Source organism: Agrobacterium sp. H141 (assembly GCF_057158725.1).
In genome coordinates this window covers 170343-227542 of record NZ_CM169893.1, presented here as the reverse complement: position 1 = coordinate 227542, position 57200 = coordinate 170343, and the positions used below count along the sequence as shown (strand labels likewise).

Below are 57200 nucleotides of genomic sequence, written 5' to 3'. Positions count from 1 at the left end.
GATCGAAACATCGCGGCTTATTCTGCGCCCTCATCGCATGAGCGATGCAGACGCCATCGCCCAGTCCCTGTCTGATTTTGCTATCAGCAGAATGCTGACACGCGTTCCCCTGCCATATCATCGGCAGGATGCAATCGACTGGCTCAGCCAGTCGACATCAGCTCTGTCAAAGGACTGGTCACTGGCCATCACCACCGGCGACGATACCCATATCGGTGTCGTCTCCATCGAGCTGAGACACGGTCTTTGGAAAATGGGCTATTGGCTGAACCGCTATTATTGGGGCAAAGGCCATATGAGCGAGGCCGCTTATGCCGTTACCGAGCGCTTCTTCATGCGCATGCCTGAGGTAACACTTCACAGTGGCGCCTTTGCCGATAATGCGGCCTCGCTGCGCATTCAGGAAAAGCTCGGTTTCGCAATCACGCGAACGGATACGCTTTATTCCATTGCTCGGGGCATCGCCTCACCGCATATCGAGACAAAGTTGGCGCAGGCTGGTTTCCGCCGGCCCTGACAATCACCAGGTCCGGCGCAGGCGCAACATCTGCGCCGGATCAACCCAATTCGACCCAGATCGGCAAATGATCGGAACCCTCCGCCTCAATGTCGATAAAGGCATCCTTGAGCCGTGGCACAAGACCCGGACTGAGAAAGCAGTAATCCAGATGTTTGCGCTCGGCATGGTTATCACAATCGATCCAGGTGACGCTGTCGGCGGTCACCGCGCCGCAACGCGCCAGAGCATCGACCGGAAAGCCGGCTCTCAGCACCCGACCGTAGAATGCGTCGCCATGGCCTGTCATCGCACAGTATTCAGGCGATTCGGGCTCCATGTTGAAGTCGCCCAGGATCAGGAAGTCCTCGGGAAGCGGCGGATCGACAACGCCAAATTCCGTCGCGCCGGTAATGGCGCCACCTTCGTTGACGAAGTTCAGGACCCGCTCCTTGAGAAAATCGATCTGATCGATCCGTTCATCGGGCGAAACGTGATCGAGATGGACCGAATAGACCCGCAACGGTCCATCCGGTGTAGCGATCACGGCTTCGGTTGCACCACGCTGCAGGTTGAGCTTGTCGAAGGTGCGATGGCGCGGAAGAAGAAGCATGCGATGCGCCAGAATCGGCCAGCGCGACAAAACCATATTGCCGAACTGATAGCGCTTGTCGACCAGACGACCATCGACACGTTCGGACGAAAGGTGAAGATCGCAGGCGGGACCATAAATGAAGTGATGATCGGGAAAGAGATCCGCCATCACAGAAACGAGATCGACACCACCATTGTGAGGCATGCCGCGGGTAACCTCCTGCAACGCGATGACATCAGCGCCCTCAAGACTTCTGGCAATGCGCTCGGGGTCAAATTGACGGTCCAGACCCAACCCAAACTGGATGTTGTAACTTGCGAACTTCACGATACTCTTTGACCTCCTGCCCATCCGGCGATATCGATGGCGCCGATTGCAGGAAATACCCTGACATGGAAGTGATAGCTGTACTATGAAATTTCTCGACGAAGCCAAGGTCTATATTCGCTCCGGTGACGGTGGCGCGGGCAGCGTGTCTTTCCGCCGTGAAAAATTCATTGAATTCGGCGGCCCGGATGGTGGCGACGGCGGACGCGGCGGCGATGTGTGGGTGGAAGCCGTCAATGGCCTCAATACGCTGATCGACTTCCGCTATCAGCAGCATTTCAAGGCCACGATCGGCACCCATGGCATGGGCCGCAACCGCACGGGCGGCAATGGCGATGACGTGACGCTGAGAGTGCCGGTTGGCACCCAGATTTTTGAAGAAGACAAGGAAACGCTGATTATCGACCTGACGGTTGAGGGTCAGAGGTTCCGTCTGGCCAAGGGCGGCAATGGCGGCTTCGGCAACGCCCACTTCAGATCGTCCACCAATCAGGCCCCCAACTGGGCCAATCCCGGTCTGGAAGGTGAAGAAAAGAATATCTGGCTTCGGCTGAAACTGATTGCGGATGCCGGACTTGTGGGTCTGCCCAATGCCGGCAAGTCGACATTCCTGGCGACCGTGACGCGGGCACGCCCGAAGATCGCCAATTATCCATTCACCACGCTGCATCCCAATTTGGGTGTCGCCACCGTGGATGGACGCGAGTTCATTCTGGCCGATATTCCAGGCCTGATCGAGGGCGCCCATGAAGGTGTCGGCATCGGAGACCGGTTCCTGGGTCACGTGGAGCGTACACGCGTTGTCCTGCATCTTGTTTCCGCACAGGAAGAAGATGTGGGCAAGGCCTACAAGACCGTTTGGCACGAACTGGACGCTTACGGTCACGGCATTACAGACAAGCCGGAGGTTGTTGCCCTGTCCCAGGTCGATGTTCTGGACGAGGCCGAACTGAAGAAAAAGGCGAAGGAACTGGAAAAGGCCTGCGGCCGCAAACCGCTTCTGTTGTCCGCCGTAACCGGCAAGGGCATGACGGATGCCCTGCGGGCTTTGCGCGACGTGATTGTTGCGGAAGGAACGCAGCCAGTCGACGAAGTTCCAGAACGTGTGCAGAAGATCCGCCATCGCGATCTGCCCAAGGACGATGATCAATGACGTCGAGCCCCAAAGCTCTTGACCGGTATCGGCGCATCGTCATCAAGATAGGCTCTGCTTTGCTTGTCGACCGGAGCAGCGGGCTCAAGAAGGCCTGGCTCGATGCCATCTGCGACGATATCGCTGCGCTGCGCGCAAAGGGTGTCGATGTTCTCGTTGTGTCCTCCGGTGCCATCGCGCTTGGTCGCTCGGTGCTGGACATGCATGCCGGCGCTCTGAAACTGGAAGAAAGTCAGGCTTCTGCGGCCGTCGGCCAGATCTCGCTTGCGCGCAATTGGTCGGAGAGTCTTTCGCGTACGTCCATTGTCGCGGGCCAGATCCTGTTGACCCTTGCAGACACTGAAGAGCGCAGGCGCTATCTCAATGCCCGCGCAACGATCCATCAGTTGCTGAAAATCGGCGCAGTCCCTATCATCAATGAAAATGATACGGTGGCGACCACCGAAATCCGCTATGGCGACAACGACCGGCTTGCCGCCCGCGTCGCCACCATGACTGGCGCAGATCTCCTCATTTTGCTCTCGGATATCGATGGTCTGTATACGGCGCCTCCGCATCTTGATCCCGATGCGCGGTTTCTGGAAGAGATTTCAGACATTACCCCGGAAATCGAGGCCATGGCAGGCGGGGCAGCATCCGAGTTTTCGCGCGGTGGAATGCGCACGAAAATCGATGCCGGAAAGATTGCGACGGGTGCTGGTTGCGCCATGATCATTGCCTCGGGAAAAAGTGCGAATCCGCTGAAGTCGATCAGCGAAGGCGCGCGCTGTTCCTGGTTCGCACCATCCGGAACGCCTGTCACCGCACGTAAGACATGGATCGCCGGCCAGCTTCAGCCGGCTGGCGAATTGCATGTCGACGCCGGAGCGGAAACCGCATTGGGCGCGGGCAAGAGCCTGCTGCCTGCGGGTGTACGTGAGGTTAAGGGAAATTTTAGCCGTGGAGATACGATCGCGGTGCTCGGTCCGCAAGGTCGGGAAATCGCCCGAGGACTGGCAGGCTACGATGCAGAGGATGCACGCAGGATCACGGGTCGAAAATCATCGGAGATCGAGGATATTCTCGGCTATGCCGGACGTGCTGCCATGATCCACAGGGACGACCTTGTCCTGACAGAAACGAGCCGCAAGCCCCCTTCGGTAAGCACGAAGAAGGACACAGCCCATGCTTGAACCCATCGCAACGGACACGAATTCGATTGAATCCCTGATGGGTGAGATCGGTCGAAATGCGAAGGCCGCCTCACGCCCGCTGGCGATCGCCTCGACAGAGGCCAAGAACAAGGCGCTCGAAGCGATGGCAGAGGCGATCGAGAATGCTGAATCTGAGATCCTGGATGCCAATAATGTCGACGTCGAGAAAGCCAAGGCTGCCGGCATTTCCGGATCCTTCATCGATCGGCTGATCCTCACCCCTGACCGCATTCGCGCCATGGCCGACGGCATTCGTGCCATCGCAGATCTCAAGGATCCGGTCGGTGACGTGATTGCCGCCTGGGACCGGCCAAATGGCCTTCATATCGAACGCGTGCGCACGCCGCTGGGCGTCATCGGCGTGATCTACGAGAGCCGTCCCAATGTGACAGCCGACGCAGGCGCGCTTTGCCTGAAATCAGGCAATGCCGTGATCCTGCGCGGCGGCTCGGATTCGGCTCGTTCATCTCGTGCAATTCACGCATGCCTGGTCAAGGGACTTGAGAGTGCCGGCCTGCCCGTTCATGCCATCCAACTTGTTCCGGTCACGGACAGGGCAGCCGTCGGCTTCATGTTGACCGGTCTTGAGGGTGCTGTTGACGTCATCGTTCCCCGCGGCGGAAAGAGCCTTGTGGCCAGGGTCCAGTCCGAGGCGCGCGTTCCCGTGTTTGCCCATCTCGAAGGCCTTTGCCACGTCTATGTCGACAAGTCAGCGGACCTCGACATGGCAACGAAGCTCATCGTCAATTCCAAGATGCGTCGCACGGGCATTTGTGGTGCTGCAGAAACAATGCTGATCGACAAGGCTGCGGCGTCAACCCATCTGGCACCAATGCTGGAAGCCCTTAAAGACGCGGGATGTGAAATCCACGCATCAGCAGAAGTTCTGGCACGGTCGCCTGGCCACCTGGCTGCAACGGAAGAAGATTGGCGCACCGAATATCTCGATGCCATCATCGCGGTGACACTGGTGGACGGTATTTCCGGCGCAATTGCCCATATCGCCACCTATTCATCCAACCACACCGAGGCAGTCATTGCTGATGATGCTGCGGTGGTCGAGAGGTTCTTCAACGAGGTTGATTCCGCCATTCTTCTGCACAATGCCTCGACACAGTTTGCAGATGGTGGCGAATTCGGCATGGGTGCCGAGATCGGCATCGCCACCGGCAAGATGCACGCCCGTGGGCCAGTTGGTGTTGAGCAGTTGACCTCATTCAACTACCGCGTCCACGGCAGCGGTCAGGTCCGGCCCTGACGTGACGGATACGCTGATCGCTTCCCGTTTCCTGCGTATGCCTCATACAGAGCGAGGAATGGTTGTCGGATTGTTCGGCGGCTCGTTCAACCCACCGCATCAGGGACATGCACTTGTAGCAGAAATTGCGCTTCGGCGCCTGGGTCTCGATCAGCTCTGGTGGATGGTAACCCCCGGCAATCCACTGAAAAGCAGAAGCGTTCTGGCCCCTCTGGCAGAAAGACTTGCGCTGAGCGAAAAGATAGCCGGCGATCCTCGCATCAAGGTAACGGCATTCGAGAAATCGCTCGGAACGAGCTACACGGCAAAGACCCTGGAATATGTCCGGTCGCGCAATACCCACACGCATTTCGTCTGGGTCATGGGCGCCGACAATCTGAGAAACTTCCACCACTGGCAGCACTGGCGCCGCATCGCCACAACATTTCCGATTGCGGTGATTGACCGTCCTGGCGCCACACTCTCCTATTTGTCATCGAAGATGGCGCAGGCCTTCGATTTCGCCCGGATCGACGAAGATGATGCCGGCGCTTTGTGGCGGCACAAACCGCCAGCCTGGACGTTTATCCATGGCCCTCGTTCGACGCTCAGTTCGACGGCTCTTCGCGAGCAACGAGATTCCGCCGATAGCTAGAGATATATGACCAGGCAATTCACCCGTCTTGAAACCTTAATAAATCAGTGCCACTTTATATCTGTGGTGCGACCAGCTAGGTCGAATCACCGACGTGCTGTTCTGTTAATCCCAGGAAAGGACGAACTCTGACAACAGTGCACACCAAGGGAAGGGCAGCCACTGCCATCCCGCAAAGCCCGGAACGTGGCGCCGATGCCGCAGCCCGCGAGCTTGAGCTGGTCCTCGCAAGTGTCGAGGACTCAAAAGCAGAAGACACAGTCACTATCGATATTGCCGGGAAATCCGCGCTGGGCGACTACATGGTAGTTGTATCCGGGCGCTCGAGCCGGCATGTCATGGCGATCTGCGAACACCTGATTACCGATCTCAAGGAAGAGGGTTTCGGCGCCGCGCGCGTCGAGGGTCTCGAGACGGGTGATTGGGTGCTGATCGACACCGGTGACATTATCGTGCATGTGTTCCGGCCTGAAATCCGCGAGTTCTACAACATCGAAAAGATGTGGGCGGCTCCGGATATCGAGGAAAGCCGGCTGCACTAACCGGCCCAAAGGCGCCGGCGACACTGTATCGACTTGAGATACCGGCGGTGGTTTTGACGAACTCGCGCCGGCCAGACATCTTGAGATCGAAAACAGGGAGCCGGACATGCGGATAGGGATTTTCGCGGTAGGCAAATTGAAGGCCGGGCCGGAAAAGGAACTTGCTGCGCGCTATCTTGACCGGTTTGCCAAGGCTGGACCGGCCATAGGCCTCGAATTCCTCAAGGTCGCCGAGCTTTCGGAAAGCCGTGCATCAAACACAGCGACGCGTAAGTCCGAAGAAGCAGCCATGCTGGAAAAAGCCCTTCCGGACGGCGCGTTTTATATCGCGCTCGACGAACGCGGCAAAGCGCTCGATAGCCAGGTCTTTGCCGAGACACTCGGCAACTGGCGCGATCAGGGCCAGCGCGATCTTGCGTTCGTAATCGGCGGCGCCGATGGTCTGGATCCCGCGTTCCGGGATCGAGCCGCCCTGGTTCTCAATCTTGGAAAGCTGACCTGGCCGCATCAACTGGTCCGCATAATGCTTGCGGAACAGCTTTACCGCGCTGTGACCATTTTATCCGGTCACCCCTACCATCGGGTTTGAACACGTCGCCGACATCGTCGATCGATTCGGATGAGATGTTACTTTGATCGAGAACCAAATCAGCTTAGGTTCACTGACCAAGACTGTGGTGATACGGCGACGCATGACACCTGAATTGAAACTTGGACAGGCAAGACGGGCACTCGCAAAGCGACTGCTCCTCGCACTCCTGTGCATGTCCATGTCTTTTTCAGTATCGACTGCGCAGGAGAACGCCACACCATCAGAGGAAGCCTCCTCAACAGACATAAGCGCCACAGAACAGCAAGCTGACAGTTCTGAGGAGACCACAGAGGTCGAAGATCCCGTCCAGGAACTGCAACGCAAGCGGGATGAGGTCGCACGCCAGCTTCAGGATGTTTCGCACACAATCAAGCTTTCCGAAGAACGGAAAGCCGAGTTGCAGCAGACCGTCGCAAAACTGCAGAAAACGGAAGTCGATCTGAGAGAGGCGCTGATAGAATCCAGTGCCCGGCGCAAGGAACTCGAGCAACAGATCAACGACAGCGAAGGCAAGCTCGCCAGGTTTGGAGTTCGGGAAGATCAGATCCGCGCGTCCTTTCACAAGAGAAGGGCTATTCTGGCAGAAGTGCTGGCAGCGCTTCAACGAATGGGACGCAACCCACCCCCCGCACTGTTGGTCACCCCGGAAGACGCTCTGGCTTCGGTACGAACCGCAATCCTGCTTGGCGCTGTCGTGCCGGGCGTACGTAAGGAAACCGCGAAGCTGGCAGCTGATCTTCAGGAACTTGTAAAACTGCGGGCAGATACGCTCGCAGAAAAGGCGGGCCTTCTGACCGTCATGCGTGACCGCGAGGAAGAAGAGCGCCGCATGGAAATGCTGCTTGTCGAAAACGACAAGATCGCCCGCAAGAATGCGCTTGAACTGGAAGCCGAACAAAAGCGATCCGATGAGCTGGCCTCCCACGCCACAAGCATGGAAAGTCTGATTGCGTCACTGGAAAGTGATATCGGTTCCGTCCGCGAAGCCATGGAGCGCGCGCGCGCCGAGGAAGAGCGACAAAAACAGCTGACCGAGGATCAAAGGCGGAAGGCAATTGAGGCCGCCAAGAACGGTATGCCCGACAAAAACCGCATTGCGCCAGCATATCCGTTTTCGGAGTTGACCGGCAAACTCGAGCTTCCGGCAGCAGGACAAGTCATTCGCACATTTGGTGACCCTGACGGCACGGGACACACCATGAAAGGCTGGATGATCGCCTCTGCACCTGACGCCATTGTCACGGCTCCAGCGGACGGACTGGTGGTATTTGCAGGCGAATTCAGAAGTTATGGTCAGATGGTGATCCTGAACCCGGGCGATGGCTATCACATCGTCATGTCCGGCATGGACCATATAAATACCCGTCAGGGCAAGTTTGTGCTGTCCGGGGAGCCTCTCGGCACGATGGGTGCAAAAAGAGTGGCAAGTGCGGCAGCATTGGCGCTGGAAACGGATCGTCCAACGCTTTACATTGAATTTCGAAAAGACGGGTTGCCGGTTGATTCCGCAACTTGGTGGACAGCAAAAGATGCTGGAAGGGCAAAGAATGGTACGTAAGGTTTCCTTTATCCTCGTGGGCGCTCTGATGGGCGCTACCGCTATGAGCCTCGTTTATTCGGCCGGCATACCTGCGCAAGCCGCTGGCGGCTCAACCTATAAGGAACTGTCGATTTTCGGCGACGTGTTCGAGCGCGTTCGCGCGCAATACGTAACCCCGCCGGATGAAGACAAGCTGGTGGAAAGCGCCATCAACGGAATGTTGACTTCGCTTGACCCGCATTCAAGCTATCTCAACCCGGAAGCAGCCGCCGACATGCAGACCCAGACACGGGGCGAGTTCGGTGGCATCGGCATTGAAGTGACCATGGAGAATGAACTCGTAAAGGTCATTGCGCCCATCGATGATACGCCCGGCCAGCGTGCCGGCATTCTGGCCGGTGACTTTATTTCCGAGATCAATGGCGAAGCAGTTCGCGGTTTGAGCCTGGAAGATGCCGTCGACAAGATGCGCGGTGCCGTCAACACGCCGATCAAGCTCACGATCATTCGTGAGGGTGCAGACAAGCCGATCGAATTGACGGTTACCCGTGAGATCATTGCCATCCGGGCAGTGAAGTCGCGCGTCGAAGGCGATGTGGGTTACGTCCGAGTCATCTCCTTCACCGAGAAAACCTATGACGACCTCGAAAAGGCGATCACCAAGATCAAAGAAGAAGTACCTGAGGACAAGCTGAAGGGTTATGTTCTCGATCTGCGCCTCAATCCGGGCGGTCTTCTCGATCAGGCGATCTATGTGGCGGATGCCTTCCTCGAGCGTGGCGAAGTGGTGTCGACCCGTAGCCGCGATCCCGATGATACCCGCCGCTTCAACGCAACGCCTGGCGATCTGACGGATGGGAAACCGGTTATCGTGCTGGTGAATGGCGGCTCTGCTTCGGCCTCTGAAATCGTCGCCGGCGCCCTTCAGGATCTGCGCCGTGCCACAGTTCTCGGCACGCGCTCATTCGGCAAGGGCTCTGTTCAGACGATTATTCCGATGGGCAACCGCGGTTCGTTGCGCCTGACGACAGCGCTCTACTACACCCCGTCTGGACGATCCATTCAGGGAACGGGCATCACCCCGGACATCAAGGTGGAGCAGCCACTTCCGGAAGAGTTGAAGGGGAAAATGCGTTCTGAAGGCGAATCGTCTCTTCCCGGCCACATCAAGGGTAACGCTGAAACGGATGAAGGTTCGGGTTCCGTCGCCTATGTGCCGGAGAACAAGGATGACGACGTTCAGCTGAACTATGCACTGGACTTGTTGCGGGGCAAAAAGACCGATCCGTCTTTCCCGCCGAACACGGAAAAGCCAGTCGCAACCAAGTGATCGGGACTAGGGCGAGAACAGCAATCGGGACGGACGAAATTTGAGCCCTGACTTGCATACGCCTTTGGGTCAGACCCGGGGTAAATCCAAACGCCGGCCGCTTCGCGGTCGGCTTTTGCCGTTATTCGGTTACCTGACCGCAGTTGTGATTGTCGGCTTCTCAACGTATAGCGCAATCACACCACTTGCTCTGACAGGCAGCATTGACGGTGAAGAGAAGCCGCTTCTTCACACTGATGCCGCATCAGGCTCCAGCATATTGACGCAAAAATCTCAGGCGTCCGGAAACCTTCAGTCCAACAGGCCGACATCGGGCGCAAACGTGGAGCGGCAGACCCTTCCCGACGGCAGCACTGTCACCAAGTTCAGCCCGCTTTCAAGGCCAACCGATGGACCCGTATTGATCGACACACCCCGAGTCGGTCAGGATCCGCGCATAGCGACGATGCCCAATGAAGACCTGTTGGAAGACAGCGTTTACGGTGGAATACCAACCGTTGGTGCCGATGGTACGCGCCCGGTTGATCAATATGCCCGACCATGGTCGGGCGCGCGCGGAGCTCGCATTGCCATTGTCATTGGCGGCATGGGACTGAGCCAGACCGGCAGTCAGAATGCAATCCGCGTGTTGCCGCCAGAGATCACACTGGCCTTCGCCTCGGCCGGAAACAGCCTTCAGCGCTGGATGCAGGCAGCCCGGCAAGGTGGACACGAAATACTTCTGCAAGTGCCCTTCGAACCCTTCGATTATCCGGCCAATGATCCAGGTCGTGGGACACTTTTGACGACAGCCTCTGCGAACGACAACCTCGACAATCTCCATCAGGCAATGGCGTCGATCACGAATTATACCGGCGTCATGAACTACATGGGCGGCAAGTTTCTGTCCGATGCGGATGCACTTGAACCCATCATGCGCGATATTGCCGGTCGAGGCCTGCTTTTCCTCGATGACGGTTCCTCGGCCAGTTCCCTCACCGGTGAATATGCCAAGGCACTGAACGAACCCCACGCCTTTGCCGACCTGCAGATCGACCAGCAACTCGACAGAACGGCGATTTTAAAGCGGCTGGATGAACTTGAAAACATAGCGCGACGCGAAGGCACAGCCATCGGGGTAGGCTCTGCCTTCGACGAAACTGTCGATGCAGTGCGCGAGTGGAGTGAGGAAGCAGAGCGACGCGGGATTGAAATTGTCGGGGTGTCGGCGGTGGCGACCGAAGGGCGGCCCTAATCAAGGAGACAACAATGAAGACTAAATTGCGCGCCGAAGATCTGCCCTACAGGCCCTGCGTGGGCATCATGGTGCTGAACAGACAAGGGCTTGTCTGGGCCGGACGGCGGATCCCCGAAGGCAACTCGGAATATGATGGCTCGCCAAAGCTTTGGCAAATGCCCCAGGGTGGCATCGACAAGGGCGAAGAGCCGCTGCCGGCAGCCTTGCGTGAGCTTTATGAAGAGACAGGCATGAAATCCGTCACACTGCTGGCTGAGGCAGATCGATGGATCAACTACGATCTTCCAAGCGACATGATCGGCATCGGCCTCAAGGGAAAATATCGCGGGCAAACCCAGCGCTGGTTTGCCTTTCGCTTTGAAGGTGACGACAGCGAGATCGCCATTAATCCGCCACCAGGCGGGCATGAAGCCGAATTCGACCTGTGGGAATGGAAGCCAATGCAGGAACTGCCGGACCTGATCGTTCCATTCAAACGTGCCGTCTATGATGAGGTCGTGTCTGAATTTGCCCACCTGTCCAGCATTGCTTAAGTCGATATTAATATTCACGAAATTCTGAACAGCGCATAAGGGACATGGATCAATCTGGCTGATAGAGACGCATGTTCTTTATCAAATGAAGGAATTATCCATGTATTCTGCATCGGCCCTCAAGCCTTGGGCTCCCCGCGTTCTCAGCATCGTGCGTATCGTTGCCGGCCTCATTTTCCTGGCCCATGGTTCGGCCAAGCTCCTGGGCTTTCCCGCAAGCGACATGCATCCGCCAGCCATGTCCCTTCCATGGATTGCAGGTGTCATTGAGCTGATCGGCGGCGCATTGATTGCGCTTGGACTATTCACCCGCCCAGCGGCTTTCCTGGCCTCGGGTACCATGGCCTTCGCCTATTTCATGGCCCACGCACCGAGCAGCTTTTACCCGGTCTTGAATGGCGGCGATGCAGCCATCCTGTACTGCTTCTTTTTTCTCTATCTCGTCTTCGCAGGCCCCGGCCCCTGGAGCATCGACGCTGCTCGCGGCAAGTCCTGATCCATCGTTTCATAAATAGAAAGGCCACGCGCAGGATCCTGCGCGTGGCCTTCTTTGAAATCAGCGACGACGTTTATTCGACTACGTCTGCAGAATCCGAGTTGAGCTGGCCATATGCGCCCTCGCCAAGTTTCTCCAGAAGTTCGAGTTGCGTTTCGAGGAAGTCGATATGGCCTTCCTCGTCGCCCAGCAGTTCTTCGAAAAGCTTCATGCTGATGTAATCGCCCTGCTCGGAACAGATTTCGCGGGATTTCTTGTAGGAAGTGCGGGCATCGTATTCCCCGGCCAGATCCGCCTCGAGCACTTCCTTGACGTTCTGTCCGATACGGAGCGGCGAGATCGTCTGCAGGTTTGGATGGCCTTCCAGGAAGATGATGCGCGCGACCAGCTTGTCGGCATGCTGCATTTCTTCGATGGATTCGGCCTTTTCCTTCTTTGCGAGCTTGGTATAGCCCCAGTCTTCCAGAAGACGGTAATGCAGCCAGTACTGGTTGACCGCACCAAGCTCTAGAAACAGTGCTTCGTTGAGCCGTTCAATAACTTTTTTATCGCCCTTCATCGGGGTATCCCTTCTCTCAAGTCTTTTATCGCCGTCCTTACATTGAAGGACTAATTAGTATCGCCTAATGCAAATTAGGTCTCGGTGAATTTCTTGTATACTGGAATGCGTAAGGGGGGAATGCAATCACACATTATCCACCATTCGCTCGCCTCATATGGAAAGCCGCAACGGTGGGCGATCTGCATCCCATTGCGCTAAACCATGGCGGAAATAATGATGAAATTCGTCGAATGACGCGCTGGCGTCAGGCCACCTGTGAGACCCGATTACGCCGCTCGGCAAGTTCCCGGTGCTGCTCTTCATGGAACCGGCGAAGCCGCTCGATAAAGTCGACCACCACATCGCCATCGGTCTCCCGCGCGTCATGATAGGCTTTTGTGGTGCTGATAATCAGATCGACCACATTGGGGAAGCAGCCGCAACAGCGCCCGCGCTTGCTCATGCGGTGATAAACCTTGGCAGGAACGATGAGCTGCCAACAGTCCTCATTCAGGAGGTCATTGATAACCTCCCGGATTTCATTTTCAGTGATGAAATTACAGCTGCATACGAGCATTGGTGTCACGCTTGCCAAATATGACTTTCAATGTCTCCTTTTTGCTAAAGAGGATGATTACTGTCAAGTAAAAATCCGCACGAGGCCACCCCGTTCAGGGCGATCGCAGCCTTCAATGAAAATTGCGTCCCTTGGGGAGCGCACCGGACATATCCTGCAAAACCTGGTTTCGCGCCGCCTTTTTCTCCCTTTGATCAACCGTTGGCCTCAACGCCTCATCAGCCCGAACATTCACAGCAAAGCGATTTTCCTCCCGTTTGAGCAGACCCAAAGCCGGTGTCATATCCTCGAAATGGGATGCCACCACATGGATGACGCCATCCTGATGTTGCAGTTTGCCATGAACCTTTACCAATCGGGCGCCCATCACAACGGAGCGATAGGCACCGAATACGTTTTGCCAGACGATGATATTGGAAACCCCGGTCTCATCCTCAAGCGTCATGAAGATGACCCCTTTGGCCGAGCCTGGCCTCTGGCGAACCAGCACCAGACCAGCCACGGTCACCTTTGCGCCATTGCGACGGGTCTCAAGATCCCGGTTCGGGGTGACCTTGAGACGCTGAAGCACCTCCCGTAGGAAGGAAACAGGGTGCCCCTTGAGCGAAAGGGTAAGCGCCCTATAATCGTTGATCACATGCTCGCTTGCCGGCATCTCCGGCAGCGACACCTTGGCCTCCTGCCCGATCTCCCCTTCCGGCACCATTCGCTCGAACAGAGGCAAGGTTTGTGCAGCCCGCCCCACGTCAAGCGCCTTGACCTCCCAAAGTGCAGCACGGCGATCAAGACCCGCCGAACGGAAGGCATCGGCATCGGCAAGCTTTTCCATGGCAGAGCGATCCAGATCGGCCCGCCGCCATAGGTCGCGCACCGTTTGATAGTCCGTCTTTCTCGCACAAACGAGACGGTCGGCCTCCGTCTTCGACAATCCTTTGACCAGCGAAAGCCCGAGGCGCACCGCATAACGCGTTTTCATCACACCGATCATCTGCTTGTGTTTGGGCTCTATCCGATCAAGCCTGATACCATCGCCGGCACGAGGCCCAACCGGTTCCAGAACACTATCCCACTTGGAATGATTGACATCCACCGGCAACACCTCGACGCCATGTTCCCGGGCATCGCGCACCAACTGGCTTGGCGGATAGAAGCCCATGGGTTGAGAGTTCAGGATCGCGGCACAGAAGACGTCCGGATAAAGGGCCTTGAACCAGCAGGACACATAAACGAGCAGGGCGAAGGAGGCAGCATGGCTTTCGGGAAACCCGTATTCACCAAACCCCTCCACCTGACTGAAACATCGCTCGGCAAATTCGCGCTCATACCCCCGCGCCACCATGCCCTCGACCATGCGCTTCTGGAAATGACTGACCTGCCCGGTACGCCGGAAAGTCGCCATGGCTCTGCGTAACCGATCCGCTTCGGCGGGTGAAAATCCCGCAGCCGTAATGGCAATCTGCATTGCCTGTTCCTGAAACAGCGGAACACCGAGCGTCCGCTGCAGGACCGGGATGAGTTCATCCTTTGGATAAGTCGGCACCCGCCCGTGATCCCGCCATTCCTGACGGCGCTTCAGGTAAGGATGGACCATATTACCCTGGATCGGTCCTGGACGGACGATCGCGACCTCGATCACCAGATCGTAGAAGACGCGCGGTCGCAGCCGAGGCAGCATGCTCATTTGCGCCCGGCTTTCGATCTGAAATACCCCAACCGTATCGGCCCGGCAGATCATGTCGTAGACCTCATCCCGCTGATCTTCCATGATACCGGCGAGCGTGGTCTTCATGCCGTAATGCTGCTCAAGCAATGTGATTGCCCGTGCCAGACATGTCAGCATGCCCAGCGCCAGAATATCGATCTTCAGGATCTTGAGGGTATCCAGGTCGTCCTTGTCCCATTCGATCATATAGCGGCCATCCGCCGTATTCATGATCGGCACCACCTCGTCCAACCGGTCGCGGGTGATCACGAAGCCGCCGACATGCTGCGACAGATGCCGGGGAAATCCCTGAAGCGTGCCGGCATATTTCATCACGCGTTGGGTGGTTGGATCGGTGGGCGCCAACCCGGCAGCCTTGACCTGCTCCTCGCCATAGGTCTTCGTCCACCAGCCCCAGATCGTGCTCGACAGGGCGGACTGCACATCTTCGGAGAGACCGAAGGCCTTGGCCACCTCGCGACCGGCAGAACGCGCCCGGTAGCAGATGACTGCAGCGGTCAAGGCCGCATGTTCACGACCATAAGCCTCGTAGATGAACTGGATAACCTCCTGCCGCTTTTCATGCTCGAAATCGACATCGATATCCGGCGGCTCATCACGTTCCGTCGAAATGAAACGATCAAAGAGAAGCGTGGTCTTTTCCGGATTAACCTCCGTAATGCCGAGACAATAGCAAACGGCAGAATTGGCAGCAGACCCGCGCCCCTGACACAGGATCCCCTTGCTGCGCGCATAAGTAACGATCCGGTAGACCGTCAGGAAATAAGGCTCGTAACGCTTGGCCGAGATGAGTTCGAGTTCGTATTCCAGAAGCCCTGCAACCTTGTCCGGCAAACCGCTAGGAAACCGCCGCCGCACACCTTCGTCGACAAGCCGGCGCAATGCCTTGTAGGGCGTCTCACCATTCACGCTCTCGTCCGGATATTGATGACTGAGTTCGTCCAGCGAAAACGACAACCGCTTGAAGAAGGTCTTTGTCGCGGCAACGGCATCAGGGTAATTCCGCATGAGATGAGCCATATCCCGTGGCGACTTCAGATGGCGTTCGGCGTTGGCCGCCAGTCGAAACCCGGCCTCCGCAATCGGCACATGCTCGCGAATGGACGTCACCACATCGGCAAGAGGCTGCCGCTCAGGCTGATGATATACCGGTAGATTGGTGGCAATTAGCGGGATGCTCGTTCGCCGGCTAACCATCTCGGTCCATGCCAGTTTGGCACTATCAATCCCATCGAAGCACGACACCAGCGCAAGATGGAGTCGACCTTTGAAGGAGATAGCCAGATCTTTGAGACGGGCAGTGAAGTCATCCGCGGTTTCTGCGTCGATCGACACCGGAGGAAGAATGACCAGCAGAAGCTCATGCCCCCATTCAAGAAGATCGCCTTCCCGAAGGGTGCAAATCCCTTTTTCAGACCTCAGATTGCCGGCGCTCAAAAGACGGCAAAGGTTGCCCCAGCCGCGACGGTTCATGGGATAGGCGAGGATCTCCGGCGTCCCATCGGAAAAAACCAGCCTTGCACCCGGACAGAAAGGAAAGTCTCTGGCCTTTGCCACGGCATGCATGCGCACCACCCCTGCCACGGTATTACGGTCCGCAAGACCAAGACCGGCGATACCTGCCTTCTGCGCAGCATTGATCATCTCTTCGGGATGCGAGGCGCCATGCAGGAAGGAAAAATTGCTCTGCGCACCGATCTCGTAGAATACCGGATCACTCATGCGAAGATCCCATGCATGAACCAGCCGGGATGTCCGCTCCCGCGCTCATAGAGCCCCTGCCGAAAAAGCCAGAAGCGGCGTCCCTGGCTGTCTTCGACGCGATAATAGTCGCGTGTTTGCGCCTCCTCCCCATCGATCCACCATTCCGGCGTCAGCCGTTCCGGTCCTTCAGCCCGGGCCACACGATGACCGAGCCTGCGCCATTGAAAGCTGAGTGGCGGCCCATGCGGCACTTCGGCTGTGACCTCGACGGGTTCCGGTCGGGTAAAAAGCCGCAATGGCCGCTCCCCTCTTGCCGGCGGACACGCAGCGGCCAGATCAGATGGAATACCGTCTGAAAGCGGCGCCATCATCGCAGCCCGCTCAGGCCAGTGCCGGCCAATGGAAAGCGGCAGACGCAGGCAATCATTGCCCAGCCGCGCCGTGACGCGGTCGAGGAATTCCGGTAGCGGATCCGCCATATTGCCCTGATCCGCTGACAATTGCGCAGATACCTCCTGCCACGGTTCGCTGGCCATCAGGTTCAGGCGCACAAGCTCGAAACCGTAGCCGGCGTCGAGATCATCATTCAGCACATTGAGCCGTTCGGTATAAAGCGAGGCGATGCGCTTGGCATCGCGCATGGGCGCCGAAGTCCCGACTTCGATCCGGAAAACACGGCCATCGACACGAAAGAGCAAAAGCTCGAACAGTCGTGCGCCCTCACCCCGTTCCTCCAGCCTGCCTTTCACATTCATGGCCAACTGCGCCACGAGGTCGAGCACCATGTCCTGATCCCGGATCGGCTCGGACAGCTGCCGCTCGACCGACAACATGGCCAGAGGCCGACGCGGAGAAATCGGTTCATTGACGCGCCCGAGCGCCTGATCGAGCCGCAGCAGGACAAGAGCGCCGAAACGCCGGGCCAGCGGCGCCCTTGGCAAAGCCATGAGATCTCCGACCTGTTTCAGCCCAAGCCGAATGAGCAGAGCAACCGTCGACTCTTCGAGGCGCAAAGATGAAACCGGCAGCGGCGAAAGCACGGGCGCCGCTTCGCTCTCCCTTACGATCTGTCCGTCATCGAAGCGGGCCAAGGCCCAGGAAAGTCCCGGCGAGGACGAAATGGCGCCCCTGACGTCGAAGCCAAGCCGGTAAAGCCGATCCAGCACATCCCGAAGCATGGCGCTTTCCCCGCCGAAAAGATGCGCGCAACCGGTGATATCCAGAAAGAGCCCCTGCATGCCGTCCATCGCAACCAGCGGGGTATAACGGTCGCACCAGTCCGCCAAGGCCTCCAGCAAATTTTGGTCTTGAATGTGATCCTTCTCGATCACATCCAGTTCAGGACAAATGGCCCTCGCCTCGGCCAATCCCTGTCCGATCCGCAATCCCATGGCACGGCCCTCGTCATCGACGGAAGTCAGCTGCACCGTATTGCCGCTGCGATCGGCACAAACGATCGGCGGATGCTCAGGACGCCCGGTCGAACGCCAGGAGCGCCCCCATTTCTTGCGGGCGATCCTGTCCGTTGGAAGGCGCGGAAAACTGAGTGACAGGATACGGCGATCGTTGATCGGAAGGGCAAGCGAGGGTGAGAAGGCGACGGTCATGGCGGTTCCATTCCAGCAGAAAATCGGAAGATGTCGCGGTTCGGCTCTTTTCCACCGACACACGAAAAACGGGATTGCCGATGCTGTTGGCGGCGGGGATCGGCATGCCGGCGAAAATGCGCGCTGCAGAAGGTGCCGGTGCCACTTTCACCCGCGTCGCAGCACTGGAAGCCTCTTCTTCCCCGCCCTGCCGCAACAGGATGAGACAGCTGCCAAAATCCCGCGTCTTGAGGCTGAAGCGCCGGCTCTCGGTCAGGCCCAGCTTTTTGGGATTACCGTCGACTTCAAGAATGACGGCAGAAAAGGCCTTGCAGGAAAGCGCGGTATCCGCGAGCCAAAGCGCGTCCTCGATCCGCCGCGGCATGGCATGGACGACTTCGCCGAACCCAGCACCGAAATCGAAAAGCCCGGGCGCATAGGCCATACCAGCCTCTCGCACCACATAGGGACCGGCAATCATAAGAAGGCGACGCCTCGACTGCGCGTCATGACCATTGCGGCTGAGTGCCAGAGCAAGCGCAAACCCGCTTGCCGTACCCGCATCCGCCAGCCGGCCGCTTCGGACCTCCAGAAAGCTGGAGCCGGTCATTGTCATGTCGCCAACGAGATCAGAAAATTCCGCACCATTTTCATCAAGCCCGCCGACCTCGTCAGCACGGCTTGCATGTTCAGCGTTGAAGGCAGCTTCCCGGGCAGCATGAACCGACTTGCCCTCAATCCGGGCAATGGTTTCACGAAGCGTAAAAAGCCTTTCTCGCGGCATGGCATTGCCGGCCATGGCGATTACTCCTGTCTATATGTTCACTATATGTTCCTATGGATTCCAGAGCTCGCTAAAAGAGTCAACCAAGATTCTTGAGAAAATATTCCTCGCTCCGTTTCTCTCTCGAAAACCTGGGGTAAAATGCCTATATGGAGGACCCAAAGGAGATTTGATGGCCCGCATCGACCACACCGCAGATTGGCATGAACGTCATGCTCCCACGATCAGCATTTTTGAATCGCTGGCGCTGGAGGCCTATAGCCATCTGCCGGAAGAATTCCGTGCGCTAACCAAGGATCTGACCATCGAGATTGCGGATTTTCCAACCGACGACGTGTTCGAGGACATGGCGCTGGAAACGCCGTTTGATCTGCTCGGCCTTTTCGAAGGGCGCGGCGTGTCCGAGCGCTTCACCCTGGATACGGGTGATCTGCCAAATAAGATCTGGATCTATCGCCGTCCGATTCTCGATTACTGGGCGGAAAACGAGGAAACCTTAGGTGATATTATCACCCATGTGCTGATCCACGAGATCGGCCACCATTTCGGCCTCTCCGATGACGACATGGAACGTATCGAAGAAAGTGCCGAGGAAGCCGCCACAGACAGCTGAGCGGCTTTTCGACCTGCTTTATGAGCAGCAGATATCAGCTTTAAAGCTGTAACAGGAGATGGTCTATGCCGGCTTGGGCGCATTCCATATCCTGCGCGGGTGTTCCAGAACTCAAGCCGATGCCTCCCACAACGTCACCGTCAACGACAACAGGCAAACCGCCGCCGACGACCATCAGCCGTCCGCCGATGGCCGAGTGAATGCCGAAGGTCGGATTGCCTGGCTGGCTTGCCGCGCCGTATTCGTGAGTGGCCTTCTTGGCAGCTGCAGCGGTGAAGGCCTTGTCGATAGCAATCGTCGTGCTCGTCACCTTGCCGCCATCCATGCGCTCGAATGCAATCAACTGCCCGGCTTCGTCCGTCACGGCAATGCACATGGGCACGCCGATCTCCTTTGCCTTCTGCCGCGCACCGGCAATGAGCATCTGGGCTTCGGCCTGATCGAGCCGCTTGATTGTCAACATGGGAAATCTCCTGAATAACGCGCGGAAACGAAGCCTCCGGCGAGCAATCACTCGCCGGGACAACTTTTCTCAGTTCAAGCCTTGGCACAATGGACTTTTGTGGAACAACACCTGTGCCGCAAGCCGGTTCAGGTCTTATTGCTCGCCAAGCTTCATGCTCGGATCGTAGTCCTTGCCATCCACCGTCTTTGTCACGGCCTGACCGCAATAGAGCCGGTTCTCGGCTGCATTGAAGGTATGCTGCGGCGAACCATGCAGCTCCCAGCCTTTGTTCAAGGCGTCCGTCACCCGGTGGCAAAAGGATGCATCATCCGGACCAGTGAGAAATCGGTAAAGTTTCATGCCTGTTTCTTTCGTTGTTCGGCGAGTGCAGCTTTCGCCAGCAGTTTTTCAGCCTGCACCAGATGGAGCCGCTCCACCATGCGCCCGTCCATATTGATCACATTGAGCCCGTCGGCACCTTCCTCCTGAAAAGCAGAGACAATGGCTTTCGCCTCAGCCACTGCCTCGTCGGAAAAACCGAAATGCCGGTTGGCAGCGTCGATCTGCGCCGGATGGATCAGCATCTTTCCGTCAAACCCCATCGCCCTGCCTTGCGCACATTCTGCGCCAAAGCTGTCGAGATCGCGAAAATCATTGGAAACGCTGTCGATCACATCAATCCCGTAAGCACGGGCTGCCAAAACGACCTGCATCAGCCATGGCACAAGAAATATACGCCCAGGCTCCGGCAGAACGCCTGTATCCTTGCGCAAATCGTTGAGACCGACCACGAACGCTTCAAGCCTGCCACCGGACGAGCGTCCATATTTCGCAATCGCCGCCGCGTTCAAAATTCCGCGCGGCGTTTCCATCATCGCCCAGATCTTGCACCCCCCCGGCAAATCCGCATCCGAAAACACATCAGCCACCCGCTGCAGGTCTTCGGGCTCATCAACCTTTGGCAACAACACCGCATCTGGTCGACAGGCCACAACCACCGCCATGTCCTCGGCGAAAAAACCGCCATCATTGGAATTCACCCGAATGATGCATTCGCGTCCTTCCAGGCGACCTTGCGCGAAGAACTGCCGCAGATTGTCGCGGGCCTCAGCCTTCTTGTCATGAGCCACGGAATCTTCGAGGTCGAAAATGACCGAATCACAATCAAGCATACGGCTCTTTTCAAGCGCGCGAAGGTTGATGGCGGGGACACTCAGCACCGATCGGCGCAGTGTCACGGAAAATTGAGCTGCAGAACTGGTCATGATGAAGGTTCTGCCAAGCTTTAACCCGGCTTGCAAGGCAATGCGGCATTCAAGCCCCTTGCATTAAAGCAGGAGAAGGCCCACCTTGGACTGTGCAGAAAGGAATCCGAACATGCAAAGCCTTCGTTCCATCGCATTCGCTATCGGCGGCATCGCCATTCTCGCTGCAGCTGCAGTCTTCACGATGTCACTGACACTGCTCGTGGGCGCCGTCCTCACGGCATCTCTGATTGCCCGCATGGTTGCCACACGCGTCAAACCGGAACCTGTGCGTGTTCGAGCGAACAGACGCAATCATGACAATATGCGTGTTTGGGATGACGGTCGCGGTAAGATCATCGACCTCTGAAATCCTCTCTGCTGAATATTCCGCATATCGGCGGCACGTTTCGAACTGCCGCCGTACCGTTGCGAGCAATAAAGACCTTCATTTCAGGGCAGTTTTGCTCTATTGGCTTTGCAAAAGCCTTGAAGCAAAAACCTTAGGCAGGGTCTGATGGAAAAGTTCACTAAGCTCAGCGGCGTTGCAGCTCCGCTCCCGGTCGTCAACGTCGACACCGACATGATCATCCCGAAAGATTATCTGAAGACGATCAAGCGCACTGGCCTTGGCACTGGCCTGTTTGCGGAAGCACGCTATCACGATGACGGCTCGTTGAATCCGGATTTCATTCTCAACAAGCCAGCTTACCAGAACGCAAAGATCATTGTCGCCGGAGATAATTTCGGCTGCGGTTCTTCGCGCGAGCATGCGCCCTGGGCGCTTCTTGATTTTGGTATCCGCTGTGTGATCTCCACGTCTTTTGCCGACATCTTCTACAATAACTGTTTCAAGAACGGCATTCTGCCGATCGTGGTCAGCCAGGATGAACTCGACAAGCTGATGGACGATGCAAGCCGCGGCTCCAACGCTGTTCTGACCGTCGATCTCGAATCCCAGGAAATCACCGGACCGGATGGCGGCTCCATCAAATTCGAAATCGATGCCTTCAAGCGCCACTGCATGCTGAACGGCCTTGATGACATTGGCCTGACCCTGGAAAAATCGTCGAGCATCGCAACCTTCGAACAGAAAAATGCAAGCGCCCATCCCTGGGCCTGATGCAAGTTTGGCAGAAGTGTTCGAAATGGGCCGGCTCAGACCGGCCCATTTTTGTTTTCAAGCGGGGCAACCAGACGACTTCAATGCGTACCGTTCTGATTGCTCTCGCGCTTGAAATGCCCAGTTCGGCCCGATACAACGCGGCAACTTCTTGATTGTGAGGGATTTCTAAATGACAGTGCGCACGCTTTTCCTTCTGCCTGGCGACGGCATCGGCCAGGAAACCATGGCCGAGGTCCGCAAGTTCGTGACCTATATGAACGACAACATGTCTGCCGGTTTCAAGACCGATGAAGGTCTGGTTGGCGGATCCGCCTATGACGCCCATGGTGCAGCGATCTCGGACGCGGACATGGAAAAGGCACTGGCGGCCGATGCCGTTCTGTTTGGTGCTGTCGGCGGCCCCAAATGGGATAGCGTTCCCTACGACGTTCGCCCCGAAGCCGGCCTGCTGCGCCTGCGCAAGGACCTGGAACTGTTTGCCAATTTGCGCCCGGCCATCTGCTACCCGGCACTGGCGGCCGCCTCGTCACTGAAGCCGGAACTCGTCGAAGGCCTGGACATCCTGATTGTCCGTGAATTGACGGGCGGCGTCTACTTCGGCGAACCGAAGACAATTACCGATCTCGGCAACGGCCAGAAGCGCGCCATCGACACCCAGGTTTACGACACCTACGAAATCGAGCGCATCTCCGCCGTCGCGTTCGAACTGGCCCGCACGCGTAAAAACACTGTCTGCTCGATGGAAAAACGCAATGTCATGAAATCCGGCGTTCTGTGGAACCAGGTCGTGACAGAAACCCACAAGGCCCGCTTTGCCGACGTCAAGCTTGAGCACATGCTGGCAGACGCCGGTGGCATGCAGCTTGTCCGCGCGCCCAAGCAATTTGACGTGATCGTGACCGACAACCTGTTCGGTGACATGCTGTCCGACGTTGCCGCCATGCTTACCGGTTCGCTTGGCATGCTGCCCTCGGCGTCGCTCGGCGCACCGGATGGCAAGACCGGCCAGCGCAAGGCCATGTATGAGCCCGTCCATGGCTCGGCACCGGACATTGCCGGGCAGGGCATTGCCAACCCGATCGCAATGATCGCGTCCTTTGCCATGTGCCTGCGCTATTCTTTCAACATGATCGACGAGGCCAACAACCTCGAAAAGGCCATCGCCAATGTCCTTGAAAAGGGCATCCGCACCGGCGACATCATGGCAGAAGGCTGCAAGCAGGTCGGCACACAAGAGATGGGCGATGCAATCCTTGAGGAATTCAAGGCGCTGTCTGCCTGATACCACTCGCCGTTACGGTCCGCGTTGAAAGAGACGCGGACCGAAGCATCACAAAGAGAGAGATGATGAAACATCTGAAGACATGGCTTGAACGACGCAGGGACCGCAACAGCGAGCCTTTTCCGTCGCTTTACTGGAAGCAATGTCTTTTCATCATCGTCAACCTCGTTCTCATCGCCAATCTGGTTTTCGATGGCGCAGCGGTCGCTGGTTCCGGGCAGATTCTCGCCTTTGTAAACAGCATGGGTGGTTTTCTAACCGATTTTGGAAAATCTGGCTGGAGCCTCATCTCCTCCGCCATCCTGTTTGCCATTTTCATGCTGGCGGCCAAAAACAAGGCCAGCATCCACAAGCGCATCCACTATCTGGCCTCCGCCCATCTGGCCGCGTTTGTATTCTTAAGCGTGGCACTTTCCGGTCTGTCCGCCAATATCCTCAAGCGCGCGATCGGCAGAGCCCGCCCCAAGAATTTCGATGACTGGGGCATTTACGGCTTTTCGCCGTTGCACGGCAGTAGCCGGTTTGAAAGCTTCCCTTCCGGGCATTCCACCACGGTCGGCGCTATTTTCATGATCCTTGCGCTCTGCGTGCCGCGATATCGCATTCTGTTCTTCGTGCTGGCCGTCTGGCTTGGCATGACAAGGGTGATCGTAGGCGCCCATTATCCAAGCGACGTCATTGCCGGTCTCGCATGGGGCGGGTGGTTCACATTTGCGACCGCAGTCATCTTTTCCCGTTATCAGCTTGCCTTCAGGCTGGACAAAAACGGCATACCGGTCATCCGTCGAGAACTCTTCCCCAAACAATAAATTCCCGTCCCGGGAACAAAACAAACGCTTGAACAATTCGGTGATGGTGCGGCGGTCCAATCGTCATAGATTTCGTTGCGCACAATCGACCGCGTAGATTGGCGATACGATATTTTCTCGTGGGACTGATCCACACTCCTCGTTCCCGCGTAGTTCCAGAAAGACTGCTGGAAGACATACAAGGCGAACTGCCCATACTTGCGACACCGGCAAAGTGGTGCCCAAGGCTAACATTGACGATGGAGGCCCGCATGAAATTGCTTTCCGCTGAAAAACAGCTGTTCAGGGCTGCTCAAAGCGCACCTTATCTTGAAAGAGAAGAAGAACGGCAGTTGGCGCTTCGATGGAAGAACAGCCAAGACAGCGCCGCACGCGATAAGATCGCCCATGCCCACATGCGCCTTGTCATTGCCATGGCTTCCAAATTCCGCGGCTTCGGCCTTCCCTTGAGCGACCTCATCCAGGAGGGCTATATCGGTCTTCTGGAAGCAGCGGCCCGCTTTGAACCCGAGCGCGAAGTGCGCTTTTCAACCTATGCCGGTTGGTGGATTCGCGCCTCCATGCAGGACTATATCCTGCGAAACTGGTCAATCGTGCGCGGTGGCACCAGCTCTTCGCAAAAAGCCCTGTTCTTCAATTTACGCCGCTTGCGCGCAAAACTCGCACAGGGCGACAAACGGCTGACAGATCAGGCCATTCATCAGGAAATCGCGGTCGCTCTCGGTGTCAGCCTCTCCGATGTGCAAGTGATGGATGCGCGGTTATCCGCCAATGACACATCGCTTCAGGCACCCGTATCGAACGATGATCAGAAGACCGAACGTCTGGATATGCTCGCCAGCGAGGACATTCTGCCGGATGAACTGGTCACGCAGGTCATAGACGGTGAGCGCTGGCACGACTGGCTGCAATCGGCGTTGCACGAACTCAACGAGCGCGAATGCCGTATCATCCGCCTGCGCCGCCTGTCTGAAGACGGTGCAACGCTGGAAGAACTGGGTGCGGAATTCGGCATCTCGAAGGAAAGAGTGAGGCAGATCGAAACGCGCGCAATGGAAAAACTCAAAGCCGCTTTATTGGCCAAGACCCCGGAGCGGATCGAAGCATAACGATTCGCAAACTGCTATCAGTCTGTAATGATCTTCACGCGGCTACCGGGTTGCGGCACATCGCCCGCACTCATCGCGTTGATCAGCCGGAAAAGCTCAAGCTTGCGCTCGGTGCCCATCATTCTGCCGGACAGCGACGCAAGTGTGTCGCCAGACCTCACCGTGACGATCCTGATGCGCAATGGCTTAAGAGACGCAGCCTCGCTGGACGTGATGCGCCGAAAGCTCTCCCGCAACTTGTTGGCCGTTGGCTCAAGCAATGGGCTACCTTTTGGCACGGCCGTCAGGAAACGGAAGATTTGCGATCCGATCCGGATCACGGTCACATCGAAATCCCAGCGTTCAGCGGACGCCCGCGCCTGAGCTGCCTCCAGTCCATTGACGCGAATTGACCGGATCGAATCCGGAATAAGTCCGGTGACCCAACCGCTGGAGATATAATTGGTAAGGCTACGGCGCTCGCTGTCTGCGACCCCGTCAAACCGGATTGCAACCTCGCCAGCACCCGTTGCCAGTACAGCCTCGACCTTGTTGTCGATCTGAAAACCATCCGGAACCTCGAAGCGAATACCCAGCTTGCCGTGCAGGAAGGTCTGACCGCGGACATAGCCTTCCTGTGGACTGTCGCCATAGAGCAATCCGTCTATACCGGCGAGATAATAGTCGCGCCCGGTCTCCCCATAGGTCCCCTCAGCACCAAAAGCACGCGCATGCCGCCGCGCGAGTTCCACGCGCTGCGGGGCATTGGGGTGGCTAGACAAGAAGTCGAGGCTCTGGTCGGTATCGGGATCAACGGATGTGAAATGGCTGTAATTTGCCATGGAATCCAGGAAACGCGCTGCGGCATACGGATCATATCCCGCCTCGCCCAGCGTTCTCACACCAATCAGATCGGCCTGCAGCTCCTGCTGTCTGGAGAAGGCCGCAAGACGCAATTTGCCGCGAGCCAATGCCTGCTTGCCTGCCAGGTCACTGGACAGAACTTCAGCCACAACACGGCTTGCAATCACCTCGGCCTCTTCGCGGCGCTGCCGCTCAATACCGTGATTGGCGGTTACATGCGCCATTTCGTGGGAAAGGACTGCTGCCACCTCAGACGCATCGTTTGCAAGCGCCAGAAGGCCGCGCGTCACATAGAGATAACCGCCGGGCAGCGCAAAGGCGTTGATCGCCGGCGAGTTGAGGATCGTGATGCGATAGGACTGCGCCGGGTTTTCCGAGACCGCTGTCAAAGCACCGGCAATGCGGGCAACCAGTCTTTCGGTTTTCTCATCGTGATACTCACCGCCATAGCTTGCCACGATGCGCGGATGTTCGCGTGCACCCATCTGCGCCCGCGGGTCACCCTTTTGCACCTCTTCCACGATTTGCGGAGACGACGACGGGCCGATACTCGACTGATAGGATTGATCGAAAATAGACTGGCAACTGGACGCAAGAAGCAAGACGCCCAGAGCCGCACAGCGTCCCAAGACCCGACCGTTCCCAAATACGGTCTGTGCGGCGTAACCGCTATGTCCCTTCATGGCCCGCATCTTTTCCGGTTCACCTTGAATTCGCGATATCAAACACTGTTGCGCCCTATTGGTCCGTCTTGCCGCGGATCAGCACACGCAGTAACCCAACCGGATTCGCGCCTCTTTTAGTATAAACTTTCGGAGAAGAATAAAGCCGCATCGGATTTAATATAGTGACGTGGATAAGAAAACACAAAAATGCAGACTGAGCGCCCGCTCCCGAGCTGCCAATGCCACTCGCTAACGTCCAAAATAAGGCGTAACAAACGCCAGCCAGATCAGTGTCCGAGGAATCGCTTCACGACCGGTAGAATGTCATGCGCCATAAATTCGTCAATAGAGGCACTAAGCGCGACCTTTCCCTCATCGACAAAGAGAACATGGTCGCCAATATTGGCCACTTCCTTCGGGTCATGGCTGACGATCAGAACGGTATTGCCAGTCTCTCTATGCAGATCGAGCAACAACTCTGCCATGTCCGATCTGAGACCTGGATCGAGCGCGGCAAAGGGCTCATCCAGCAGCAACACAGGCTTGCGACGCACCAGCGCCCGGGCAAATGCCGCACGCTGCCGCTCACCACCCGACAGTGTCGGTGGACGACGTTTCTCGAAACCGCCAAGCCCCACCCGCTCGAGAGCAGAGGAGACTGCAACCTTATCTGATGCACTCAGCCGCAAAGAAGGATCGATGCCAAGCCCGACATTGGTGAAGAGATCCAGATGGCCGAAAAGATTGTTGTCCTGAAACACCAGCGAGACCGGTCGATCGGACGGATGAATCCGCGTGACATCTACACCTGCAATCAATACCTGCCCCTGATCGGGCTGCTCGAAGCCGGCGACAAGGTTCAAGAGTGTCGACTTGCCGGAGCCAGATGGTCCCGCAATAACCGTCACACAACCTCCCGGTGCCTCGCAGTCGAATGCAAACGAATGCTGTCCAAGCTGCAGTCCGATATCCTTGAGACCAATGCTGTTTCCCTTGATGTCAGCCACGAAGCAAAGCCTCTCTGCGATTGTTCGAATGCGAGCCTGCCGTGCCCGCAATGGTCAGCGCCAGGCAAACCAAACCCAGCAGCAAAGCGAGACCATCGGCATCTGCGGTTCGGTAACTGCCGAGACGGCTATAAACCAGCCATGGAAGCGTCGTCAGGTTTTCCGAGCCGAACAATGCCACAGCACCAAGGTCGCCGAGCGACAAAGCCATCGCAAAGGAAAGCGCCATGGCCAAAGGACGCCAGAGGATGGGGAAATCGATCCGCCGCATCCGCGCCCAACCGCTGATCCCGAGACTTGCCGCCAGGCGTCCCGTTCCTCGGGTATGGCTTTCGAACGCGGGCAATAGCACCCGCATGGCAAAGGGTAGCGCCATCAAAGCATTGATACCCACCACAATCACCGGGGCATAGCGGGCAACATCACCGAATGCCCTTAAAACCATGAACCAGCCGGTTGCCAGAACAACGGTTGGAACCAGCAATACAAGCGAGGATGTAGACGACAGCAGGCCGGAGAAGCCGCGCGCGGTCATCGAAACGCGTCGTGTGCGAAGAGCCAACATGGCCCGGATCAGGAACACGGAGAGCAGAACAGACATGAGGCCGGCGCAGATGGAAACGGCAAGACTGGTCAGTGTCGCATTGATGACTGCCCGCTCGCTCAAAAGCCGGCCTAGATCCGCGCGAAGGCCCGACACCACGATGGAGAGAAGCGGAAGGCAGAGATAGAGCCCGGCAACAGCAATGAAAAGGCCGTCATAGAACCGCGCGCCAATGCCGGCACCATCGAATCGGCACTTGATCCTACCGCTATCTGCGTTGAAGTCAGCAGGTGCTGGAAACAGAGCCATGACGCCCAGGATGGATGCCGTGAGAAGGATCTGCAGAAAGGCAAGCGACACCGCGCGTCCGGGGTCGAAATCGAAGCGAAGGGACTGATAGATGGCGACCTCGATCGTCGTGGCCGCCGGTCCGCCGCCCAGCATCAGCACCAGCGTAAAGCTGGTTGCACACAGCATGAAGATGAGGCCAGCCGCACCGGGCAACACACGCCTGATAGCCGGCCATTCAATAAAACGGAAAACGGCATGCGGCTTCATGCCAAGCTCGCCCGCCATCAGCCAGTATTCTCCCGGAACCCGCTCAAGTCCGACAAGCAGCAGCCGGACGGCGAGCGGCATATTGAAGAAGACATGAGCGAGCAAAATTCCACTCAGACCATAGATGCTGAAGGGCTGACCAAATCCGATCAGGCCAAGTACATCATTAATCAACCCGGTTCGGCCCCAGATACCGAGAAGGCCCAACGCGCCGATCAAAACCGGCAGCCCCATGGGAACCGCCATCAGGCGCACCAACCACTGTCTGCCCGGGAACTGTCGACGACGAGCGAAAGCCATCGCCACCGGGATGCCGAAAGCCAGCGAGAGAAAGGTGGAAAGCAGGGATTGCCAGAGCGTGAAGCCAAGCGCGGGAAGCAGAACCGGGTCACTGAAGAAATCCGCAGCCCCATCCTGCGACTTCAACCCGAGAAGAGAGCCGACAGCGATACCGATAAACGAAAAGATCGCGGCGAGGCCAATGGCCCCGCCGACAATTCGATTCATCTTTTCGCGACGGCTCAGCATAGGTTCAGTTCATCGCCTTCAACCACTCGTCGATCCAGGCCTTGCGGTTCGTCTCGACCTCATCGGGATCCATCAGAAACGTCGTCTTTGGATGAACGAGCGTCTTGAAGGCATCCGGCAACGGCTCGGAAGTCGCGGCCGCCGGCATCATCCAGTTATTGGTCGGGATCGTATCCTGAAAGCCGGAACTCATCATGAAGGAGAGGAATTCGCGCGCGAGATCCTTGTCATGGGCAGTCTTCATCATTCCGGCCACTTCGATCTGGATATAGTGTCCTTCCGAAAACTCCGCGGCCTTATAGCGATCTGTGTTCTCTGCAATCATGTGGTAGGCCGGAGACGTCGTGTATGAAAACACCATCGGCGCTTCACCCTTTGTGAAAAGGCCATAGGCTTCAGACCAGCCGGGCGTGACCGTCAGGACACGACCCTTCAGCTTTTCCCAGGCGGCCGGTGCCTCATCGCCATAGATCGACTTGATCCAGAGCAGAAGCCCCAGACCCGGTGTGGATGTGCGCGGATCCTCGATGGCAATCTTCTGGTTCGGATCGCCCTCAATCAATTCCTTCATACTGGCGGGCGGCATTTTGATAGCTTCGCTATCGTAGACGACGGCAAAATGCCCGTAGTCGTAGGGTATGAAAACATCATCGCTGAAGCCCCCGGGCACATGCACAACAGATGTATCGATACCATGGGCTTCGAAAAGCCCGGTCTGCTTGGCCTCGCTGACAAGGTTGGTATCGAGACCCAGAACGATATCGGCATCACTGCCCTCGCCCTCGAGTTTCAGCCGGTTCAAAAGCGCCACACCATCGGCCACACCGACGAATTTCACAGTGCAGTCGCAGTTAGCCTCAAACGCGTCCTTGACCTTCGGCCCTGGACCCCATTCGGAAATGAAACTCTCATAGGTGTAGACCGTCAGGGTCTTGTCCTGCGCAAACGCAGAGGGCGCCGGAAAGGTTGCAAATGCTACAGCAGCAGCCACTGCGCTGCGAATGGTCGAATGTGGAAAGATTGGCATATCGCCCCTCCTCTGTTTGAACAAAATCGGGATAGGGCGCGGCTTTGCACGACGCTTCTAATCCCTCCGCCGGTGTTAACCGGATCAGGTTCCGCGGGTTGGCGTTAAACGCCTCTCAGCCATCTGTTGAATGCAACAAAAGGCACCCCGTTAGAGCGAATAGAGACATAGCGTGCAGGCACCGGCCTTGCAAGCCGGCGCGAATATCAATTCGCAAGGTTGAGGGTCAGCCCTCGAGTTCCTCGCGCAGCATTTCAAGCTCCAGCCATTCCTCTTCCCAGCGTGCCACATCCGCCCGCAGTTTTTCCATCTCGGCGGCGAGCTTGTTGAAAGTCGCCGGATCCTTGGTGAAGAGGTTCGGATCAGCCATCTTGGCCTCGCAGGCGGCAATTTCCTGTTCGGCCTTTTTCATTTCCTTCGGCAGGTTCTCGAGCGCGAACTTCTGCTTGAAGGACAGCTTGACCTTGTTCTTCTGGCCGGAAACCGACGAACTCTGAGACCCGCTCGCCTTTGCCTTTTCGGCCTTCTCAACCTTGCGGCGCTCGTCCTCGGCGCCCTTGCGCTGCGCCATCATGTCGGAATACCCACCGGCATATTCGATCCAGCGTCCGTCGGGGTCTTCTGGATTGGCAGGCGCAATGGTGGAGGTCACGGTTCGATCGAGAAAGTCACGATCATGGCTGACGAGAATGACAGTGCCGCTATATCCTGCCACGATCTCCTGCAGCAGGTCCAACGTCTCGATGTCGAGATCGTTGGTCGGTTCGTCGAGGATCAGAAGGTTAGATGGCCTGGCCATGATCCGTGCCAGCATCAGCCGGGCGCGCTCGCCACCAGACAGGTTCTTGATCGGCGTTCTCGCCTGCTCCGGCTGAAAGAGGAAGTCTTTCATATAGCCAGTCACATGCTTCTGCTCGCCGTTAACCAGCAGGTTATCGCCGCGACCATCGGTCAGATAGTGGGCAAGCGTGTCATTGAGGTTCAGATCCTCACGTTTCTGATCAAGCGTGGCGATATCCAGATTGGTACCGAGCTTGACCGTCCCCTCGTCCGGAGCGAGCTCACCGGTCAGCATTTTCAACAGCGTCGTCTTGCCGGCACCATTTGGACCAACGAAGCCAATGCAATCCCCACGATGCACGCGCAGCGAAAACGGCGACACAATGGTCCGCTCGCCATAGGCCTTGGTAATTCGCTCCGCCTCGATTACCAGCTTGCCGCTATCCTTGCCCTCGGTGATATTGGCCTGGATTGTGCCCTGAGGACCCTTATGACCGCGATAATCGGAGCGCAACTGCTGCAGGTTGCCAAGGCGACGCATATTGCGCTTGCGCCGCGCCGTTACACCATAGCGTAGCCAGTGCTCTTCGCGTTCGATGGCCTTGCCAAGCTTGTGCTGCTCGATCTCTTCTTCTTCCAGCACCTTGTCGCGCCATTCCTCGAAGAAACCGAAGCCACGGTCGAGACGACGTGAAAGACCCCGGTCGAGCCAGACGGTGGCATTGGAGACTTTCTCGAGAAAACGACGGTCATGCGAGATCAGCACGAGGGCACTGCGCGAAGAAGCAAGCTCGGCTTCCAGCCACTCGATTGTCGGAAGGTCCAGATGGTTGGTCGGCTCATCCAGGAGAAGAATATCGGGTTCCGGCGCCAATACGCGCGCAAGCGCCGCACGCCGCGCCTCCCCACCCGACAATCGCGTAGGATCTTCCTCGCCGGTCAATCCCAGATGTTCCAGCAGATAAGTGACCCGATAGGCATCGTCTCCGGGGCCAAGCCCCGATTCTGCATATGCCTGAACGGTGGTATATCCGCCGAAATCCGGAGCCTGCTCCAGATAGCGGATCGTCGAAGACGGATGCCTAAACACCTCGCCCGACTGTGACTCCACCATGCCGGCGGCAATCTTCATCAGCGTCGACTTGCCGGAGCCGTTTCGCCCCACGAGACAAATCCGGTCGCCCGGTTCTACCTGCAGATTTGCGCCGTCGAGCAATGGCGTACCGCCAAAGGAAAGCTTGATGTCGTCGAGTTTCAAAATGGGAGGCGCCAAGGTTTCAGGCTCCGGTCAGGTCATGAGGGCGCGCAAGGATCACGGCATCGCCGCTGCCCAGCGTGAATTCGACTGGTCCTTCGGCGACGTTCGAAATCGTCCGCGAAGAACCGAATGGAAGGGTAAAGTCGTTGAGCGGGTAGCGTGCATTGCGAATGGTAAGGCCTTCAAGCCTTGTCAGACCAAGCACGGAAAACAGCGAGCCTTGCGGCAAGTCGAGATGCAAGGGCCTTGAAAGCAACGGATATGCTTCTTCGTCGCCCGAGGTCATCATCACGTCCAGACCGGATTTCGCCAATGCGACACCGGCAATCAGGTGCATCATCGCATGGTCGGAGCGCTCACCGCCAAGCGCGCCCACCAGAACAAGCTTGCGCGCCCCTCGGGCTATCGCCTCATCCACGGCAATCTCCCCGTCCGTCACATTCTTTCTGGCCGGATAAGGCATCCTCAAAATGCCGGGATAATCGCTTTCGGGCAGGTCATCGGAACTGTCGAAATCGCCAACCCAAAGCTCAGGCTGAAGTCCCAGCATTTTCGCGTGACGCATGCCACCATCAGCGGCAATGGCGCGCGTGTCGGCGACGACTTGTTTAAGCCGTTCCGAAGGCGTCAGCATTCCACCAAGAAGGATTGTAAAAGCGGGTTCGTTCATGAAACGAGCCCTTAGCGCATCTTTACGCAAAAGGGAAAGGCGCATCGAAACAGCGGTACTGTATAGAAGTACCAAAACGCGGCGCCTTCACCCTTGTTGCCAGATCGATCTAAGACCGATGCGATCATATCTCACGCAAATGGGCGCGATTACCGCCCTGCAGCTACTTTTTTGCGAGGTCCCGGAATCAGCCCTTCGCGCTGTGCTTTCTTGCGGGCCAGCTTGCGCATGCGGCTGATGCCTTCTGCCTTTTCGCGAGCGCGGCGAGCAGATGGCTTCTCATAGGCTTGGCGAGCCTTCATTTCACGGAAAAGGCCTTCGCGCTGCATCTTCTTTTTCAGCGCACGCAACGCCTGGTCTACATTGTTGTCACGGACAATAACTTGCACGTTGTCTCCTTCGTTTGAGGTAACACATAGTTCGTGCCCGCCGATAAGGCGGTATGAACGACGGCACTCTTCAGGTGCTATTTCGCTTTCGGCTGAGAGCGATGCCGGGCATAAAATTATGTGGTCCGCGCAAGGCGAAGAAACCCGGCCACGCGTCTTATGTAGTCAGCACCCCCTCCGGGTCAAGCCCGAACAGCACAGGTTGCATCATGCTTTTTCGTTGACCACCTGCTGCGGCAGAGCTATCAAAGCTGCTGATCGTGGTGATTTGGCCGGCCGGCTTGCAGCCACGTTAAACAAATCGCTAAAGGGCCGTGGCAAGTTGACAGACTTCCCGGAACCGGTGGCGATCACCAAGCGGCCGGATTTTTGTACGCGGTATTCCGCGACGAGAAGGAAAGTCGAGCCAAATATGCCGATCAAGATCCCCGATACGCTACCAGCCTTCGAAACCCTCCTTGATGAGGGCGTGCGCGTCATGACGGAAACCGAAGCGATCCGCCAGGACATCCGCCCCTTGCAAATCGGCCTCCTCAACCTCATGCCGAACAAGATCAAGACAGAGCTTCAGATCGCAAGACTGGTCGGCGCATCACCGCTTCAGGTGGAGTTTTCGCTCATCCGCATCGGCGGGCACAGGGCCAAAAACACGCCGGAAGAGCACCTGCTCTCATTCTATGAAACCTGGGATGAAGTGAAGGACCGTCAGTTCGACGGCTTCATCATCACCGGCGCTCCGATTGAAACGCTCCCCTTTGAGGATGTGACCTACTGGGATGAAATGTGCCAGATCCTCGATTGGACAAAGACCAATGTTCACTCCACGCTGAATATCTGCTGGGGTGCGATGGCTGCGATCTATCATTTTCATGGCGTGCCGAAATATGCGCTCGGTGAAAAGGCCTTCGGTGTCTATCGTCATCAGAACCTCAAGCCGTCATCCGTCTATCTCAGTGGGTTCTCCGATGATTTCCAGATCCCGGTATCGAGATGGACAGAAGTTCGAAGAGCCGACATCGAGAAGGTTGAGGGCCTCGAGATTCTGATGGAATCGGATGAAATGGGTGTCTGCCTTGTTCAGGAAGAAGCATCCAGGCGCCTCTACATGTTCAACCATGTCGAATATGATTCCACCTCTCTCGCAGATGAATATTTCCGCGACGTGGAGACGGGCGCGCCGATCAAGCCGCCCTTCAATTATTTTCCCGGAGATAATCCGGACCGGCCGCCGCAAAACCGCTGGCGCAGCCATGCCCACCTTTTTTTCGGAAACTGGATCAACGAAATCTATCAGACCACGCCATACGAGCTGAAGGCCATCGGAAAGACGGGCAGCTAGGCATTCAAGGGGAGGAATAACAACGTGACAAGCGATCAGTCAAAGCTTGAGCTTTTTGGAACGGATAAGAAAGGCCAACCGGTTCACCGCATCCATTTATCAGGCGGTGGCCTGAAGGCCTCCATCCTGACCTGGGGTGGAGTGCTTCAGGATCTGCGCCTCGACGGCCATGAACCTTCTCTCGTGCTCGGCTTCGAACGCTTCAGCGACTATCTGGCCCATTCCCCTTACTTCGGCACCACGCCGGGTCGCTACGCCAACCGCATCGCCAATGGTCGCATGACGATCGACGGCAAAAGCTACCAGCTTGACCTGAACGAAGGCGGCTATGGCCACCTTCATGGCGGCGGCGATGGCATGGGGGTCAATACTTGGGAACTCGTTGACTATGGAAGCGATTACGCCGTCCTGACATTTACCGATCCTGACGGCCGGGGCGGTTATCCCGGCAACTGCACTGTGAAGACCACCTACCGATTGAAGGAAGGCGGCATTTTTTCCGTCACGCATGAAACCATCACGGATCAACCGACACCCGCCAATATCTGCCATCATTCCTATTTCAATCTGGATGGTGGCGATACGATTCTCGATCATCGGATCATGATCGCCGCCAAGCATTATCTTCCCGTTGACGACAAGCTCATACCGACGGGTGAACAGCGTTCAGTCGAGAAAACACCATTCGATTTTCGTGAAATTGCGCCTATCCGCAGGGGTGAAAACGGCAAGCAAGTGCCTTTCGACCATAATTTCTGCTTGTCCGCCGAACGCACAGAGAAACGCAGCATCGCGCGGGTTGAAAGCCTTGCATCCGGCGTTAGCCTTGATGTCCGCTCGACCGAGCCCGGCGTTCAATTCTATATCGGCGGATCACTGGATGTGCCGGTGCCGGGCCTCGACGGCCGCCACCATCAACCATTCGGCGGGTTTTGTCTGGAAACGCAGATCTGGCCGGACGCCGTCAATCACAGCAATTTCCCCAAGGCTATTTTGCGGCCAGGAGACATGCTGCGCCAGGAAACCGATTACATTTTCGCGAAGGCATGAATATTGCCTTCGCCCGAGGCGAGCCAATATTTTCAATACTGCTATTCGGGAGAAAATTGGAGCGGGTGAAGCGATTCGAACGCTCGACCCCAACCTTGGCAAGGTTGTGCTCTACCCCTGAGCTACACCCGCTCACAGCGACGATCCGGGGGTATGCTCTGGATCGAAGGTCAACCACGTTGCGGCGACGGGCGCTATATCGCTCAAACGATTTTCAAATGCAACAGGGAAATGACGGATTCTGGAAGAAAAATTATTCAGCCGTGAGAGCCGCCCTTTCTGCACCTGCGCCAAAGCATTGCTACAGTTGCCAATTGCCGCTAGCGCCCCTAAAAATCCCGGGCCTTCCAAGCCCTTTAAACAATCACAGAGGACTGCCCGTGCCCAAGACCGCTGATGACCTCTTTCGCCTTTTGGACGACCTGAACATAACGCATAAGACCAAAACCCATGAGCCTGTCTTCACGGTGGCAGAATCAGTATCGCTCAGAGACGAGATACCCGGCGGCCACACGAAGAACCTGTTTGTGAAGGATAAGAAGGACCGTTTTTTTCTGCTCACGGTGGAAGAGCACGCAATCGTTGATCTGAAGACCATCCATACGATCATCGGCGCTTCAAGCCGTGTGTCTTTCGGAAAACCCGAAAAGCTGATGGAATATCTGGGCGTAACGCCAGGCTCAGTCACGGCCCTCGCCGCCATCAACGACACCGGAAACAACGTAACCTTCATTCTGGACGAAGAATTGATGAAGGAGGAGATCATCAACTGCCATCCTCTTTCCAACGATGCCACCACATCGATTGCGCGGGACGACCTGTTGCGCTTTATCGAAGCCACGGGCCACACGCCGCTTGTCTTGAAAGTTTCAGCCTGACATACGATCTGTAGGGTAACGGTTAAAGGTCTTTGCAGGCCTCAGAGACGGCGGGAGAATTTCGATGAGTGATAGCAGCAACCCCTATGGCGGTTTTTCCGGGCAGCAGATGACAGGTCAGGCGACCTTTGGCGTCGCGCCGGCTGCCGGACCTGCGCCCTCTGGCAATCACGTGAAGGATACGACCACTGCCGGCTTCGCCAAGGATGTGGTTGAAGACTCGCGCAACCAGCCAGTGCTCGTCGATTTCTGGGCGCCGTGGTGCGGACCGTGCAAGCAATTGACCCCTGTTCTCGAAAAGGTCGTCAATGAAGCTGGTGGGCGCGTGAAGCTGGTTAAACTGAACATTGATGACCACCCCTCGATCCCGGGCCAGCTCGGCATCCAGTCTATCCCGGCAATTGTTGCTTTTGTCGATGGACGTCCAGCGGATGGCTTCATGGGTGCATTGCCCGAGAGCCAGGTGCGCGAATTCATCGAAAAGCTCGGCGGTACAGGCGCGGATGATGCGGGAGCGCAGCTCGAAGCAGCGATTGAGGAGGCAAAGCAGCTTTTCGATCAGGGCGACATTCAGCAGGCAGCCCAGCTTTATGGCGCAGTCATGCAGGCCGATCCGACCAGCGCGAAGGCTGTCGCCGGGCTCGCCCAGTGCATGATTGCCGTTGGTCAGGAAGAACACGCCCGTGAACTGCTGGACAGTGTGCCGGACGAGTTGAAGGCCGATCACGACATCCAGATGGCGATCAAGCAGCTGAACCAGATCGACGAGGTGAAGAAGCTGGGCGATCCGGCAGCGCTTGAAAAAGCGATCGCTGCCGATCCCGACGATCATGCCGCACGCCTTAAACTGTCGAAGATCCTCAACGTTCAGGGCAAACGCGACGAGGCCGCCGAGCACCTTTTGACCATCATGAAACGTGACCGCACGTTTGAAGACGATCTCGCACGCCGCGAACTACTGGAACTGTTCGATGTATGGGGCCCAAAGGACCCGGCGACGATTGCGGCGCGGCGCAGACTGTCGGCGCTGCTGTTTTCCTAAGCGCGGCGGCAACAACACACTGATAGCCTCCCGAAACGCTAGGTTTCGGGGCGCCGGAAACGGAATGGAGTGGGCGATGCAAGTCGGAAATGCCCGATATCTAACGGAAAAAGACCTGCCGGACAGCCTGCCGGTTTTCCCCCTGACCGGTGCCTTGCTGCTGCCCGCTGGCCATCTGCCGCTCAACATATTCGAGCCGCGCTATATCGCCATGTTTGACGCGGCTCTTTCGTCCAACCGGCTTATCGGCATGGTGCAGCCGGCCATGCATGAGGGTGCCGTCAAGGGCGAGCACCCCGACCTGTGTCAGGTTGGCTGTATCGGACGGATCACCTCTTTGGCGGAATCGGGCGACGGCCGCTACATCGTCTCGCTGGAGGGTGTATGCCGCTTCCGCCTGATCGATGAGATCACCGGTCACAAGCCCTACCGCTCCTATCGCATAACGCCTTTCATCACCGATCTTGCCTGCCAGGAAGAACAGACTTCCGTTGATCGTTCAGCACTTTTGGCGTCCTTCAAAAGCTATCTTGTTGCCAACAAACTTGAGGCAGACTGGGAAAGCATTGAAAAGGCCAGCAATCTGACTCTGGTAAACTCCCTGTCGATGATGGCGCCGTTCGGCGCGCCGGAAAAGCAGGCTCTACTGGAAGCGCCGGATCTGAAAACCCGCGCGGAAACGCTGATCGCCATCACCGAGATCGTTCTCGCCCGCGATTTCGGCGATTCCGACAACATGATCCAATAAAGGACGACACAGATGGACGAGCGCATCAGTCGCGTCGATCCCAAGCTTCTTGAGCTTCTCGTCTGCCCGCTGACCAAGGGAAGGTTGTCTTACGACAAGGAGAAGAACGAGCTGGTGTCTGAAGTAGCCAGGCTGGCATACCCCATCCGTGATGGCATTCCCATCATGCTCATTTCGGAAGCCCGCAAGATCGAGGGCTGACAGGCTGATCTCGTCTCTTAGATGCCGTGCCCCGCGAGCAGCTTGGGCCCTCCAGGCTTCAATCCGGCAGCTTCGCCGATAAAATAGTTTTTCAGCCCCGGAACTCGGTCGACAAGCCCAAGCCCAAGATCGCGAACGGCGCGCAAGGGGGCAAAATCATTCGAGAACATCCGGTTCAGAACATCCGTTGTCACACCCATTCTGAACGTGTCGAAGCGGCGCCAGGACTGATAGCGCTCCAGCACATTGACCGAACCGATATCGAGGCCCAGTCGGTCGGCATCGACAATCGTCTCGGCAAGCGCTGCCACATCCTTGAAGCCCAGATTGAGACCTTGCCCGGAAATCGGGTGGATACCATGCGCCGCATCACCGGCAAGTGCGAGCCTCGGTGCAATGAACGAGCGTGACAGCGTAAGCCCCAAGGGAAATGCCCGGCGATCCGCAACGGCCGTAATGGCACCCAGCTTATGTCCGAACCTGCGCTCGAGTTCTTCTTCGAAGACCAGATCGTCCGCCGCAACGAGGCGGTCGGCATCAGCAGTTCTCTCGGTCCAGACCAGTGATGAGCGATTACCCTTCAATGGCAGGATCGCGAATGGACCGGCGGGCAGGAAATGCTCTTCCGCACAGCCCTCATGGGGACGCTCATGTTCCACGGTCGTAACGATGCCCGACTGGCCGTAGTCCCACTTGACCACCTTGATACCGGCGAGATCGCGCAGTTTAGAGCGGACACCGTCGCAGGCAACGACGAGCTTCGATCTCAGAACCGTTCCATCCATCAGTGTCAGCTCGGCCGCACCCTGATCGTTTTTCAGATCGCTTGCCCTGGCATTGTTTCGGATAGCGATACCCAATCGCTCACAGGCACCGAGCAAGGCGCCGACCATGGCACTATTCGGGACCATATGCGCAAAGGGTTGTCCGTCTTCGACCACGCCATCAAAGGTCAGGAAAATAGGGCGAACCGGATCTCCGGCCTTGGAATCGGTGACAATCATGCGATTGATAGGCTGCGCCTCGGGCAGGATCTCGTCCCAGAGACCGAACACTTCGAACATTCGGCTTGCCGCAGCGATGATGGCGGAGGCGCGAGGGTCCTTCTTCCAGACCATCTGAGGGGCTGCCTCCACCACCTCGACTGAAAGATGTGGCGCCGCCTGTTTGACGGCAACCGCAACCGCCAGACCGACATATCCGCCACCGACGACCAACAGATCCAGCATGACGCGCTCCCTTGAGACTTGTTTCATATTGACCTCCTATATAGACCAAGCTTTCACAGCTTCCTACAACGCGAGCTTTTCAAAATGTCGCAGCCCACCGAACAGCGCTCTTCCATGGATGAACTGATCAGAACGCTGGATCTGGAGAAGCTCGAAGAAAACCTGTTTCGCGGCATGAGCCCGCAGGTCGGTTGGCAAAGGGTGTTCGGTGGACAGGTGATCGCACAGGCCCTGATGGCCGCTCAGCGCTGCGTCGATCCGGACCGCTTTGTCCACTCGCTGCATGGCTATTTCATGCGCCCGGGCGATCCTTCAATCCCCATTATCTATGAGGTGGAGAGAATTCGCGATGGAAAGAGCTTCACCACGCGGCGTGTCGTGGCCATTCAGCATGGGAAGGCGATCTTTTCCATGTCCGCCTCCTTTCAGCTTGATGAACCCGGTTTTGACCACCAGCTGGACATGCCGGACGTGGCTCCCCCAGACGAGATGATGCCGGAAGCAGAATTCAGGGAAGTCTTTCTGGCCAATGCTCCGGATGCCGTGCGCAAATATTGGGGTCGGGAACGGCCAATCGAAATTCGACCGACCTCAATGACGCACTACACGTCCAAGGAAAAACTCGCGCCTGAGGCCCGCATCTGGGTGCGCACAACAGGTCCGGTGCCGGAAGTTCGTCACTATCAAACTGCAGTACTGGCATACCTGTCCGATATGACCTTGCTGGATACATCGCTCTATGCCCACGGCACATCCATCTTTGATCCTGATATACAGGCAGCGAGCCTCGACCATGCCATGTGGTTTCACCGACCGTGCAAGCTGGATGGATGGGTCCTTTACGCTCAGGACAGCCCAAGCGCATCAGGCGCAAGAGGGATGACGCGCGGTAGCCTTTATAGTGCATCAGGAGCATTGATTGCATCTGTTGCCCAGGAAGGTTTGATCCGCAAAAATGCAGAAGCCTAAATTATAGGCAACTCGCACATTTACCACTTGCAAATGCTCAAAATCGACGCAACATCTGCCCACCAATTCGGCATAATTTTTTATAAGCGTTATTTTTCAATGGCTTGCATAGCCGAAACGAACTGGCACGCGGTTTGAATACTGAGTGACACCTGCCGGCATTTTCAAAGTCGCCGAGAGCATGGGAAGCCGGCCTCCGAGGCCGGCATGAAGAGGATGGTGATCCAATGAAAATCGTAATGGCTATTATCAAGCCCTTCAAGCTTGACGAGGTGCGCGAAGCCCTGACCGGCGTCGGCATCCAGGGCCTGACCGTAACCGAGGTTAAGGGATACGGCCGGCAAAAAGGACATACCGAAATTTACCGCGGCACCGAGTATGCCGTGAGCTTCCTGCCGAAAATCAAGATCGAAGTCGCGGTCGCTGATGAGATCGTGGAAAAGACCGTCGAGGCGATCGCGACCGCTGCCAAGACCGGTCAGATTGGCGACGGAAAGATCTTCGTCTATTCGATCGAACAGGCCGTGCGTATCCGCACCGGCGAAACCAATTCCGAAGCTTTGTAAAACGGCGGCAAGGGAGCTCGTTTCAATGTCATTTTCTAGATTGTCTTCAACCTGTGCACGGCTTGGCGCTACAGCGTCCATGCTGCTGGCACCGGCTATTGCCTTTGCCCAGGAAACAGCACCTGCTGCCGTAGAGGCTGCACCGGTGCCGGACAAGGGCGACACAGCCTTCATGTTCCTCTGCACCATTCTCGTGCTGTTCATGCTCGTACCCGGTCTTGCACTGTTTTATGGCGGCCTCGTTCGGGCGAAAAACATGTTGTCGGTTCTGATGCAATGCACCGTGATCGGCGCAGCCATCATGCTGGCCTGGGTGATTTACGGTTATTCCTTCGCCTTTGGCGGCTCGGAAAACGCCTTCTTCGGCGGCACAGCCAAGCTCTTCCTGTCTGGCGTGAATATGGATTCCACGGCAGCAACCTTCTCCGATGCCGTCATTCCGGAATACATCTTCATTCTGTTTCAGATGACCTTCGCCGCCATTACGCCGGCGCTGATCGTTGGTGCCTTCGCAGAACGCATCAAGTTCTCAGCCGCGATCGTCTTCTGCCTGCTTTGGGTGACATTCGTCTACTTCCCGATCGCCCATATGGTCTGGGACGCGAACGGCCTGCTGTTCAGCTGGGGCGCACTTGATTTTGCCGGCGGCACAGTCGTTCACATCAATGCCGGCGTTGCAGGCCTGATCGGCGCGATCATGGTTGGCAAGCGTACAGGCTACGGCAAGGACATGATGGCACCGCATTCCATGACCCTCACCCTCGTCGGTGCGGCCATGCTGTGGGTTGGCTGGTTCGGCTTCAACGCCGGTTCCAATCTGGAGGCCTCCGGCGGCGCGATGCTCGCAACCGTCAACACCTTCATCGCAACAGCAGCGGCCATTCTCTCCTGGGTTGCCGTTGAAGCCCTCACCCGCGGCAAGGCATCGATGCTCGGTGCAGCATCGGGCATGATTGCAGGTCTGGTTGCCATCACACCTGCCGCCGGTATTGCCGGTCCGATGGGTGCGATCGTCATGGGCCTCATCGTATCGCCGCTGTGCTACTTCTTCGTCTCGGTGGTGAAGAACAAGTTCGGCTACGATGACACCGCTGACGTGTTCGGCGTCCACGGCATTGGCGGCCTCTTCGGTGCCTTGGCCACGGGTATCTTTGCTTCCGCCTCGCTGGGTGGCATCGGTTACGCCGAAGGCGTCACCATGGCTGGCCAGTTCATGATCCAGCTTGAAGCCGTCATCGTCACCATCCTGTGGTGCGGCATCGGTTCGGTGATCTTGTACAAGATCACCGATATCGTGGTCGGCCTGCGTGTTCCGGTCGAAGCCGAGCGCGAAGGTCTTGACCTCGCATCACACGGCGAAGTCGCCTACCACAACTAACACGCCTTTTTACCGAAAGCGTCTTAATGGCGGGCCGGAGAAATTCTCCGGCCCTTTTTACGTTCTGACCATATCGGGAAACAGACGCAGGACAGCGTGCAATCTTGTCAATTGATACGATCGCGCCGAGCCGTCTAAATTATGATCATCTTTTGTGCGCCCCGAAGGCTAGCTAAAAAACGCCTACTATTTAGGCAAATCGGTTCACATCATCGGCCGCACTTCTGCCAAAATTAATAAAACGTAAATATTTTCAGCTAGTTAAAACGCGAATCACCCATCTGGCACAGCATTTGAATGTAAGAGCCCAGTTGCCAAGTCTCGACAGGGTCTTGGCGGCAAGGAGAGTCGGCTTCAAGCCGAGGGTAAAAAAGGATGGGAAACCACATGAAGATTGTGATGGCCATAATCAAGCCGTTCAAGCTCGATGAGGTGCGCGAAGCTCTCACCGCAGTTGGCATCCAGGGCCTGACGGTAACTGAGGTCAAGGGATACGGACGTCAGAAGGGACACACCGAGATTTATCGCGGTACGGAATACGCCGTAAGCTTTCTGCCGAAACTGAAGGTCGAAATCGCTGTTGCCAGCGAAATGGTCGAGAAAGCTGTCGAAGCCATCGCCACATCCGCCAAGACGGGCCAGATCGGCGACGGCAAGATCTTCGTCTATGGGATCGATCAGGCTGTTCGTATCCGCACCGGCGAAACCAATTCCGAAGCGCTTTAAGCTCAGGTAGGGAGTTATTTCAAATGAAGAATATAAAGCTTAAGGTCGGGATCGCTGCGTCGATGTTGGCCCTTGCGGCATATCCAGCCTTTGCGCAGGATGCTGCTCCGCCACCGGCAGTGCCGGAAGAGGTCGTCAAGATCTTCAACACAGTCCTGTTCCTCATCATGGGTTTCCTCGTCATGTTCATGGCGGCTGGTTTCGCCATGCTGGAAATGGGCCTCGTTCGCTCCAAGAACGTGTCCATGCAGGGCCTCAAGAACATCGCCATCTACGCGGTTGGCGGTATCATGTTCTGGTTCACTGGCTATAATCTGATGTATACGGGCGTCGATGGCGGTTACTTCGGCACATTCGGCCCTTATAACTTCCCGGCACCAGGTGCTGATACCGGTGAAGCAGGCTACGCAGTTGCCTCCGACTGGTTCTTCCAGATGGTATTCTGCGCCACGACCGCTTCGATCGTCTCCGGTACACTGGCCGAGCGTATCAAGCTGTGGCCATTCATGATCTTCACCGTCATCCTGACCGGCATCCTGTATCCGATTACAGGTTCCTGGCAGTGGGGCGCTGGCTGGTTGAGCGAACTTGGCTTCTCCGACTTCGCCGGTTCCACCCTTGTTCACTCGGTTGGCGGCTGGGCTGCTCTTTCCGGCGCCATCCTTCTTGGTGCACGCAAGGGCAAATTCACGGCCAATGGCGTAACTCCGATCCCGGGCTCGAATATCCCGCTCGCGGTTCTCGGTACGTTTATTCTCTGGCTCGGTTGGTTCGGCTTCAACGGCGGCTCGCAGCTTGCTCTGGGCTCCATTGCTGATGCTGGCGACGTATCGCGCATCTTCGTCAACACCAATCTTGCTGCCGCATCCGGTGCTGTTGTTGTGATGATCCTCATGCAGATCATCTACAAGAAGGTCGATGTCACGATGGTTCTGAACGGCGCACTCGCCGGTCTCGTTTCCATTACGGCTGAACCCCTTGCACCAAGCGTTCCTGCTGCCCTCTTCATCGGCGGCATCGGTGGCGTTATCGTCGTCTTCGTCGTTCCGCTTCTCGACAAGCTCAAGATCGACGACGTTGTCGGCGCGATCCCGGTGCACCTCGTGGCGGGTATCTGGGGCACATTCATCACGCCTCTGTCGGGTTCCGGAAGCTACGGTACGCAGCTTATCGGTATCGTTGCAATTGGCGCATTCACCTTCATCGCATCCTTCATCATCTGGTTCATCCTGAAAGCCGTCATGGGCATCCGTGTCAGCGAAGAAGAAGAGATGGTGGGTCTCGATGTCTCCGAAATCGGCGTCGAAGCCTATCCGGAATTCACCAAGTAAGGATTCGATCCTCCCGACAGGCTTCATTGCAAGCCACAGAACCCGGGCCTTCTGGCCCGGGTTTTTGTTTTTGGCTGACCATCACCGGCTCCGGCCAGCCCATGGTTAATGCCACATTAACCCTGCACCTCTAGACTGTCGTTAGCGGAAGATGAACTCGACGGGTGGCAATGCCATCGCGAGACTTCCAACGATGTGTGATTATCAGATGGGCAGGCATGACAATGAGTAGAGGCAGCTCCGCTTCACTGGAAGATGACTCCAGTCGCTTCGTGTTAGGCACATTCGTATTGAGGCAGGTGCTGTCGCTCGCAGGCTTCGGGCTCTTCCTGGCGCTCGTTCTGGCCGTCGCAGCTCTGGCGACATGGAATGTCTCAGACCCCAGCTTCTCCTATGCCACCAACAATCTGCCCACCAATATCCTGGGATATGGCGGGGCTGCCTTTGCTGATATCGCCATGCAGTTTCTGGGCCTTGCCAGCGTTGTCGCCCTTCTGCCCATCCTTGCCTGGTCCTTTGCGCTCATCGGCACACGCCAGATCAACCGAATCCCCGCGCGCATTACGGCCTGGTTCTTCGGCGCCATCCTGTCGGCCGGCGTCATAGGCTGCTTTCCGCCTCCGACCACTTGGCCCATTCCCAACGGCATCGGCGGCGTGGTGGGCGACATGATTTTACGTTTCCCCTCGCTGTTCATCGGCGCTTACCCCACGGGAATGCTCGCCAGCATATTGGGCGGCATATTCGCCATACCAGCAGCATGGCTCTTCCTTTTCGCATCCGGCATTGTGGGCCGTGAGGCACCTGATGTCCCACAGGTCAAAGCCGAACCCAAACCGACACGCCGACAGGTGGAAGAGCAGATCGAGGAGGATGTCGACGGCAGCAGTTTTGCAGCTCTCGCTCTCGGCGCCATCACCCATGGCTGGTACACGGCACGTGCGCGCACCCGCCGGTTGTTCGGCCTGACGGCGCGCGAACGCAGTCGCGAATCTTTCGATCAGCCCTACGACTTCAATGAAGACGAATTTGGTGGCGTCAACGATCCGATACGCCAGCGCGACACTGGCATCAGGCATGAACCCTCGCTGGATGTTGAGATGGAAACTCCGCGCGCGCGCGCGCGCCAGATCGTGACGGCACCTTCCGTATCCCTCGATGATCACGGTGCCTACGACGACGATGGGCGGTTTGAACTGGATGACCTTCCACGCCCGGCTGGCATCCTCCCGGACGACGACGAAGATGCCGTATTTTCCGCGCGCAGCGATCGCTCGCCCCCGCGCGTCGTCGTCCCGCCCTCACGGCCAAAGCCAAGCGCCCGTGTGGACCGCGAAGCGCAGCACTCTTTTATCCGTCCGGAAGGCTTCCAGCTTCCATCCGTGCACCTTCTTGCCGAGCCGAAGGCGGTCACAAGAGACGTGTCCATTTCCGCCGAAGCTCTGGAGCACAATGCCCGGATGCTGGAAGGCGTGCTGGAAGACTTCGGCGTAAAGGGCGAAATCATTCAGGTGCGTCCAGGCCCTGTTGTCACGCTTTACGAACTGGAGCCTGCACCCGGCATCAAATCCTCGCGCGTCATCGGCCTGGCGGACGATATTGCCCGTTCGATGAGTGCTATCGCTGCACGCGTCGCCGTCGTTCCTGGCCGCAATGCCATCGGCATCGAGCTTCCCAATCAGTCGCGGGAAACAGTTTACCTGCGCGAACTGGTTGCCAGCCGCGATTTCGAAAATTCCAAGGCAAAGCTCGCCATGGCGCTGGGCAAGACCATTGGCGGCGAGCCGGTCATCGCAGATCTTGCAAAGATGCCGCATCTTCTGGTGGCGGGTACGACCGGCTCCGGTAAGTCCGTCGCGATCAACACCATGATCCTGTCGCTGGTCTACCGGATGCCTCCGGAGAAATGCCGCTTGATCATGATCGATCCGAAAATGCTCGAACTCTCCATCTATGATGGCATCCCTCATCTTCTTTCGCCGGTCGTTACCGATCCCAAGAAGGCCGTTGTCGCGCTGAAATGGACCGTGCGCGAGATGGAAGAACGCTACAAGAAGATGTCCAAGATTGGCGTTCGCAATATCGACGGCTTCAACAGCCGTGTCGAGCAGGCCCTTGCAAAGGGCGAGGTTCTGACCCGCACCGTCCAGACCGGTTTTGATCGCCAGACAGGCGAGGCCACTTACGAGACTGAAGAATTCGATCTCGAGCCAATGCCCTATATCGTGGTCATTATCGACGAAATGGCCGATCTGATGATGGTTGCCGGCAAGGATATCGAAGGCGCGGTCCAGCGTCTGGCCCAGATGGCGCGTGCTGCCGGCATCCACGTGATCATGGCAACGCAGCGTCCATCCGTCGACGTCATCACCGGTACGATCAAGGCGAACTTCCCGACCCGTATCTCGTTCCAGGTGACGTCGAAGATCGACAGTCGCACGATCCTGGGCGAGCAGGGCGCAGAACAGCTGCTCGGCATGGGTGACATGCTCTATATGGCCGGTGGCGGTCGCATCCAGCGTGTTCACGGCCCGTTTGTATCGGACAACGAAGTCGAGGAAATCGTCGCTTATCTGAAGACCCAGGGCAGCCCGCAATATCTGGAATCGATCACTATTGACGATGATGAGGATGGCGATGGTGCAGGCCCGGCCGGCACATCCAACCTTGGCGATTCGGAAGACCCTTACGATCAGGCTGTGGCAATCGTGCTGCGTGACGGAAAGGCCTCGACATCCTATATCCAGCGTCGACTCGGTATCGGTTACAACCGTGCCGCCTCACTGATCGAGCGGATGGAACAGGAGGGCGTGATCAGCCCGGCAAACCATGCTGGAAAACGCGAGATCCTTGTGCCCACAGAGGCCGACATCATAGAACGCTAGACAATCACGATGTTGTTAGTCGCCACGAAGCCGCCGCGATTCTCAGCGAGGAAATGCCTGAAAAGGAGACCCCAATGAAGAACATCAATGCAGGCCTGCCCGCGGATGTCGCCGCAACGCCGACCAGACGCGCATTTATGGCCGGCACAGCAGCCGCAGCACTTGCGCTATTGGCAAGCGCGCCGGAAAGCCAGGCCGCAAGCGACGCTGCGCAGCAGATCGCCAACCATTTCTCGTCGGTGAAGACGATGATGGGTGAATTCGTCCAGTTTGGACCCCGCGGTGAGCAGACCGGCGGCAAATTTTATATCGAACGACCGGGCAAGCTGCGGTTCAATTACGAGAAACCCTCGCCAATGCGCGTGATTTCTGACGGCCGCAATGTCGTGATCGGCAACCTCAAACTGAAAACATGGGACATCTACCCCCTGTCCAAAACGCCCCTCAGCCTGCTGCTGGCGGAGCGCATTGATCTGAGCAACAAGTCGGTTCGTGGCGTCAAGGAGGAAGCGGATCTGACGACCATCGTGCTGGGCGATCGCAGCATCTTCGGCGATTCCACCATCACCTTGATGTTCGATCCCAAGACCTACGATCTCAGGCAGTGGACCATCACAGATCCGCAGGCAAAAGACACGACAGTCATGATTTTCAACGTCCAGAACGGTGTGAAGTTTGATGAACGGGTCTTCCAGGTGCCCTACGAGGACGTCCGAAAGTAATAAACCGGGACGGCTGCCATTTTAGACTGGCAGCCCGGTCCTGGGGTCGCTAGTTTGCCGAAACGTCTCTTCATCAGGATTTTCGGCACGCATGGCTCTCTCCGTAACCACCTGGAATATCAACTCCGTGCGGCTGCGCATGCCAATCGTTGAGCAATTTGTTCAGCAGCACCAGCCTGACATTCTCTGCCTTCAGGAGATCAAGTGCCTGAATGACCAGTTCCCGGCAAAGGCGATAAAGGCACTGGGCTACGAGCACATCATTCTGCATGGCCAGAAGGGTTATCACGGCGTCGCCATCGTTTCGAAAATTCCGCTGATTGAAGATCACCGCCAGGATTATTGCGGAATGGGCGATTCCCGCCACATCTCCGGCGTGGTGTTGCACGCCAATCGCCGTATTCGCATCCATAATTTCTATGTTCCCGCCGGTGGTGATGAACCAGACCGGACGATCAATCCCAAGTTCGGTCACAAGCTCGACTTCATCGAGGAAATGAAGGCGCTGAAGGCAGATGGCGAGAACAACACCTCGTCAATTCTCGTCGGCGATCTGAATATCGCTCCATTCGAAAATGACGTCTGGTCTCACAAACAGATGCTCAAGATCGTCAGTCACACACCCGTGGAGACCGACGGCCTTCTGGAAGTCATGCGACAGGGTGGTTGGGTGGACCTGATGCGCCAAGGCGTGGATCCGGCTGAGAAGATCTACACCTGGTGGAGCTATCGCGCCAAGGATTGGGCAGCAGCCAATCGCGGACGCCGGCTCGATCACATCTGGTCTTCAGCGGATTTGGGCCCGGCCTTGAAGGGTATCGATATTCTAAGCGAGGCAAGAGGCTGGGAAAAGCCGTCAGACCATGTTCCGGTCACGGCGCACTTTGATCTGTGATCGCAGTCGCTCACGCCCGCTCTATGTGAACCGGTTCTGCAGACCCGCCATTTTATCGGCAAGCTGCGCGATCGTGTCACGAATGCGCGATTGAACGGCCTCAGCCATATCGGGATATTCCTTCACCAGACGGTGGAAAAGCGAACGTGAAATGCAGATCACCTCGGCATCGTTGAGAGCGACGGCGAGATATTTTCGCTCAGTGGTGGTCATCAGCGCAAGCTCTGACAGTATGGCACCGGGTCCAGCGACTACCTCAACCTGACGCGTGCCGTTGCGGGTCTCGATCGACAGCTCGATATCGCCCTTGGTGATGACATAGGCGCTATCTGCAGCGTCACCTTGCTGAAACAGGGTATCGCCCTGGGACACATTCTGATGTTCGGCGCCAAAGGCAATCAGGCGCAATTGCTCCTTGTCGAGAGCGCCGAACAGCGCAACGCCGGAAAGAAATTCAATATCGTCATTCAGCGCCATAGGCCGGGGTCCAATCAGGCGACGATCTTGTAGCCGCCGTTTTCCGTGACGAGGATTTCCGCATTGGACGGATCCCTCTCGATCTTCTGCCGCAGTCGGTAGACGTGCGTCTCCAGCGTATGCGTAGTGACGCCGGAATTATAGCCCCACACTTCCTCAAGCAGCACGTCGCGAGTTACCACTTTCTGTCCCGCACGGTAAAGATAACGGATGATCGCCGCTTCCTTTTCCGTCAGACGGATCTTTTTCCCATCTTCGGTGGTCAGCAGCTTCTGGCTGGGCTTGAACAGATATTGTCCAACCGTGAAGGTCGCATCTTCACTCTGCTCGTGCTGGCGCAACTGCGCACGAATGCGCGCCAAAAGAACGGCAAAGCGGAATGGCTTAGTGACATAGTCATTGGCACCTGCTTCCAGACCAAGAATGGTATCGGAATCGGTATCATGCCCGGTCAACATGATGACCGGAGCCTTGAACCCGCCCTTGCGCAGCAGTTTGACAGCTTCTCGACCATCCATATCCGGCAGGCCGACGTCCATGATCAACAAATCGACCTGACCGTTTCGAGCCGCATGAATGCCTTTGGTCGCATTGTCTTCCTGCGCCAGAGAAAACTCTTCATAAAGAGAAAGTTGCTCGACCAGCGTCTCGCGCAGGTCGTCATCGTCATCGACCAGAAGGATTGTCCGCGCCGTCATGAAATGTCTCCTGTCTGTCTTTCCGGCTCCACGTTATCACTGAAGCGCAAGCCGGAACTCCTTATTGTTGTTACTTAAGTGCTATGATTACAATTGAAATCAAGGACAACGCAAAAACTTGTGACCACCATGAAGAGGCCAGCGGCAAAAACCCGACGTAAAACGAGAATGCTAACGATTCGCCCGGCCCCGCTGGACCGATGTCAGGCAATACTGCAGTTCGGTCCGCTACGGTTGCGAGCGGCTCTTGGACGCTCTGGCATAGCGAGCCAGAAGCGCGAAGGAGACGGTGCCACGCCCCGCGCAACCATGCCTCTGCTCAAAGCGTTTCACCGTGTGGATCGTAACGTCAATGCACGCTCCGCGATGCCCTTGAAGGCCATTCGCGACAACATGCTATGGTGCGACGCACCGGGTCACGCAGCCTACAACCGCATGGTTCGCGCACCATTTGCGCCAAGCCACGAGACGTTGATCCGTGTCGACCATCTCTACGATATCTGCATCGTGCTCGACTGGAACGTCAGCAGCCGCAGGCGTAACGCCGGTTCTGCGATCTTCTTTCACGTGGCCAAGCCTGGATATCCGCCGACAGAGGGATGCGTGGCGATAGCGCCCAAGGACATGTGCCGGCTGTTGCCGCACCTGTCACGCGACACGAGGCTTCGCGTGACGTGAACGCCGGCGACAGGCGGAATGACATCCAAAACGCATTTGACGAAGATGGTCACCAGATTGGGGCGAACCTTGAATGAACCTCGGTCACCCCAGCGAGCGCGGCAGAACGAAGCGCTGCAACTGACCTGACCGAGGCTCGAGATCTCGCCATGTGCTGAAGTCGAAATCGATGATTGCGACCGCCGCGGTTGGAAATTTCTCACGCATCTGCCCGAGGATAACAGGGGCCGACACATCGCATAGCCCGACGGCCAGATCACCAAGACCGGGATTATGTCCGAGGATCAGCACTGTTTCGGCATCCGGGGGGCAGGCGCGTAGAACGTTAAGAATATCGTCGGCAGCCGCATCGTATAAGCGATCCGAAATGTCGGTACGAATGTCCCTGCCGAACTGCGCCGATACAAATGCCCATGTCTGGCGCGTGCGTTTGGCTGGCGAAACGATTGCCAGATCCGGCAACAGGTTTTCGCTGGCAAGATAGAGACCCATGGCAGGTGCAGCGCTGCGCCCCCGTGCATTCAGCGGACGCTCCCGATCCGCCACATCTGCGGACCAGGCCGACTTTGCATGGCGCATCAATATGAGCCGGCGTTTACTCAAGAACAATTCCTCCACTGCTGCAGACCATGTCTGCATGTCCAGCAGTTTGAATATCTCTCCGGCACCTTGCAAACTATTTCGCAAAGAAAAGGCCGCCCGCTTTCACGGACGGCCATCGATATTGTTATTTGGTGAAGTTCAGGACCAGTCACGAATGTCGACAAAATGGCCGGCAACCGCGGCTGCAGCTGCCATGGCAGGCGACACCAGATGGGTCCGACCCTTGTGACCCTGACGGCCTTCGAAGTTACGGTTAGAGGTGGAAGCACAACGCTCGCCCGGCTTCAGCCGATCGTCGTTCATCGCCAGACACATCGAGCAACCTGGTTCACGCCATTCGAAACCGGCATTCTTGAAGATCTGGTCAAGACCTTCGGCCTCCGCCTGCTCCTTGACGATCCCGGAACCGGGCACAACCATGGCCGATACCGTCGAGGCAACGGTCTTGCCTTCGACGACGGCTGCTGCTGCACGAAGATCCTCGATACGGCCATTCGTGCAGGAGCCGATGAACACACGATCAATTGCGATATCAGTCATCTTGGTACCGGGCGTCAGGCCCATGTAGTCGAGCGCGCGCCATTTCGAGGTACGCTTGTTTTCATCCTGGATATCATCCGGGTTTGGCACGACACCCTCGATCGAGACCACATCTTCCGGCGAAGAACCCCAGGAAACGATCGGAGGCAGATTGGCCGCATCAAGAACGACAACACGGTCGAAATGTGCACCTTCGTCGGTGTGAAGCGTTTTCCAGTATTTAATCGCCATTTCCAGCGCTTCGCCCTCGGGCGCACGTGGCTTGCCTTTGATATATTCGAACGTCTTTTCATCCGGCGCAATCAGACCGGCGCGGGCTCCGCCTTCAATCGTCATGTTGCAGACAGTCATCCGGCCTTCCATCGAAAGCGCCTGGATTGCCTCACCGGCAAATTCGATCACGTGACCGGTACCGCCAGCCGTGCCGATTTCGCCGATGATGGCCAGGATGATGTCCTTGGCGGTCACGCCTTCGGGAAGAACCCCGTCGACCCGCACAAGCATGTTCTTGGCCTTTTTCTGGATCAGGGTTTGTGTCGCCAGGACATGCTCCACCTCGGACGTGCCGATGCCGTGAGCGAGGGCACCGAATGCACCATGCGTCGAGGTGTGGCTATCGCCGCACACAATCGTCATGCCAGGCAGGGTGAAACCCTGCTCCGGACCGACGATGTGAACGATACCCTGGCGCTTGTCCTTCTCGGAATAGTACTCGACCCCGAAGTCAGCTGCGTTCTTGGCGAGCGCTTCAACCTGAATGCGGCTTTCCTCGTTCTTGATGCCCTCGTGACGGTCCGGCGTGGTTGGAACGTTGTGATCGACCACGGCGAGCGTCCGCTGCGGCGAGCGGACGGCACGATTGGCCATACGCAGACCTTCAAAGGCCTGCGGACTCGTCACCTCATGCACGAGATGACGGTCGATGTAGAGAAGACAGGTTCCATCCGCCTGCTCATCCACCAGATGATCGTGAAAAATCTTGTCGTAAAGGGTGCGCGGTCCGCTCATGGTCTTGATCCGTTCTGACATTCGAAAAGTGGAAATTCGGGATATGCTACCGCTATTGGGCAGCGAACGCGCGTCAGGATAGCCGCGTAAAAAGCGCTCCACAGACGCGCGCGAAAAAGCGTGCCGGCAGACGCTTGTGGTCCTGCAGCACAATAAACTGGTTCGCGAGGCATCCGAATTTCGATCCCATGGTCGCGGTGAATAGCATTTCGCCATCATCATCGCAATTGCAATCAATGCTGCAATGCAAAGGATGGGGAGCCCGAAAGGGTATCATGGCAATGGCGGCTTGACGAAATGGTCAGCCTCGAGGCCCAAATCATCGCCCCGCATTTTCGACGTGAGCGTGAGAAGACCATCTGACGGTTTCCAATCCCGATCCTCGTATACGCCGTCGACCCAGGGCAGAGGACCGGGCACAAGGACGGAATAAACGGCTAGCAGAGGCTTTCTGGAGTTGTTTTGCCCCACCTCTCGAGCAATGTCTCATCGCAGCACGTTGAAGACATAGGTTTTGACGAAAACATCCGGCTCGTCGATCGCAAACGCCCTGAATGGAGTACTTTCCTCAGTGAGAGCCCAGGCACCTGCCCGTACGACATCATCGATCACAGTGCCGAAGCCGTGTGCTTCGAAGATACTCTCCCGCACCGTGAAGATGCCGTACCCGCCTGCCCGCGTCACACGGCAGAGCTCGCGAAGACTGGATGCCGGCGCATGGCCTTCGGTGAAGACACCAGTCGCCAGAAATGCGGAGAAATAGCCATCACCCCAAGGCAGCGTCTCCCCAAGAGTAGCACGGGTCAGCGCATCATAGGCGCCTCGGGACGCCGCAAGCTTCAGCATGTTCTGTGAAAAATCGAGTCCTTCCAGCGGTCTATAGCCAAGCGCCTTGAGGAAAGGACCGGAGAGACCGGTTCCGCAGCCGGCATCCAGATAAGGGCCGGCACCCGTCGCGACATAACGCGAGACCCAGGAAAGCGCCAGAAAGGGCAGACAATATCCAGATGCAAGCGTGTCACGATCATAATCGCCAGCCCATGTCTGATAAGCATTTTGAAGTTCAGCAGGCGTGCCTGCCTTGTAGACAAGGCTCAATCCGTCGCTTTTGCGATCATTCATTGCGCGTGCCCTTCTCTCTCATCCGCTTCTCAAGCCGTCGCAGGACAAGCGATAGGCCAATGGTAAGGATAAGGTAGATATAGGCAACGATAGAGTAGGTTTCGAAAAAACGGAAGGAACCAGACGCGTAGATCTTTCCCGCCTGACTGATATCGGCGACGCCAAGCACCGAGACCAGTGAACTGTCCTTGACCATGGCGACGAAATCGTTGGAGAGCGGCGGAAAGATCACCTTGATCGCCTGCGGCAACACGATCAGACGAAAGCGCTGGTAGCGGCTCAAGCCAAGCGACATGGCCGCCTCGATCTGCCCTTCGTCAATTGATTGAAATCCGGCGCGAAAAATTTCGGCGATGAAGGCAGAATAGCCGATCGTCAGCGCGATGATTGCCCGCCACATCAGCGATACATCACGCACCAGCAATGGCTCGATCCAGCCATCGGCCATGAGTGGCGCGAAGACAAAATTATAGGCAGTGACGAAAGCAGGCGCGCCGACAAATGCGATATAGAAAAGCAGCACAAGTATCGGGATACCGCGCACCACCTCGATGTAGAAGCGCGATGACTGGCGCAGGAAAATGCTGTCCGCCATTCCCGCCAAGGCCACCAGCAGCCCAAGCGCGATGGCCAGCGCAAAGCCGGTAAAGGTGACGATAACAGTAATCACGATCCCACGGGATACCGTCGCAAACACCTGGGAGTAGATGTCATTGAAGGCGATGATTACGGCAATGCCGACAGCCAGAACGACAAGAGCCATCAGCCACCACGGCCTGTCGCTCTTGTCATTGCCGCGCGGAAGCGTTTGAAAGCCCATCAGGTTGTGGCCTTGAAGGCTTTCAAATTCATTCGCCCATCTTGTAATCTAGGAACCACTTCTTGTTCAAAGCGTCGAGTGTTCCGTCTGCCTTGAGCGCCTCTATCGCGGCATTGACCGGTGCAACAAGCGCGGAGCCCTTGGGGAAGATGAAGCCGAAGTCTTCCGAACCCAACGGCCCACCGACCAGTTTCAGCCCGCCGTCTGAGGAATCGACATAGCCCTTGCCGGCAGTACCATCGGTCAGGACCATATCGACATCGCCAGTCTTCAGGGCCTGTACCGTAGCACCGAAGGTTTCAAACAGCTTGATGCGCGGATTGGCCTCATCGCCATCCAGAACGCTGTAGACGGCTGTGTAGAAGGGTGTGGTTCCCGGCTGCGCGCCGATCAGAAGTTCCTTGTTGCCGCCAAAGCCTGCAGCATCGGTAAATCGATCCTCATCGCCACGCACCAGCATGAACTGCTCAGACCGCATATAGGGTTCTGAGAAATCCACTTTTGCCTTGCGCTCATCGGTGATGGTGATGCCGGTCATGCCGATATCATACTGCCCATCAGACACTGCCTGGATCATCGCGTCCCATGACGTGTTCTGATACTCGACCTTGAAATTCAATCGCTTGGCAATTTCCGCCATGGCGTCATATTCCCAGCCAATCGCGGCACCGGATTTGGGGTCGACGAACTGCAGCGGGGGATAGGCATTCTCGGTAACCACCACGACTGATTTTCCGCCGAGATCCGGCAGGTCGGCAGCATGGACAGCAGCAGGTGCGAGAATAAGGGCTGTGAGCCCGGCAAGAAGCGCGCGTCTGGACGGCATGGGAAACTCCTGAAAATGTGGCTTGGCCAGAGTGTCACAATTTGAGGAAGAGTTGCAAGCAAGGCGAGCAAGCCCAAATGAAAAAGGCGACCCGAAGGTCGCCTTGATCGATATCCCGATAAAGGAAATTCTTATTCCGCAGAACCTTCAGCCTCGGCTGCTGCAGCGGCATCCGCTGCTGCCTTTGCTTCTGCGGCTTCTGCTGCAGCCTTTTCAGCTGCAAGCGCCTGGGCGGCTGCAACCTTTTCAGCTTCGATACGGGCCTTTTCGGCAACGACAGCTGCGCGCTCTTCATCGTTCAGCTTGCGGGCGCGGGTACCGGTGTCTTCGATAATACGAGCAGACTTGCCGCGACGATCGCGCAGGTAGTACAGCTTGGCGCGACGAACCTTACCACGACGAACGATTTCAACGCCTTCAACCAGCGGAGAATAAACCGGGAATACGCGCTCTACGCCTTCGCCATAGGAAATCTTGCGAACGGTGAAGCTCTGGTTGATGCCGCCACCCGAACGTGCAATGCAAACGCCTTCATAGGCCTGCACACGAGTACGTGTACCTTCTGTCACGCGGACGTTGACACGAACGGTGTCGCCTGCGGAGAATTCAGGAAGCTTGCGCTTTTCTTCGATCTTGGCGGCCTGTTCGGCTTCCAACTGTTGAATGATGTTCATATGTCTAACCTTCGATTCTTCTGGAACAGCCAGAGCGCTCAACAATGGTCCCTCGGA

58 protein-coding genes, 1 tRNA gene and 2 riboswitches (1 of these 61 only partly in view) are annotated in these 57200 nt (G+C 57.0%); of the genes, 33 read left to right on the top strand and 26 right to left on the bottom strand.

The annotated features are described in order from the left end of the window. Positions 1-517, top strand: the 3' portion of a protein-coding gene (locus tag ACWPM9_RS01040; protein WP_484756447.1) for a GNAT family N-acetyltransferase. Its footprint begins 53 nt before the window's first position; only the last 517 of its 570 coding nucleotides appear in the window; its start codon lies off the left edge, out of view; it ends in the stop codon at positions 515-517. 40 nt (positions 518-557) lie between these two features. Here ACWPM9_RS01040 and ACWPM9_RS01035 read toward each other — a convergent pair whose 3' ends face one another. Next, positions 558-1418, bottom strand: coding sequence for an endonuclease/exonuclease/phosphatase family protein (locus tag ACWPM9_RS01035; protein WP_484756446.1), 861 nt, complete (start codon positions 1416-1418; stop codon positions 558-560). Between the two features lie 85 nt (positions 1419-1503). Here ACWPM9_RS01035 and obgE point away from each other — a divergent pair, with 85 nt between their 5' ends. The 11 genes from obgE (at position 1504) to ACWPM9_RS00980 (ending at position 11926) form a co-directional block, all read left to right on the top strand. Further along, a complete protein-coding gene (gene obgE / locus ACWPM9_RS01030; protein WP_484756445.1) occupies positions 1504-2571 on the top strand; it encodes a GTPase ObgE in 1068 nt (355 codons plus the stop codon). Further along, positions 2568-3743 carry a glutamate 5-kinase gene (gene proB / locus ACWPM9_RS01025; protein WP_484756444.1) on the top strand — a complete coding sequence of 392 codons (1176 nt, stop codon included), beginning with the start codon at positions 2568-2570 and terminating at the stop codon, positions 3741-3743. Before obgE ends, proB begins: the two co-directional genes overlap by 4 nt. Continuing rightward, a complete protein-coding gene (locus ACWPM9_RS01020) occupies positions 3736-5022 on the top strand; it encodes a glutamate-5-semialdehyde dehydrogenase (protein WP_484756443.1) in 1287 nt (428 codons plus the stop codon). Before proB ends, ACWPM9_RS01020 begins: the two co-directional genes overlap by 8 nt. A 37-nt stretch (positions 5023-5059) precedes the next feature. Further along, a complete protein-coding gene (locus tag ACWPM9_RS01015) occupies positions 5060-5656 on the top strand; it encodes a nicotinate-nucleotide adenylyltransferase (protein ID WP_428188535.1) in 597 nt (198 codons plus the stop codon). A gap of 128 nt (positions 5657-5784) precedes the next feature. Continuing rightward, positions 5785-6198, top strand: coding sequence for a ribosome silencing factor (rsfS, locus tag ACWPM9_RS01010; RefSeq protein WP_428188534.1), 414 nt, complete (start codon positions 5785-5787; stop codon positions 6196-6198). Positions 6199-6304: 106 nt separating this feature from the next. Further along, a complete protein-coding gene (gene rlmH, locus ACWPM9_RS01005; protein ID WP_428188475.1) occupies positions 6305-6787 on the top strand; it encodes a 23S rRNA (pseudouridine(1915)-N(3))-methyltransferase RlmH in 483 nt (160 codons plus the stop codon). A 175-nt stretch (positions 6788-6962) separates the two neighbouring features. Beyond that, a complete protein-coding gene (locus ACWPM9_RS01000) occupies positions 6963-8348 on the top strand; it encodes a murein hydrolase activator EnvC family protein (RefSeq protein ID WP_484757563.1) in 1386 nt (461 codons plus the stop codon). Next, the gene (locus ACWPM9_RS00995; protein ID WP_428188473.1) at positions 8338-9660 is read left to right on the top strand and encodes a S41 family peptidase; all 1323 of its coding nucleotides are present in this window, start codon (positions 8338-8340) and stop codon (positions 9658-9660) included. Before ACWPM9_RS01000 ends, ACWPM9_RS00995 begins: the two co-directional genes overlap by 11 nt. Positions 9661-9700: 40 nt before the next feature. After that, positions 9701-10894, top strand: coding sequence for a divergent polysaccharide deacetylase family protein (locus ACWPM9_RS00990; RefSeq protein WP_484756442.1), 1194 nt, complete (start codon positions 9701-9703; stop codon positions 10892-10894). A 14-nt stretch (positions 10895-10908) separates the two neighbouring features. Further along, positions 10909-11430, top strand: coding sequence for an RNA pyrophosphohydrolase (locus ACWPM9_RS00985; RefSeq protein ID WP_428188471.1), 522 nt, complete (start codon positions 10909-10911; stop codon positions 11428-11430). A gap of 100 nt (positions 11431-11530) precedes the next feature. Continuing rightward, on the top strand, positions 11531-11926 hold the full coding sequence (locus ACWPM9_RS00980; RefSeq protein ID WP_428188470.1) for a DoxX family protein: 396 nt from the start codon (positions 11531-11533) through the stop codon (positions 11924-11926). A 73-nt stretch (positions 11927-11999) separates the two neighbouring features. Here ACWPM9_RS00980 and bfr read toward each other — a convergent pair whose 3' ends face one another. From bfr to ACWPM9_RS00955, 5 genes are all read right to left on the bottom strand, one after another. Then, positions 12000-12485: a bacterioferritin gene (gene bfr / locus ACWPM9_RS00975; RefSeq protein WP_484756441.1), complete on the bottom strand. Its 486-nt coding sequence runs from the start codon at positions 12483-12485 to the stop codon at positions 12000-12002. Positions 12486-12732: 247 nt separating this feature from the next. After that, on the bottom strand, positions 12733-12930 hold the full coding sequence (locus ACWPM9_RS00970; protein WP_428188468.1) for a hypothetical protein: 198 nt from the start codon (positions 12928-12930) through the stop codon (positions 12733-12735). A 226-nt stretch (positions 12931-13156) separates the two neighbouring features. Continuing rightward, entirely contained in the window at positions 13157-16489 is a 3333-nt protein-coding gene (locus tag ACWPM9_RS00965; protein WP_484756440.1) for an error-prone DNA polymerase, read from the bottom strand. Beyond that, the gene (locus tag ACWPM9_RS00960) at positions 16486-17898 is read right to left on the bottom strand and encodes a Y-family DNA polymerase (protein WP_428188533.1); all 1413 of its coding nucleotides are present in this window, start codon (positions 17896-17898) and stop codon (positions 16486-16488) included. The genes ACWPM9_RS00965 and ACWPM9_RS00960 overlap by 4 nt, the downstream gene beginning before the upstream one ends. A gap of 40 nt (positions 17899-17938) precedes the next feature. Further along, positions 17939-18856 (bottom strand): ImuA family protein, encoded by a 918-nt coding sequence (locus ACWPM9_RS00955; RefSeq protein ID WP_484756439.1) that lies wholly within the window; start codon positions 18854-18856, stop codon positions 17939-17941. 157 nt (positions 18857-19013) lie between these two features. On the opposite strand from ACWPM9_RS00955, the gene ACWPM9_RS00950 reads away from it, so the two are divergent. Continuing rightward, positions 19014-19454 (top strand): metallopeptidase family protein, encoded by a 441-nt coding sequence (locus tag ACWPM9_RS00950; protein WP_428188465.1) that lies wholly within the window; start codon positions 19014-19016, stop codon positions 19452-19454. A 40-nt stretch (positions 19455-19494) separates the two neighbouring features. Here ACWPM9_RS00950 and ACWPM9_RS00945 read toward each other — a convergent pair whose 3' ends face one another. From ACWPM9_RS00945 to ACWPM9_RS00935, 3 genes are all read right to left on the bottom strand, one after another. Next, positions 19495-19917, bottom strand: a complete 423-nt coding sequence (locus tag ACWPM9_RS00945) for a GlcG/HbpS family heme-binding protein (protein ID WP_484756438.1) — start codon at positions 19915-19917, stop codon at positions 19495-19497. 135 nt (positions 19918-20052) lie between these two features. Beyond that, positions 20053-20259 (bottom strand): DUF1737 domain-containing protein, encoded by a 207-nt coding sequence (locus ACWPM9_RS00940; RefSeq protein WP_428188463.1) that lies wholly within the window; start codon positions 20257-20259, stop codon positions 20053-20055. Then, positions 20256-21164 (bottom strand): HpcH/HpaI aldolase/citrate lyase family protein, encoded by a 909-nt coding sequence (locus ACWPM9_RS00935; protein ID WP_484756437.1) that lies wholly within the window; start codon positions 21162-21164, stop codon positions 20256-20258. Before ACWPM9_RS00935 ends, ACWPM9_RS00940 begins: the two co-directional genes overlap by 4 nt. 112 nt (positions 21165-21276) lie before the next feature. On the opposite strand from ACWPM9_RS00935, the gene ACWPM9_RS00930 reads away from it, so the two are divergent. The 5 genes from ACWPM9_RS00930 (at position 21277) to ACWPM9_RS00910 (ending at position 25469) form a co-directional block, all read left to right on the top strand. Continuing rightward, on the top strand, positions 21277-21513 hold the full coding sequence (locus ACWPM9_RS00930; protein ID WP_484756436.1) for a hypothetical protein: 237 nt from the start codon (positions 21277-21279) through the stop codon (positions 21511-21513). 147 nt (positions 21514-21660) lie between these two features. After that, the gene (gene leuD, locus ACWPM9_RS00925) at positions 21661-22266 is read left to right on the top strand and encodes a 3-isopropylmalate dehydratase small subunit (RefSeq protein ID WP_484756435.1); all 606 of its coding nucleotides are present in this window, start codon (positions 21661-21663) and stop codon (positions 22264-22266) included. Between the two features lie 172 nt (positions 22267-22438). Further along, on the top strand, positions 22439-23551 hold the full coding sequence (gene leuB / locus ACWPM9_RS00920; RefSeq protein WP_428188459.1) for a 3-isopropylmalate dehydrogenase: 1113 nt from the start codon (positions 22439-22441) through the stop codon (positions 23549-23551). A gap of 62 nt (positions 23552-23613) precedes the next feature. After that, the gene (lpxE, locus tag ACWPM9_RS00915; protein ID WP_484756434.1) at positions 23614-24360 is read left to right on the top strand and encodes a lipid A 1-phosphatase LpxE; all 747 of its coding nucleotides are present in this window, start codon (positions 23614-23616) and stop codon (positions 24358-24360) included. A 251-nt stretch (positions 24361-24611) separates the two neighbouring features. Further along, the gene (locus ACWPM9_RS00910) at positions 24612-25469 is read left to right on the top strand and encodes an RNA polymerase factor sigma-32 (RefSeq protein ID WP_484756433.1); all 858 of its coding nucleotides are present in this window, start codon (positions 24612-24614) and stop codon (positions 25467-25469) included. A gap of 17 nt (positions 25470-25486) precedes the next feature. Here ACWPM9_RS00910 and ACWPM9_RS00905 read toward each other — a convergent pair whose 3' ends face one another. The 7 genes from ACWPM9_RS00905 to rpsU all read right to left on the bottom strand — a co-directional run bounded on the left by ACWPM9_RS00905 (position 25487) and on the right by rpsU (position 33738). Then, complete coding sequence (locus ACWPM9_RS00905; RefSeq protein WP_428188456.1) at positions 25487-26995, bottom strand: M48 family metalloprotease; 1509 nt, start codon at positions 26993-26995, stop codon at positions 25487-25489. A 269-nt stretch (positions 26996-27264) separates the two neighbouring features. After that, complete coding sequence (locus ACWPM9_RS00900; RefSeq protein WP_484756432.1) at positions 27265-27984, bottom strand: thiamine ABC transporter ATP-binding protein; 720 nt, start codon at positions 27982-27984, stop codon at positions 27265-27267. Continuing rightward, complete coding sequence (gene thiP / locus ACWPM9_RS00895; protein WP_484756431.1) at positions 27977-29614, bottom strand: thiamine/thiamine pyrophosphate ABC transporter permease; 1638 nt, start codon at positions 29612-29614, stop codon at positions 27977-27979. Before thiP ends, ACWPM9_RS00900 begins: the two co-directional genes overlap by 8 nt. Before the next feature lie 4 nt (positions 29615-29618). Further along, a complete protein-coding gene (thiB, locus tag ACWPM9_RS00890) occupies positions 29619-30641 on the bottom strand; it encodes a thiamine ABC transporter substrate binding subunit (protein ID WP_484756430.1) in 1023 nt (340 codons plus the stop codon). 44 nt (positions 30642-30685) lie between these two features. Further along, positions 30686-30801: riboswitch (TPP riboswitch) on the bottom strand. 66 nt (positions 30802-30867) lie between these two features. Then, positions 30868-32694, bottom strand: a complete 1827-nt coding sequence (locus ACWPM9_RS00885; RefSeq protein ID WP_484756429.1) for an ABC-F family ATP-binding cassette domain-containing protein — start codon at positions 32692-32694, stop codon at positions 30868-30870. Positions 32695-32698: 4 nt separating this feature from the next. Beyond that, entirely contained in the window at positions 32699-33349 is a 651-nt protein-coding gene (locus ACWPM9_RS00880; protein ID WP_484756428.1) for a thiamine diphosphokinase, read from the bottom strand. Positions 33350-33498: 149 nt separating this feature from the next. Then, complete coding sequence (rpsU, locus tag ACWPM9_RS00875) at positions 33499-33738, bottom strand: 30S ribosomal protein S21 (RefSeq protein WP_428188450.1); 240 nt, start codon at positions 33736-33738, stop codon at positions 33499-33501. Positions 33739-33988: 250 nt separating this feature from the next. Beyond that, positions 33989-34066: riboswitch (SAM riboswitch) on the top strand. Between the two features lie 84 nt (positions 34067-34150). Between rpsU and metA the strand changes: the two genes are divergently transcribed. Then, a complete protein-coding gene (gene metA, locus ACWPM9_RS00870; protein ID WP_484756427.1) occupies positions 34151-35077 on the top strand; it encodes a homoserine O-acetyltransferase MetA in 927 nt (308 codons plus the stop codon). A 24-nt stretch (positions 35078-35101) separates the two neighbouring features. Beyond that, positions 35102-36127: an aldose epimerase family protein gene (locus ACWPM9_RS00865; protein WP_484756426.1), complete on the top strand. Its 1026-nt coding sequence runs from the start codon at positions 35102-35104 to the stop codon at positions 36125-36127. 57 nt (positions 36128-36184) lie between these two features. On the opposite strand, the gene ACWPM9_RS00860 is transcribed toward ACWPM9_RS00865, so the two are convergent. After that, positions 36185-36259 (bottom strand) — tRNA-Gly (locus ACWPM9_RS00860). Positions 36260-36501: 242 nt separating this feature from the next. Here ACWPM9_RS00860 and ACWPM9_RS00855 point away from each other — a divergent pair. From ACWPM9_RS00855 to ACWPM9_RS00840, 4 genes are all read left to right on the top strand, one after another. Then, positions 36502-37005, top strand: a complete 504-nt coding sequence (locus ACWPM9_RS00855) for a prolyl-tRNA synthetase associated domain-containing protein (RefSeq protein ID WP_484757562.1) — start codon at positions 36502-36504, stop codon at positions 37003-37005. Positions 37006-37069: 64 nt separating this feature from the next. Continuing rightward, a complete protein-coding gene (gene trxA, locus ACWPM9_RS00850) occupies positions 37070-38047 on the top strand; it encodes a thioredoxin (RefSeq protein WP_428188447.1) in 978 nt (325 codons plus the stop codon). A 76-nt stretch (positions 38048-38123) separates the two neighbouring features. Further along, positions 38124-38795, top strand: coding sequence for an LON peptidase substrate-binding domain-containing protein (locus ACWPM9_RS00845; RefSeq protein WP_484756425.1), 672 nt, complete (start codon positions 38124-38126; stop codon positions 38793-38795). Between the two features lie 12 nt (positions 38796-38807). Beyond that, complete coding sequence (locus ACWPM9_RS00840) at positions 38808-38996, top strand: Trm112 family protein (protein ID WP_428188445.1); 189 nt, start codon at positions 38808-38810, stop codon at positions 38994-38996. A 17-nt stretch (positions 38997-39013) separates the two neighbouring features. Here ACWPM9_RS00840 and ACWPM9_RS00835 read toward each other — a convergent pair whose 3' ends face one another. After that, positions 39014-40225, bottom strand: coding sequence for a ubiquinone biosynthesis hydroxylase (locus ACWPM9_RS00835; RefSeq protein WP_484757561.1), 1212 nt, complete (start codon positions 40223-40225; stop codon positions 39014-39016). 84 nt (positions 40226-40309) lie between these two features. On the opposite strand from ACWPM9_RS00835, the gene tesB reads away from it, so the two are divergent. From tesB to ACWPM9_RS00795, 8 genes are all read left to right on the top strand, one after another. Then, positions 40310-41194 carry an acyl-CoA thioesterase II gene (gene tesB / locus ACWPM9_RS00830; RefSeq protein ID WP_484756424.1) on the top strand — a complete coding sequence of 295 codons (885 nt, stop codon included), beginning with the start codon at positions 40310-40312 and terminating at the stop codon, positions 41192-41194. A 227-nt stretch (positions 41195-41421) separates the two neighbouring features. Then, entirely contained in the window at positions 41422-41760 is a 339-nt protein-coding gene (locus ACWPM9_RS00825) for a P-II family nitrogen regulator (protein ID WP_428188443.1), read from the top strand. Between the two features lie 25 nt (positions 41761-41785). Further along, positions 41786-43138: an ammonium transporter gene (locus tag ACWPM9_RS00820; RefSeq protein WP_428188442.1), complete on the top strand. Its 1353-nt coding sequence runs from the start codon at positions 41786-41788 to the stop codon at positions 43136-43138. Positions 43139-43513: 375 nt separating this feature from the next. Next, positions 43514-43864: a P-II family nitrogen regulator gene (locus tag ACWPM9_RS00815; RefSeq protein ID WP_428188441.1), complete on the top strand. Its 351-nt coding sequence runs from the start codon at positions 43514-43516 to the stop codon at positions 43862-43864. A 23-nt stretch (positions 43865-43887) separates the two neighbouring features. Then, positions 43888-45195 (top strand): ammonium transporter, encoded by a 1308-nt coding sequence (gene amt, locus ACWPM9_RS00810; RefSeq protein ID WP_484756423.1) that lies wholly within the window; start codon positions 43888-43890, stop codon positions 45193-45195. A gap of 224 nt (positions 45196-45419) precedes the next feature. Further along, entirely contained in the window at positions 45420-48080 is a 2661-nt protein-coding gene (locus ACWPM9_RS00805) for an FtsK/SpoIIIE family DNA translocase (protein ID WP_484757560.1), read from the top strand. Between the two features lie 74 nt (positions 48081-48154). After that, a complete protein-coding gene (locus ACWPM9_RS00800) occupies positions 48155-48802 on the top strand; it encodes an outer membrane lipoprotein carrier protein LolA (protein ID WP_428188438.1) in 648 nt (215 codons plus the stop codon). Between the two features lie 91 nt (positions 48803-48893). After that, positions 48894-49697, top strand: coding sequence for an exodeoxyribonuclease III (locus ACWPM9_RS00795; protein ID WP_484756422.1), 804 nt, complete (start codon positions 48894-48896; stop codon positions 49695-49697). A gap of 21 nt (positions 49698-49718) precedes the next feature. Here the strand turns inward: ACWPM9_RS00795 and ACWPM9_RS00790 are convergent, their stop codons facing one another. Both ACWPM9_RS00790 and ACWPM9_RS00785 read right to left on the bottom strand, forming a co-directional pair. Beyond that, positions 49719-50174, bottom strand: coding sequence for a cyclic nucleotide-binding domain-containing protein (locus ACWPM9_RS00790; protein ID WP_484756421.1), 456 nt, complete (start codon positions 50172-50174; stop codon positions 49719-49721). 14 nt (positions 50175-50188) lie between these two features. Further along, the gene (locus tag ACWPM9_RS00785; protein WP_428188435.1) at positions 50189-50872 is read right to left on the bottom strand and encodes a response regulator transcription factor; all 684 of its coding nucleotides are present in this window, start codon (positions 50870-50872) and stop codon (positions 50189-50191) included. A 168-nt stretch (positions 50873-51040) separates the two neighbouring features. On the opposite strand from ACWPM9_RS00785, the gene ACWPM9_RS00780 reads away from it, so the two are divergent. After that, positions 51041-51550 carry a L,D-transpeptidase family protein gene (locus tag ACWPM9_RS00780; protein WP_484756420.1) on the top strand — a complete coding sequence of 170 codons (510 nt, stop codon included), beginning with the start codon at positions 51041-51043 and terminating at the stop codon, positions 51548-51550. Between the two features lie 84 nt (positions 51551-51634). On the opposite strand, the gene ACWPM9_RS00775 is transcribed toward ACWPM9_RS00780, so the two are convergent. The 6 genes from ACWPM9_RS00775 to rplS all read right to left on the bottom strand — a co-directional run bounded on the left by ACWPM9_RS00775 (position 51635) and on the right by rplS (position 57143). Beyond that, on the bottom strand, positions 51635-52153 hold the full coding sequence (locus tag ACWPM9_RS00775) for a SixA phosphatase family protein (RefSeq protein ID WP_484756419.1): 519 nt from the start codon (positions 52151-52153) through the stop codon (positions 51635-51637). A 138-nt stretch (positions 52154-52291) separates the two neighbouring features. Continuing rightward, entirely contained in the window at positions 52292-53701 is a 1410-nt protein-coding gene (gene leuC / locus ACWPM9_RS00770; RefSeq protein ID WP_484757559.1) for a 3-isopropylmalate dehydratase large subunit, read from the bottom strand. A gap of 486 nt (positions 53702-54187) precedes the next feature. Then, positions 54188-54823, bottom strand: coding sequence for a class I SAM-dependent DNA methyltransferase (locus ACWPM9_RS00765; protein WP_484756418.1), 636 nt, complete (start codon positions 54821-54823; stop codon positions 54188-54190). Then, positions 54816-55643: an amino acid ABC transporter permease gene (locus tag ACWPM9_RS00760; RefSeq protein WP_484756417.1), complete on the bottom strand. Its 828-nt coding sequence runs from the start codon at positions 55641-55643 to the stop codon at positions 54816-54818. The genes ACWPM9_RS00765 and ACWPM9_RS00760 overlap by 8 nt, the downstream gene beginning before the upstream one ends. A 28-nt stretch (positions 55644-55671) precedes the next feature. Continuing rightward, entirely contained in the window at positions 55672-56469 is a 798-nt protein-coding gene (locus ACWPM9_RS00755; RefSeq protein ID WP_484756416.1) for a transporter substrate-binding domain-containing protein, read from the bottom strand. Between the two features lie 131 nt (positions 56470-56600). Beyond that, the gene (gene rplS, locus ACWPM9_RS00750) at positions 56601-57143 is read right to left on the bottom strand and encodes a 50S ribosomal protein L19 (protein ID WP_428188428.1); all 543 of its coding nucleotides are present in this window, start codon (positions 57141-57143) and stop codon (positions 56601-56603) included. Positions 57144-57200: the final 57 nt, after the last annotated feature.

Coding starts and splice junctions, on each gene's coding strand:
- ACWPM9_RS00760 (WP_484756417.1), bottom strand. CDS start 55,643: ATGGGCTTTCAAACGCTTCCGCGCGGCAATGACAAGAGCGACAGGCCG.
- ACWPM9_RS00970 (WP_428188468.1), bottom strand. CDS start 12,930: ATGAGCAAGCGCGGGCGCTGTTGCGGCTGCTTCCCCAATGTGGTCGAT.
- ACWPM9_RS00985 (WP_428188471.1), top strand. CDS start 10,909: ATGAAGACTAAATTGCGCGCCGAAGATCTGCCCTACAGGCCCTGCGTG.
- ACWPM9_RS00910 (WP_484756433.1), top strand. CDS start 24,612: ATGAAATTGCTTTCCGCTGAAAAACAGCTGTTCAGGGCTGCTCAAAGC.
- rlmH (WP_428188475.1), top strand. CDS start 6,305: ATGCGGATAGGGATTTTCGCGGTAGGCAAATTGAAGGCCGGGCCGGAA.
- ACWPM9_RS00995 (WP_428188473.1), top strand. CDS start 8,338: ATGGTACGTAAGGTTTCCTTTATCCTCGTGGGCGCTCTGATGGGCGCT.
- tesB (WP_484756424.1), top strand. CDS start 40,310: ATGTCGCAGCCCACCGAACAGCGCTCTTCCATGGATGAACTGATCAGA.
- ACWPM9_RS00800 (WP_428188438.1), top strand. CDS start 48,155: ATGAAGAACATCAATGCAGGCCTGCCCGCGGATGTCGCCGCAACGCCG.
- ACWPM9_RS00950 (WP_428188465.1), top strand. CDS start 19,014: ATGGCCCGCATCGACCACACCGCAGATTGGCATGAACGTCATGCTCCC.
- trxA (WP_428188447.1), top strand. CDS start 37,070: ATGAGTGATAGCAGCAACCCCTATGGCGGTTTTTCCGGGCAGCAGATG.
- leuD (WP_484756435.1), top strand. CDS start 21,661: ATGGAAAAGTTCACTAAGCTCAGCGGCGTTGCAGCTCCGCTCCCGGTC.
- thiB (WP_484756430.1), bottom strand. CDS start 30,641: ATGCCAATCTTTCCACATTCGACCATTCGCAGCGCAGTGGCTGCTGCT.
- ACWPM9_RS00945 (WP_484756438.1), bottom strand. CDS start 19,917: ATGTTGACAATCAAGCGGCTCGATCAGGCCGAAGCCCAGATGCTCATT.
- ACWPM9_RS00755 (WP_484756416.1), bottom strand. CDS start 56,469: ATGCCGTCCAGACGCGCGCTTCTTGCCGGGCTCACAGCCCTTATTCTC.
- ACWPM9_RS00790 (WP_484756421.1), bottom strand. CDS start 50,174: ATGGCGCTGAATGACGATATTGAATTTCTTTCCGGCGTTGCGCTGTTC.
- ACWPM9_RS01000 (WP_484757563.1), top strand. CDS start 6,963: ATGTCCATGTCTTTTTCAGTATCGACTGCGCAGGAGAACGCCACACCA.
- bfr (WP_484756441.1), bottom strand. CDS start 12,485: ATGAAGGGCGATAAAAAAGTTATTGAACGGCTCAACGAAGCACTGTTT.
- ACWPM9_RS00805 (WP_484757560.1), top strand. CDS start 45,420: ATGAGTAGAGGCAGCTCCGCTTCACTGGAAGATGACTCCAGTCGCTTC.
- ACWPM9_RS00795 (WP_484756422.1), top strand. CDS start 48,894: ATGGCTCTCTCCGTAACCACCTGGAATATCAACTCCGTGCGGCTGCGC.
- proB (WP_484756444.1), top strand. CDS start 2,568: ATGACGTCGAGCCCCAAAGCTCTTGACCGGTATCGGCGCATCGTCATC.
- ACWPM9_RS00955 (WP_484756439.1), bottom strand. CDS start 18,856: ATGGCCGGCAATGCCATGCCGCGAGAAAGGCTTTTTACGCTTCGTGAA.
- ACWPM9_RS00820 (WP_428188442.1), top strand. CDS start 41,786: ATGTCATTTTCTAGATTGTCTTCAACCTGTGCACGGCTTGGCGCTACA.
- leuB (WP_428188459.1), top strand. CDS start 22,439: ATGACAGTGCGCACGCTTTTCCTTCTGCCTGGCGACGGCATCGGCCAG.
- ACWPM9_RS00815 (WP_428188441.1), top strand. CDS start 43,514: ATGGGAAACCACATGAAGATTGTGATGGCCATAATCAAGCCGTTCAAG.
- ACWPM9_RS01020 (WP_484756443.1), top strand. CDS start 3,736: ATGCTTGAACCCATCGCAACGGACACGAATTCGATTGAATCCCTGATG.
- ACWPM9_RS00835 (WP_484757561.1), bottom strand. CDS start 40,225: ATGCTGGATCTGTTGGTCGTCGGTGGCGGATATGTCGGTCTGGCGGTT.
- ACWPM9_RS00935 (WP_484756437.1), bottom strand. CDS start 21,164: ATGACCAGTTCTGCAGCTCAATTTTCCGTGACACTGCGCCGATCGGTG.
- metA (WP_484756427.1), top strand. CDS start 34,151: ATGCCGATCAAGATCCCCGATACGCTACCAGCCTTCGAAACCCTCCTT.
- rplS (WP_428188428.1), bottom strand. CDS start 57,143: ATGAACATCATTCAACAGTTGGAAGCCGAACAGGCCGCCAAGATCGAA.
- ACWPM9_RS00765 (WP_484756418.1), bottom strand. CDS start 54,823: ATGAATGATCGCAAAAGCGACGGATTGAGCCTTGTCTACAAGGCAGGC.
- ACWPM9_RS00980 (WP_428188470.1), top strand. CDS start 11,531: ATGTATTCTGCATCGGCCCTCAAGCCTTGGGCTCCCCGCGTTCTCAGC.
- ACWPM9_RS00845 (WP_484756425.1), top strand. CDS start 38,124: ATGCAAGTCGGAAATGCCCGATATCTAACGGAAAAAGACCTGCCGGAC.
- ACWPM9_RS00905 (WP_428188456.1), bottom strand. CDS start 26,995: ATGAAGGGACATAGCGGTTACGCCGCACAGACCGTATTTGGGAACGGT.
- ACWPM9_RS00930 (WP_484756436.1), top strand. CDS start 21,277: ATGCAAAGCCTTCGTTCCATCGCATTCGCTATCGGCGGCATCGCCATT.
- ACWPM9_RS01015 (WP_428188535.1), top strand. CDS start 5,060: ATGCCTCATACAGAGCGAGGAATGGTTGTCGGATTGTTCGGCGGCTCG.
- lpxE (WP_484756434.1), top strand. CDS start 23,614: ATGATGAAACATCTGAAGACATGGCTTGAACGACGCAGGGACCGCAAC.
- ACWPM9_RS00840 (WP_428188445.1), top strand. CDS start 38,808: ATGGACGAGCGCATCAGTCGCGTCGATCCCAAGCTTCTTGAGCTTCTC.
- ACWPM9_RS00785 (WP_428188435.1), bottom strand. CDS start 50,872: ATGACGGCGCGGACAATCCTTCTGGTCGATGACGATGACGACCTGCGC.
- ACWPM9_RS00825 (WP_428188443.1), top strand. CDS start 41,422: ATGAAAATCGTAATGGCTATTATCAAGCCCTTCAAGCTTGACGAGGTG.
- leuC (WP_484757559.1), bottom strand. CDS start 53,701: ATGAGCGGACCGCGCACCCTTTACGACAAGATTTTTCACGATCATCTG.
- thiP (WP_484756431.1), bottom strand. CDS start 29,614: ATGCTGAGCCGTCGCGAAAAGATGAATCGAATTGTCGGCGGGGCCATT.
- ACWPM9_RS00940 (WP_428188463.1), bottom strand. CDS start 20,259: ATGAAACTTTACCGATTTCTCACTGGTCCGGATGATGCATCCTTTTGC.
- amt (WP_484756423.1), top strand. CDS start 43,888: ATGAAGAATATAAAGCTTAAGGTCGGGATCGCTGCGTCGATGTTGGCC.
- ACWPM9_RS00780 (WP_484756420.1), top strand. CDS start 51,041: ATGCTAACGATTCGCCCGGCCCCGCTGGACCGATGTCAGGCAATACTG.
- ACWPM9_RS00965 (WP_484756440.1), bottom strand. CDS start 16,489: ATGAGTGATCCGGTATTCTACGAGATCGGTGCGCAGAGCAATTTTTCC.
- obgE (WP_484756445.1), top strand. CDS start 1,504: ATGAAATTTCTCGACGAAGCCAAGGTCTATATTCGCTCCGGTGACGGT.
- ACWPM9_RS00880 (WP_484756428.1), bottom strand. CDS start 33,349: ATGAACGAACCCGCTTTTACAATCCTTCTTGGTGGAATGCTGACGCCT.